This is a genomic window from Mycobacterium triplex, assembly GCF_000689255.1.
GTDB classification, from domain to species: Bacteria; Actinomycetota; Actinomycetes; order Mycobacteriales; family Mycobacteriaceae; genus Mycobacterium; species Mycobacterium triplex.
This window is the reverse complement of record NZ_HG964446.1, coordinates 1550516-1608186: the sequence shown is the minus strand read 5'-3', so window position 1 is coordinate 1608186 and position 57671 is coordinate 1550516. Positions and strand designations below refer to the sequence as shown.

The following is a 57671-nucleotide window of genomic DNA, read 5'->3' as shown; positions in this document are numbered from 1 at the left end:
CGAGGACGAGCCCTTCGACGTCCGGTACGGCGAACTCGTGTCCCACGAACGCGTCCTCGACCTGAGAGCGGGCACGCTGACCCGTAACGCGCACTGGCGTTCGCCGGTGGGCAAGGAAGTCAAGGTGACTTCCACCCGGCTGGTGTCGCTGGCCCACCGCAGTGTCGCCGCCATCGAGTACTGCGTCGAGGCGGTCAACGAATTCGTCCGCGTCACCGTGCAGTCCGAGCTGGTCACCAACGAGGACCAGCCGACGACGTCGGCCGACCCCCGGGTGGCGGCCATCCTGGAAAATCCGCTGGAGGCCGTCGAACATGACGAGACCGACTGCGGTGCGCTGCTGATGCACCGGACCCGGGCCAGTCAGTTGATGATGGCCGCGGGAATGGATCACATCGTCGAGGTTCCCGGGCGCGTCGAGGTCACCAACGACGCGAGTCCCGACCTGGCGCGCACCACCGTGATCTGCGGGCTGCGCCCCGGCCAGAAGCTGCGCATCGTCAAGTATCTCGCGTACGGCTGGTCCAGCCAGCGCTCCCGGCCCGCGCTGCGCGACCAGGTCGCCGCCGCGCTGCACAGCGCCCGCTACAGCGGATGGGACGGGCTGTTGAAAGCCCAGCGGGAGTTCCTCGACGACTTCTGGAACAACGCGGACGTCGAGGTCGAGGGCGACTCGGAATCCCAGCAGGCGGTGCGGTTCGGGCTGTTTCACCTGGTGCAGGCCAGCGCCCGGGCCGAGCGCCGCGCCATCCCCAGCAAGGGCCTGACCGGAACGGGCTACGACGGCCATGCCTTCTGGGACACCGAGGGTTTCGTGCTTCCGGTGCTGACCTACACGCTGCCGCACGCGGTCGCCGACTCGCTGCGCTGGCGGGCGTCGACGATGGACATGGCCCGAGACCGGGCGAAGGAACTCGGCCTGCAGGGTGTGAGCTTTCCGTGGCGGACCATCCGCGGCCAGGAGTGCTCGGGCTACTGGCCGGCCGGCACCGCGGCCTTTCACATCAACGCCGATATCGCGATGGCCTTCGAGCGCTACCGCGTCGTCACCGGCGACCAGTCGCTGGAGGCCGACTGCGGCCTGCAGGTGCTGATCGAGACGGCCCGGCTGTGGATGTCGCTCGGACACCATGACCGGCACGGCGTCTGGCACCTCGAGGGTGTCACGGGCCCCGACGAATACACGGCGATCGTGCGCGACAACGTCTTCACCAATCTGATGGCCGCGCACAACCTGGTCGTCGCCGCCGACGCCTGCAACCGTCACCCCGAGGCGGCCGAGGAGCTGGGCGTCACGCACGAGGAGATGGCCTCCTGGCGCGACGCGGCCGATGCCGTCAACATCCCCTACGACGAGGAGCTGGGCGTCCACCAGCAGTGCGAAGGCTTCACCAAGTTCGCCGAGTGGGACTTCGAGAACCGGCACAAGTACCCCCTGCTGCTGCACGAGCCGTATGTGCGGCTGTACCCGGCGCAGGTGGTCAAGCAGGCCGACCTGGTGCTGGCCATGCAGTGGCAGAGCCACGCGTTCACGCCGGAACAAAAGGCCCGCAACGTCGACTACTACGAGCGGCGCACGGTGCGCGACTCGTCGCTGTCGGCGTGCTGTCAGGCCGTGATGTGCGCCGAGGTCGGACATTTGGAGCTCGCGCACGACTACGCCTACGAGGCCGCGCTGATCGATCTGCGCGATCTGCACCAGAACACCCGCGACGGGTTGCACATGGCATCGTTGGCCGGCGCCTGGATGGCGATCGTCGCGGGCTTCGGCGGCCTGCGCGACGACGAGGGCATCCTCGACATCGATCCCGCCCTGCCCGACGGCATCACCCGGCTGCGATTCCGGGTGCGGTGGCGCGCCTTCCGGCTGATGGTCGACGCCAACCACACCGACGTCACCTACACGCTGAGCGACGGAGACACCGGTGAGCTGACCATCCGGCACGCCGGCGAGGAACTCCTGCTCAAGACGGACTCGCCGAAGACCATCGCGGTCCGTCAGCGCAAGGCACTGCTGCCGCCGCCGCCACAGCCGCCCGGCTGCGAGCCCACCCACCGGCGCGCCCAGGCCCACCAGCTCGGTGGCGGTCACTGACCGCGGCTACACCACGGGCGCGCCGTCTTCTGTTGCCGCAGAGGCGATCTCGCTGTCCAGTAGCTCGACGATGCGCGCCGTCACCGCGGCCGCTGTGGGGTGCTCCCACAGCAGTGTCGGTGGCAATGCCAGCCCGGTCTGCTTCTCGAGCTGGCGCCGCAACGCGACCGTCATGATCGAGTCCACGCCGATTTCGACCAACGGCATCCTGGTGTCGACGCTGTCGACGGGCAGGCCGAGTTCGGCGGCCACCGCCGTGAGGACCTGCTGGGTCACCCATTCTTCGGTGTCCATGTCGCCGGGGCCCACCGCGGTGAAATCCTGGTTCTGCACCGCCGAATCCGCGGCGACGGCCGCAGCGATGTCGGCCAGGATCGGCACCGACGTGGCGTCCGGGAGCACCGGCAGCACCACCGGGTTGGCCTCCTGCGACCGCATCGCGACGTCCAGGGCACGCAGTGCGTCGTCCGCAGCGATGGTGTCCATGCCCAGGGCATCCAGTTGCGCGGCAATGTATCCGGAGTCCGAGCCCATACCCAGGCCGCGCCACGCTGTCCAGGCCACACTGGTCGTGACGTCGCCCAGCCCGCGCCGGTGCCGGGCCAGCGCGTCCAGGAAGGCGTTGCCGCAGGCGTAGGCACCCTGTCCGGGGAAGCCGGCCAGGTAGCCGCAGGAGGAATACAGCACCATCCAGTCCAGCTCGCCGGGCGCAAACATCTCGTGCAGCGCGAGTGCTCCGTCAACCTTCGGATGCATGGTGGTCGCGATCTCGTCGATCGTGGTATTCGCAAGGAACACACCGGCTTCCACGCCCGCGGCGTGGATTACGCCACGCACCGGCGGCAAGTCGGCCAGCACCGAGCGCAGTTCGTCGACGGCGCCGGGCGCGGCGATGTCCAAGGCGACCGAGTGCACCCAGACGCCGCGCTCCTCGAGCGCGCACACCGCGCGAACCTGGCTCTGGTTGTCCGCGGCGGCCCACGCCGAGCGTTCCGGGAGACCGGACCGGGACAGCAGCACCACGCGGCGCGCACCCAGATCGGCCAACCGTTCGGCGATGCGCAGGCCGAGCACGCCGGTCCCGCCGGTAACCAGGTACGTGCCGGCCGGCGTGCATTCCATCGTCGGCCCGGTTGCGTCGATGACGTTGGCCAGCTTCGCAATCCGCGCGACACCGTCGCGAACCACCACCACGGCGTGGCCGTAGAGCGTGGCCAGCGCGCACAGCGGAAGTCGGTCCTCGGCCAGATCGAGCACCCCGCCCCACAGTGTGGGATGTTCGGCGGCGGCCACCCTCGACAGGCCCCACAGCGGCGAGCGGCTCACATCGGTGCCCTCGTGCACACCCTGGGTCAAGGTCCACAGCCGCGGTGAGATGCCGTTGTGTAGAAGCGATTTGAGGGTCTTCAGCACGGTCCCCACGGCTTCGACCGGACTGTCCTCGGCGCGGGGCAACACCAGTACGACGGCGTCGGAGTCCAGCTCGGCGGGGAGGTCAGCGGGCGTCGCGCAGACTTCATAGGCGACGCCGGCCGCGGTCAGGTCGCGTTCACACCAGGCGCGGACTCCCGCATCACCGCCGACCAGCACGACTTCACCCGGCACCGCGTCGGCGTCGAACGGCGTTGGATGCCAGTCGATTCGGTGCACCACTCGCGACACGTCGCCGCCGGTGTTCTCCAGCTCCTCGAACGTCATTCCCGAGATCGCCACCAGCGGCCTGCCGGTGAGCGTGGCGATGGTGACGTCGGTGCAGGTGCCCTCGTCGCGCCGGCGAACGTGCAGCAGTACCGAATCAGAAGGCGTACCAAGGACTCTCACCCGTTCGATACGAGCTGGCATGCGCAGCCGGGGCGCGCCGTCGAACACCGTGGATGCCACCGAGGTGGCGGCATCGATGAGTCCGGCCCACGTCAAGGGGTGCGACCCGTCCGGTTCGGCACGCACCTGCGCGAGGAATTCGCCGTCACAGGCCCAGAGATCGACCACCTCCCAGCCGAAACCCATCTCGGCGACACCGAGGGCGGCCAGCCGATCCACCACGGTGTTCGGCGCCAACTGCTCGGTGCACCGGACCCGGATCGCGGACTCGTCGAGCCCGGGCACCTCGCGATCGTCGGTGGCGGCCGCGATCGCGGTGCAGTGCGTCAGCCAGCCGCCGACGTCGGGGCCGTCGTCGTCGACCAGTCGGGTGGCGATCGCCAGCGCCTGATCCTGCAGCACCACCTGCACATCGCGGGCGCGGCCCGGCGCGACGGGTGTGCGCAGATGTACCTCGGTCACATCGGTTCCCGCGGCCGTCAGGAAGGTGTTGAGCAGCACCGCGGCCGGCACGATCTCGGTGCCCTGCACGGGATGGTTGCCGGGATACGGCCGCGTCGCCATGTCCAGCCGGGTCTCCCAGACCCGCGCCGGCACCGTGCCGGTGACCTCGAGTCGGCCGCCGAGCAGGGTGTGGCTGTCGGCGTCGTGTACACCGCGGCCCGCGGGCGGCGCGCTCGGGATGCGCCAGAAATCGCGGTGCTGCCACTGCGTGCCCGGCAGATCGGGGGCCCACCCCGCGGCGGGGGTGCCGGCGTCGCCGACGGGCGCGCCGTGGCAGTGCAGGGCGGCGACCGCGGCAGCGACGCAACGCCGTGCCGGTTGGTCGCGGCGCAGCACGCCGACGGCCGCATGCTCGTCAATCTCCAAGTGCAGCAACGTTTCTGCGATGGAGTGCGATACCACCGGGTGGGCCGAGACCTCGAGGAACAGCCGGTGGCCGTCCTCGGCCGCCGCGCAGACCGCCTCGGCGAACCGGACCCGGTCGCGCAGATTGGCGACCCAGTAGTCCGGTCCGCGCACCGCCGATGACCGCGGGTCGGCCAGCGCGGTGGTGTAGAGCGGAACCCGGGCCGGCGCCGGCTCGGGCAACGCGGCGGTGAGCCGCGCCAGGTCGGCGGTGAGCGCGTCCATCGCCGGGCTGTGGAACGCGACGTCGGTCTTGACGCGACGGACCATCAGGCCTTCGTCGCCCCACCGGGCGGCCACCTCGTCGACGGCCGCGGCGGTGCCCGATACCACCGTCGAGGTCAGCGACGCGCTGATGGCCGCCACCACGTCGGTGCGCGCGCCGAGCCGTTGCTGGGCAGCGGCGAAGGGCAGCGGCACCAATGCCATCGCGCCCGCACCCATCACCGTCCGGAACCCGCGGGCGCGGTAGCACGCCACGGCGGCGCCCTGCGCCAGGTCGAATACACCCGCGGTCACGCACGCGGCGACCTCGCCCACGGAGTGACCGATCACCGCTGCGGGCCGCACCCCCCGCCCGCGCAGCACCGCGGCCAGGCCGACCTGCATCGCGAAGGTCAGCGCCTGCACCTGGTCGGTGCCGCCGAGGTCGCCGGAGGTCAGCGCCTCGCGCGCCGAGAAACCCAGTTCGGCGCCGAAGATCGGATCGATCGCATCGATCACCGCGGCGAACGCCGGTTCGGTGGCCAGCAACTCCTGGCCCATCTGCGGCCAGTGGGAACCATGTCCGGAGAACACCCACACCGCACCCTCGGACGCACCGGGCAGCACGGTGCCGCGCACCAGCGCGGCGTCACGCCCGTCGTCGGCCAGCGTGTGCAACGCGCCGACCAGCTCCTCGGAGCTCTCGGCGACCACGGCCGCGCGCACCGGCTCGTGGCTGCGACGGGTCCACAGCGTCGCGGCGACCTCGTCCAGCGATATCTTCCGCTCGCCGAGGTGTTCGGCCAGCGCCGCGGCCTGCGCGCTCAGCCTGCTCGCCGAGCGGCCCGACAGCGGAATCACCGCCGGCCCAATCATTTCCGCGGGTGCGACACCCCGCGCGGGCGGCGCCTCCTCGAGCAACACGTGCGCGATCGTGCCGCCGTAGCCGTAGCTGCACACCGCCGCTCGGCGGGGATGGCCGGGCCGGCGCGCCCAGGCCTGCGCCTCGGTCGGCACCCGCAGGCCGCTGTTGTCCCAGTCGACGGCGGGGGTGAGCTTGCGCACGCCCGCGGTGGGCGGAATGGTCCGGTGGTGCAGGGCCAGTACGGCCTTGATCAGGCCGACGGCGCCGGCGCCGCCCTCGAGATGGCCGGTGTTCGGTTTGACCGAGCCGACCAGGGCGGGATCGTCGGCGGGCCGGGCCGCCCCGTACACCTCCGCCAGCGCCGCGACCTCGACGGGATCGCCGGTGGGAGTGCCGGTTCCGTGGGCTTCGATGAAATCGACGGTGGCCGGGTCGATGTCCGCCGACCGGCAGGCCAGCCGGAACAGATCCGCCTGGGCGGCGCCGTTGGGCGACATGATGCCGACCGTGCGACCGTCCTGGGCGACCGCTCCCCCGCGGACCACGGCCAGCACCCGGTCCCCGTCGCGCCGGGCGTCGGCGAGCCGCTTGAGCACCACCACGGCCGCGCCCTCGCCGCGGCCGTAGCCGTCGGCGGATTCGTCGAAGGTCTTGCAGCGGCCGTCGGGTGCCGTCGCACCGGCCTGGTCGAGCACCCGGGTCAATCCCGGCCCAATCAGGGCGCTGACGCCACCGGCCAGCGCGAGTGCCGTCTCCCCCGAGCGCAGCAGTTGGCAGGCCTGATGCACGGCCACCAGCGAGGCCGCGCAGGCGGCGTCGAGCGCCACGCTGGGCCCGCGCAGGTCGAGCAGGTGTGACACCCGGTTGGCGATCCCGCACAGCGACGTGCCGATCCCGGTCCAGGCCTCGATACCGGGCAGGTCCTCCATCAGCAACTTGCCGTAGTCGTCGGAGTTCACCCCCATCAGCACGGCGGTGTCGCTGCCGGCCAGCGAGCGGGGCGGTACCCCGGCGTGCTCGAGCGCCTCCCAGCTGACCTCGAGGGCCAGCCGCTGCTGGGGGTCCATCAGTTCGGCCTCGCGCGGGGAGACGCCGAAGAACTCGGCGTCGAATCCCGCGAGGTTGTCGATGAAGGTGCCCCACGGTGTGATGTCCTTGAGCACCGCCGCGTTGCGCGGGTCGCGCCACAGGTAGGGCTCCCACCGGTCGGCGGGTACCTCGCGCACCGCACTGCCCCCCTCCAGCAGGAAATCCCAGAAGGCCGCGGCGGTCGTGACATCACCGGCCAGGCGGCATCCCACGCCGATGACGGCGATCGGTTCGTGCATCGCGTCAGAGGTCACACTCGGTACCGTTCATCGGAGCCACCATTCAATGTCATGTCAGTCAAATCCCAAGTGCGCCAGGGTCAGCGTCGCTCACGCCCGTGTCAGGCTGACGACGATTTGCTTCTTGTCCACCTTGCCCACCGCCGTCTTGGGTAGCGACCGCATGGCTTCCAGCACGTCCGGCTTGGCGTGAACCGAGACGCCGCGGCCGTCCAAGAATCCATTCAGCTCGGCCAGGGTGACCGGTGCGCCCTTGAAAACAACTGCCGCACAGATCTTTTCGCCGAGGTACTGATCCGGCAGGGCGACCGCCGCCGCGTCGGCGACGGCGGGATGGGCGTGCAGGTGTTCCTCGAGGTCCGACGCCGAGACGGTCTCGCCGCCCCGGTGGATGACGTCCTTGATCCGGCCGGTCACCTCGACGTAGCCGGCCCGCGGGCCGTCGGTGAAGATCCGCACCCGGTCACCGCTGCGGTAGAAGCCGTCGGGGCTGAACGAGCGGGCGTTGGCCTCGTCGGCGCGGTAGTACCCGTTGATCGTGTACGGCCCGCGCACCAGCAGCTCGCCCTCTTCACCCGGGGCCACTTCGTCGCCGTTCTCGTCGACGACCTTCATCTCGTCGGCGGGCGACATGGGCCGGCCCTGCAGGTTGTCCACCACGTCGACGGGATCGCCGGGCCGGGTGAAGTTCAGCATCCCCTCGGCCATACCGAAGATCTGCTGCATACCCGCGCTCAGGTTCTCGCGAATGAACCGGGCCTCGTCGGGCAGCAGCCGCGATCCGCCAACCTGCACCACGCGCAGCGAGGTCGGCAGCACCGGCTCCCAATCGCAGGCCTGCGCCCACAGCTTGGCGAGCGCGTTGACCAGACCGGTGACGGTGACCCGGTGCCGGTCGATCAGCGCGAAGCAGGCCTCGGGGCTGGGATCGTCGGTGAAAATCGTGGCGGCGCCCACGGTCATCGCGCCCAGCAGACCCGGGCAGGCCAGCGGGAAGTTATGGCCGGCGGGCAGGACCACGAGGTAGGCGTCGTCCCCGGTCATCCCGTAGGCCGCGGCGCACGCCGAAGCGTTGTAGCGGTAGTCGTCATGGGTGCGGGCGATGAGTTTGGGTAGCCCCGTGGTGCCGCCCGAAACCAGCAGCAGCGCGGGCAGGCCCGGATCCGGTGCCGCGGTTGGCCGGACAGGGCCCGCGTAGTGCTGCACGTCGGCCCAGGCCTGGAAATCGCCCGGGTCGCCGTCGACCAGCACCCGGGTCAGCCGCGGGCGCTCGCGCACCAGCGCGGTGGCCATCTCGCGGTAGTCGAAGCCACCCGCCTGGTCGGTGATCACCATCCCGACCGCCCCGCTGACCTCGGCGAAGTGGCTCAGCTCGGCGGTGCGGTGGCCGGGCAGGCACATCACCGGCACCACCCCGGCGCGCAGCAATCCGAACAGTGCCAACGCGAATTGGCAGGAGTTGGGCAGCTGGAGCAGGACCCGGTCGCCGGCGACGAAGCCGAGGTTGGTCAGCCCGCCGGCGATGCGATCGGCCAGCGCGTCGAATTCGGCGAAGGTGTAGCTGGTGTGCGCATCCGCGATGCCGCAGCGCTGCGGCCAACGGTGCGCGGCCTCGCGCAGAACCGAATCCAGCGGCAGCCCCGCCCAGTAGCCGGCCCGCCGGTAGGCGTCGGCCCGGTCACTCGGGAACGGGACGAATCCCGTTGCGAGGTCGACACTTTCGTCGTGTTGCACCTCGGCATCGGGATGGAATCCGGTGCTCATCGCGGTCAGCGCCCTTCCGGGGGTAAGTTAAGTCCGAAAACAAATATAGGGTAGCCTCCGCATAGTTAGGACAGCCTTCACTAATTGCTGAGAGGTTTCACACAATGGGTCGCGCCGCGACGAGCTCTCTGAGCGTCCGAGAACAGGTCGCCGAATTGCTTGGCATCGCCCCCGAAGCGCTGGACCCCGAAGCCGACCTTATCGCCTCCGGGCTCGACTCGATACGGATGATGTCGCTGTCCGGCCGGTGGCGCCGGCAGGGCATCGACATCGGTTTCGCGTCCCTGGCCGAGAACCCGACCGTCGCCGCCTGGACGCGAATGGTCTCGGCGCTGCGCCAGGACGAAGGCGGCAACGAGGAACCCGAAGCCGCGGCGCCCGGTGACGACGACGGCGAGACTTTTCCGCTGGCGCCCATCCAGCACGCATTGTGGTTGGGCCGCAACGAAGAGCAGGCCCTCGGCGGCGTGGCCCCGCACCTCTACGTGGAGTTCGACGGCGCCGGCGTCGACCCGGAACGGCTCCGCGTCGCCGCAGCCGCGCTCGCCCGCCGCCATCCGATGCTGCGGGTGGAGATCCTGCCCGACGGCACCCAGCGGATCACCGACCGCACCGTGGGCGTCGAGGTGGTCGACCTGCGCGACCTCGACACCGCCGCGGCGCAGCAGCGGCTGGATCAGATCCGCGACGCCAAGTCGCATCAGATGCTTTACGGCGAGGTGCTGGAGATCGCGCTGACGCTGCTGCCCGACGGGCGCACCCGCCTGCACGTCGACATGGACATGTCGGCCGCCGACGCCGTCAGCTACCGCAACTTCATGGCCGACCTCGCGGTCTTCTACCGCGGCGGCGACCTGCCCGAGCTGAGCTACACCTACCGGCAGTACCGGGCCGCGCTGACGGCCGCCACCTCGGTGTCCGACGAGGACCGGCAGTGGTGGGCCGAGCGGGTGCCGGACCTGCCCGAACCGCCGTCGCTCCCGCTGGTGCCGGCCTCCGAGCAGGCCAATCCGCGCCGCAACATCCGGCTCTGGCACTACTTCGACGCCGACATCCGCGAGGCGCTGTTCGCCGCGGCCCACAAGCGCGGCGTCACCCCCGCGATGGCGATCGCCGCGTCCTACGCCGGGACGCTGGCGCGCTGGTCCACGAACTCCCGGTTCCTGCTGAACCTGCCGATGTTCGGCCGCGAGCCGTTTCACGCCGACGTCGACAAACTCGTCGGCGACTTCACCACGTCGCTGATGCTCGACGTCGACCTGACCGACGCCCCGACCGCGGCGGCCCGGGCCCGCGTCCTGCAGGAGTCGCTGCACGCCAGCGCGGCGCACTCCAGCTACTCGGGGTTGTCGATCCTGCGCGACCTGACCCGGCATCGCGGCATGCCGACGCTGGCGCCCTTCGTGTTCACCAGCGGGCTGGGGCTCGGCGACCTGTTCGACGGCGAGGTCACCGAGCAGTTCGGCAAGTGCGTCTGGCACATCTCGCAGGGGCCGCAGGTGTTGCTGGACTCCCAGGCCACCCCGTTCGACGGCGGCCTGCTGGTCAACTGGGACGTCCGCGCCGAGGCGTTCCGGCCGGGCGTCGCCGACGCGATGTTCGCCTACCACGTCGCCGAGCTGATCCGGCTGGCCAACGACGACGACGCCTGGGAGGCACCCGACCCACCGGCACTTCCGCCCGAACAGCGCGCCCTGCGCGCCAGGCTCAACGGCGTCACCACCGCGCCGAGCTCAGATGCGTTGCACGACGGCTTCTTTCGATCCGCGGCCGCGCACCCCGATGCGCCCGCGGTGTACAGCAGCCTCGGCGATCTCACCTATGCGCAGCTGCGCGAGCAAGCCCTTGCCGTGTGTGCGACGTTGCGGGACCGCGGGATTGGACGCGGTGACGCGGTCGCGGTGCTGGGCCCCAAGACCGCCGAGCAGATCCCGGCGCTGCTGGGCATCCACGCCGCCGGCGGTGTGTACCTGCCGATCGGCGTCGACCAGCCGGCCGACCGCGCCGCACGCATCCTGGGCGGCGCGGGCGTGGCGTCGGCGCTGGTGTGCGGGCCCCGAGGGCTCGACGACCTGCCGGTTCCCGCGCTGACCGTGGCGGAAGCCGTCGCGCAGGGCCTGCCCGCCGCCGCCGACACCGAGCCGGCCGCCACCGATCCGGCCGATGTCGCCTACGTGCTCTTCACCTCGGGCTCCACCGGTGAGCCCAAGGGCGTCGAGGTCAGCCACGACGCCGCGATGAACACCGTCGAATTCATCAACGCCCACTTCGACATCGGCACCGACGATCGATGCCTGGCGCTGTCCACCCTGGAATGCGACATCTCGGTGCTGGACATCTTCGGGATGCTGCGCGCGGGCGGCTCGATCGTGGTGGTGGACGAGGAGCAGCGGCGCGATCCCGACGCGTGGGCGCGGCTGATCGAGCGGCACCGGGTCACCGTGCTGCACTGGCTGCCCGGCTGGCTCGAGATGCTGGTCGCGGTGAACTCGGGCCGGATCTCGTCGGTGCGCGTGGTGCCCACCGGCGGCGACTGGGTGCGCACCGAGATGGTGCGCGCGCTGCGTGCCCAGGCCCCGCGGGTCCGCGTCGCCGGGCTGGGCGGAGCCACCGAGACGGCCATTCACAACACGATCTGCGAACCCGGCGAGCTGCCACCGCACTGGGCCGCGGTGCCGTTCGGCCACCCGCTGCCGAACAACAGCTGCCGCGTGGTGGCGGCCGACGGGTCCGATTGCCCGGACTGGGTTCCCGGCGAATTCTGGGTCGGCGGGCGCGGCATCGCCCGCGGCTATCGCGGCCGGCCGGACCTGACCGAAGGCAAGTTCATCGAGCACGACGGCAAAAACTGGTACCGCACAGGCGATTTGGCTCGGTATCTGCCCGACGGCACGCTGGAGTTCGTCGGCCGCGCCGACCACCGGGTCAAGATCAGCGGCTACCGCGTCGAGCTCGGCGAGGTCGAGGGAGCACTGAACAGGCTGGAATCGGTGGACGGCGCCGTGGCCGCGGTGATCCCCGTCGCCGGCGACACCAAGCGCGAGCAGTTGGCCGCGCTGGTCCGGGTCACCGACCCCGCGTTGACGCCGGCACATCTGACGGCCGCGGTGTCGGGATTCGTTCCGCCCCACATGGTTCCCGACCTGATCGTGCTGGTCGCCGAGATCCCGTACACGGTCGGCGGCAAGATCGACCGGAAGGCGGCGGGCGAGCTGCTCTCGCGCGCCGGCCAGCAGCGCGCCGCCGAGACCGGGACGGACCGACGGGCGCCGTCGACACCGCTGGAACGGGCGCTGGCCGACATCACCGCCGGCCTGCTGCGCGTCGGGACGGTGAGCGCCGACGACGATTTCTTCGGCCTCGGTGGAGATTCGGTGCTGGCCACCCAGCTGGTCGCCCGTGTCCGCGCCTGGCTGGACACCCCCACCGTGATGGTGGCCGACATCTTCGCCGCGCGCAGTGTGTCGACGCTGGCCGCGCTGCTTGCCGCCCGCGAACCGGGCAGCGATCGACTGGCCCAGGTGGCCGAGGTCTACCTCGAGGTGGCGGCGATGGAGCAGCACGAGGTGGCCTCCGCGCTGGGCTCCACGACCGCGTCCTGACATCGGTCAACTTCCTCAAATTTTCGCTTGAGCTGCGGCTTTGTCGCGGGTCGAAGCCGCGCAATCGACCCCTTGCCCAAACTGTAGACACTCGACTACACTCGCGGTTAGTCAACTGACTACACCCGACGTTCAAGCAAGGAAGAGGGCCATGAAAGACCAGATAACCGTCACCAAGCTGGGCAGCCGGATCGGCGCTCGGGTCGACGGGGTGCACCTCGGCGGCGACCTCGACCCGGTTGCCGTCGAGGAGATCCGCCGGGCGTTGCTGACTCACAAGGTCATCTTCTTCCGCGGCCAGCACCACCTCGATGACCAGCAGCAGCTGGCGTTCGCTCGCCTGCTGGGCACACCCGTCGGCCACCCGGCCGCCGGTGCGCTCGCAGCCAAAGGCGCACCGATCATCACGCCGATCAACTCCGAATACGGCAAGGCCAACCGCTGGCACACCGACGTCACGTTCGTCGCGAACTACCCGGCGGCCTCGATTCTGCGGGCGATCACCCTGCCCCGCTACGGCGGCTCGACGCTGTGGGCCTCGACCGTCGCGGCCTACGAGGATCTGCCCGAGCCGCTGAAGTGTCTCGCCGAAAACCTGTGGGCACTGCACAGCAACCGCTACGACTACGTGACCGCCGAAGCCGTCCTGTCGATGACCGACGCGCAGCGGGCGTTCCGGCAGGCGTTCGAGAAGCAGGACTTCCAGACCAAGCACCCCGTGGTGCGGGTGCATCCGGAAACCGGTGAGCGCTCCCTGCTAGCGGGTAACTTCGTGCGCAGCTTCGTCGGCCTGTGCAGCCACGAGTCAAGCGCACTGCTCGAACTGTTGCAATGTCGAATCACTAAGCCCGAGAACACTATTCGCTGGCACTGGGAGGCCGGTGACGTCGCCATCTGGGACAACCGGGCCACCCAGCACCGGGCGATCGACGACTACGACGACCAGCCGCGGCTGATGCACCGGGTCACGCTGATGGGCGACGTGCCGGTCAACGTGCACGGCGAGCGCAGCCGGGTGGTCACGGGCGCGCCGCTCCAGGCGATCGCGAGCTAACCGACCGAGCCGACCGGGTCGATCGGCAGCCAGCGCAGCGCGCCGGGCGCGTCGGCCGGCACCACCGGGTACTTCGGCGGGATCGGGTCCAGCCGGCGGTAGCTATCGCCTTGGCGCGGCCGCAGATCGCGCTCGCCCTTGTTCGGCCATAGCGAGGCGGCCCGCTCGGCCTGCGCGGTGATCGACAGCGACGGGTTGACGCCCAGATTGGCCGAGATCGCGGCGCCGTCCACCACCAGCAGCGACGGATAGCCGTAGACGCGATGGTAGGGATCGATGACTCCGTGCTCGGGGCTGTCGCCGATCACCGCGCCGCCGAGGAAGTGCGCGGTCAGCGGAATGTTGAACAGCTCACCCCAGGTGCCGCCGGCTACGCCGTCGATCTTGTCCGCGATGCGGCGGGTGACCTCGTTGCCCACCGGGATCCACGACGGGTTCGGCTCGCCGTGCCCCTGCTTGCTGGAATACCAACGGATGCCCAGCTTTCCGCGCTTGGTGAACGTGGTGATCGAGTTGTCCAGGTGCTGCATGACCAGCGCGATCACCGTGCGTTCGCTCCAACGGCTGGGATTGAGCAGTCGCAGCATCTTGCCCGGATCCTCGCCGGCGGTGTCGAGCAGCTGCCGCCAGCGCGGCACATAGGTTTCATCGGGGCCTTCGGCCCCTGGGCCATCGGTCATCAACGTCTGCAGCAGCCCCATGGCGTTGGAGCCCTTGCCGTAACGGACGGGTTCGATGTGCGTGTCCGGCGTCGGGTGAATCGACGACGTGATCGCCACACCGTGCGTCAGGTCCAGATCCGGGCTGACCTCCAACCGTCCGGCGCCGACGATCGACTCCGAGTTGGTCCGAGTCAACACACCCAAACGTGTTGAGAGACGCGGCAATCGGCCCTTGTCGCGCATCTTGAACAGCAGGTGCTGCGTCCCCCAGGTGCCGGCGGCCAGGATCAGGTGGGTCGCGGTGTAGGTGCGCCGGCCCCGGCGCACCCAGCTGCCGGTGCGAACCGTGCCGACCTCCCACAGCCCGTCGGAGCGCTGCTCGAAGCTCTTTACCGTCGTCATCGGAATGACTTGTGCCCCAGCTGATTCCGCGAGGCCGAGGTAGTTCTTGAGCAAGGTGTTCTTGGCGCCGTAGCGACAGCCCGTCATGCAGCAGCCGCATTCCAGGCAGCCGGTGCGGTCGGGGCCAACGCCGCCGAAGAACGGGTCGGGCACCGTCTTTCCCGGCGTCTTGGTTCCGTCCGGCCCGAAGAACACCCCCACCGGGGTGGGCACGAAGGTGTCGCCACAGCCCATCTCGTCGGCGACTTCCTTGACGATGCGGTCGGCGTCGGTGAACGTCGGGTTGGTGACCACACCCAGCATCCGCTGCGCCTGCTCGTAGTGCGGCATCAGCTCGCTGCGCCAGTCGGTGATGTGGCGCCACTGCTGGTCGTTGAAGAACGGATCCGGCGGCACGTACAGCGTGTTGGCGTAGTTCAACGACCCGCCGCCCACCCCGGCGCCGGCCAGGATCATCACGTTTTTCAGCGGGTGGATCCGCTGAATGCCGTAGCAGCCCAACCTGGGCGCCCACAGAAATTTGCGCAGGTTCCACGACGTCTTGGCGAACTCGTCGTCGGCGTAGCGCCGGCCGGCCTCCAAAACGCCTACGCGGTAACCCTTTTCGGTCAACCGCAGCGCGCTGACACTGCCGCCGAACCCCGAACCGATGATCAGGACGTCGTAATCTGGCTTCATCCCCACCAGTATGAACTTACCGGCGAGTAATAAGCCAGCGCGCCCTTACCCCCGGCCCACGGTCGAGCGTGACGTTGGTTTCACGTTCGGCGCCGAACGTGAAACTAGTTTCACGTTCGAAGAATGGCCGGCCCTAGATGCCGACGGTGAGGCCGACCTTCTGGAATTCCTTGAGGTCGCAGTAGCCGGCCTTGGCCATCGATCGGCGCAGGCCACCGACCAGGTTGAGGCTGCCGAACGGGTCGTCGGACGGCCCGTTGAGCACCTGCTCGAGCGGCGGGCGCTCGCCGACCGCGATCTGCAGCAGCGCCCCGCGCGGCAACGACGGGTGCGCCGCCGCGGCCGGCCAGAACCACCCGCCGCCGAGCGCCTCGTCGCTTTCGGCCAGCGGGGTGCCCAGCACCACCGCGTCGGCACCGCAGGCGATGGCCTTGGCCAGCTCACCGGAGGTGTGGATGTCGCCGTCGGCCAGCACATGCACGTAGCGGCCGCCGGTCTCGTCGAGGTACTCGCGGCGCGCGGCCGCGGCGTCGGCGATCGCGGTGGCCATCGGCACGCTGATGCCCAGCACCTCGTCGCTGGTGGTCACGCCCCGGGTGGAGCCGTAGCCGACGATGACGCCGGCGGCGCCGGTGCGCATCAGGTGCAGCGCGGTGCGGTGGTCGAGCACCCCGCCCACCACCACCGGCACGTCGAGCTCGGAGATGAAACTCTTCAGGTTGAGCGGTTCGCCGTTGGAGGCCACGCGCTCGGCCGAGACGATGGTGCCCTGGATGACCAGCAAGTCGATCCCGGCCTGCAACAACACCGGGGTCAGCGACTGCGCGTTCTGCGGGCTGACCCGCACCGCCGTGGTCACGCCGGCCTCGCGGATGCGGGCCACCGCGGCGCCCAGCAGGTCCGGGTTCAGCGGCACCGCGTGCAACTCCTGCAGCAGCCGGATCGACGCCGACGGTTCGGGTTCCTTTTCGGCGGCCTCGACCAGCTGGGCGATCTTGGCCTGCACGTCGGCGTGCCGGCCGATCAGGCCCTCGCCGTTGAGCACGCCCAGCCCGCCAAGCCGGCCCAGCTCGATCGCGAACTCCGGCGACACCAGCGCGTCGGTCGGGTGGGCCACGACGGGGATCTCGAACCGGTAGGCGTCCAGCTGCCAGGTCGTCGACACGTCCTGCGACGAGCGGGTGCGCCGGGACGGAACGATGCTGACTTCGCTGAGCTCGTAGGTGCGACGCGCGACGCGGCCCATCCCGATCTCGACCATGTTCAGTTCGCTGCTCACCGGGCGTAGTAGTTCGGTGCTTCGACGGTCATCGTGACGTCGTGGGGGTGGCTTTCCTTGAGCCCGGCCGACGTGATCCGGACGAACTGCGCTTGTTGCAGCACCTCGATGGTCGGCGAGCCGGTGTAGCCCATCGCGGCGCGCAGCCCGCCGGTCAGCTGGTGGATCACCGACGACAGCGGGCCGCGGAACGGCACCCGGCCCTCGATCCCCTCGGGCACCAGCTTGTCCTCGGAGAGCGCGTCGTCGGCGAAGTAGCGGTCCTTGGAGTAGGACCTGCCACTAGCCCCAGCGCCACTGCGGCCCGCCATCGCGCCCAGCGATCCCATCCCGCGGTAGCTCTTGAACTGCTTGCCGTTGACGAAGATCAGCTCGCCGGGCGCCTCCGCGGTGCCGGCCAGCAGCGAGCCCAGCATGGCCGTCGACGCACCGGCGGCCAGCGCCTTGGCGATGTCGCCGGAATACTGCAGTCCGCCGTCGGCGATGACCGGCACACCGTGCGGTCCGCAGGCCGCGACGGCTTCCAGGATCGCCGTGATTTGAGGGGCGCCGACCCCGGCCACCACCCGGGTGGTGCAGATCGAGCCCGGCCCCACGCCGACCTTGACCGCGTCGGCTCCGGCCTCGACCAGCGCCAGCGCGGCCGAACGGGTCGCGACGTTACCGCCGATGATCTCGACGCGGTCGCCGACCTCGGCCTTGAGTTTGCCGACCATGTCCAGCACCAGCCGGTTGTGGGCGTGCGCGGTGTCGACGATCAGCACGTCAACCCCGGCGTCGACCAGCATCATCGCGCGGACCCAGGCGTCGCCGCCGACACCGACGGCGGCGCCCACCAACAGCCGGCCGTCGCTGTCCTTGGTGGCCAGCGGGTGCTGCTCGGTCTTGACGAAGTCCTTGACGGTGATCAGCCCGGTCAACCGGCCGTGACCGTCGACGACGGGCAGCTTCTCGATCTTGTTGCGGCGCAACAGCCCCAGCGCCGCGTCGGCGGTGACGCCCTCGCGGGCGGTGATCAGCGGGGCCTTGGTCATCACCTCGGAGACCGGCCGCGTCTGGTCGACCTCGAACCGCATGTCGCGGTTGGTGATGATGCCGACCAGCGCGCCGGAGTCGTCGACGACGGGCAGGCCGGAGATCCGGAAGCGGGCGCATAGCGCGTCGACCTGGGCCAGCGTGTTGTCCGGCCGACAGGTGACCGGGTCGGTGACCATGCCGGCCTCCGACCGCTTCACCATCTCGACCTGGCCGGCCTGCTCGGCGACGGGCAAGTTGCGGTGCAGCACGCCCATGCCGCCGGCGCGGGCCATCGCGATGGCCATCCGGGACTCGGTGACGGTGTCCATCGCCGAGCTGACCAGCGGCACCCGCAACCGGATCTTCTTGGTTAGCTGGCTGGAGGTGTCGGCGGTGGCGGGAACCACATCGGAAGCGGCGGGCAGCAGCAAAACATCGTCGTACGTCAGGCCCAGCATCGCGACCTTGTGCGGGTTGTCTCCCCCGGTCGGCACGCCCTCGTCGGCCAGGCCGCCGACGCGCAGGTAAGGGCTGGCGACCAGGTCGGAGCTGTCTTCGAGGTGGGACGTGCCACGGGACATCGGTGAAACCCTCCATGCGCGCGCGGAGCGAGAAACCCATCCTATCGGTCCCGGACGTCGGGGAGTTGAATCTGTTGGCGCGCCGCCCGCCCAATCGGCGCGGGTCGGCCTGCTGGCGTTACCACGGCCTGGCTGCGTAGGCTAGGGGCGTGCGTGACCACCTCCCTCCGGGTTTGCCACCCGACCCTTTCGCGGACGACCCATGTGACCCGTCCGCGGCGCTGGACGCCGTCGAGCCCGGACAGCCGCTGGATCAACAAGAGCGGATGGCGGTAGAGGCGGATCTGGCCGATCTGGCCGTATACGAAGCACTGTTGGCGCACAAGGGAATTCGCGGTCTTGTGGTGTGTTGCGACGAGTGCCAGCAGGACCACTATCACGACTGGGACATGCTGCGGGCCAACCTGCTGCAACTGCTGATCGACGGCACCGTCCGCCCGCACGAGCCGGCTTACGACCCGGAGCCGGACGCCTACGTCACCTGGGATTACTGCCGGGGATACGCCGACGCCTCGCTCAACGAAGCGACATCAGACGCCGACGGATTTCACCGCCGCCACTGAGGCGACCGAACCGCCCGTTCGCTAGTGCGTATTGCGCGGCACCGCGCTGGGCGCAGGCGGGATTGCGCTCGGCGACTGCGGAACCGGAAGGGGCGCCGGCGAGAGCGTCGCATTCGGATCCCGCGAATCGACTTTCGCGTTCAGCAGCTCGATTTCGTCCAGTAGCTCTTTGCGGCCGGCACTGTCATTCATCGATTGCACGGTGCTGCTGACTTCCGCCAGCTGATTCTCGGCCTGGGTCCACTGCCCCTTGTCGATCAGTTGCTGCACCTTCGCCAGATCGGCCTTGGCGGACAACATGATCTGGTTCTGGTTGACCCGCGGCTCGTCGAAGAACATCGAGTGCAGCCCGTACAGCGTTCCACCGGGGCGGGCCTCCACGACCATGGCCCCGAAACCGCTGAGGGCGATCAACGTCGCCGCCACCGAGCCGATCGTCGCCAGGCCGCGCCGGCCCCGCCGCTGCTCCAGCATGCCGGCACGCAGCGCCCCGACGGCCTCCTCCGGCGAAACCAGCGCGCTGGCCGGTGGCCACCGCAAGTCGTCGCGCCAATCCCCCAGCAGGGTGGCCAGCGCGTCGTCGTTGGGATCGTCGACGTCGATGCGCTGACGTTCGGCGAGCGCGTCGAGCAGCAGATCGGACCGGCTCAACTCGTCGAGTCCCGGTCGGTCTGTGAAACCAGATTCAGGCCCAGATTTAGGCATAGTCCCCCGCCGCAACCATCTCGGATTTGAGCCGCGTCAAAGCTCGGTGCTGAGCTACCCGAACGGCTCCTGGCGTCGCGCCGACGGCGGCGGCGGTCTCTTCGGCAGACAGGCCGACGACGACGCGAAGAATGAGGATCTCGCGCTGCTTGGCGGGAAGGATGTCGAGCAATTCGTTCATGCGGCTGACCGAATCGGCTTCGAGGGCCCGCTGCTCGGGACCGGCCTCGGATGACCAGCGCTCGGGAACGGATTCGGAGGGGTAGGCGAGGTCGCGGCCGGCGGCGCGATGGGCGTCGGCCACCTTGTGCGCCGCAATGCCGTACAGGAAGGCCAGAAAGGGGCGTCCTCGATCCCGGTAGCGCGGCAGGGCTGTCAGAGTCGCCAAGCACACCTCCTGAGCCACATCGTCGGCTGTCAGGCCACCCCGCTCGACCGTGCCGACTCGCGCCCGGCAATATCGCACCACAATCGGACGGATGGTCTCCAGCACCTCCCGTAGGGCGTTTCCATCTCCCGCTACGGCTTCGGCAACCACAGCGTCGAGACGTTCCGCTTGAATTGTCATCGACGGCGGTATCTCCAACGTTACAAACCGGACGCATCGCGGGCTAACTCTCGGAATGACAATAACGGCCGAAAGCCGTTTCACCCGGAAGGCCAGGTTCCACCGGCGCGCCGCACCTGGCCTGCGCAGACATCCCGAATTTCGGCCATTTTGGGCGCCGAAATCGTGACGCTGCCGATATCAAACAGCAAGCAGGCCGATGCCCATCGAAGCGGTATCAGCCCCAGCCGGCCGGTGGCGTCCAGCGCCGCCTCGGCGACGGTGCGGGCGCGGTCGATCGCGCCGGCACTGCACAGCGCGGCGGCGAGCACCACGTCACTCTTGACTTGGTGCCGCTGCGAGGCCGGTTCCATGGCCCGGGCGAGCTCGACGGCTTCGGCGGCATGACGGACCGCGGCCGCGCCGTCGCCGCGCGCCATCGCCAACTCGGCGGCCACCCATTGCCGGCGCACCGGCAGCCGGTCCGGCACACCCGCGGCCAGCTCGGGGTCCGCGCGCGCCAGCAAGGTCGCCGCGGCGGCGAAACGGCCGACGCCCAATGCGTCGGCCGCCAAGCCGATCAGCGCATCGGCGCGGGCTTCGGGATCGGCGCCGGCGAGCGCGAGGGCGCGACCGTCCCAGCCCCGGGCCCGTGCGTGCCAACCGAGTTGGCGCAGAAAGGATCCCTGTGTGCTGTGGGCCAGCGAGACCAGCGGGCCGGACGCCACGTCGCGGCGTAACGCCGCGAGGTCTCGGTAGGCACTGCCGTATCGGCCCTGTCCGCCGGCCGCCACTGCCCGCAACCAGAGTTCGCTCGGGGAGGTCGCCGTCGGCAGCGGCCAGCGGGCCGGCTGGTCGCCGAAGGCGGCCGCGGCCAGCGTCGGCACAATCGGCGAAGTGTGACGAGTTTCAATCACGGTGATAGTAGTAAACAGTTCGTGCTGATGGTGTTACTGAAATGTTAATCACGATCATCTCTGTAATAAATGGCCCTATCCGGCCATTGGGCTCTGAGCTGGGAAATCTCGGTTTGGTCAAGTCCCTGGTAGCACCGTTCTCCCACGCAAAATGCGCGGCGGATGAACGCAAAGTTAATTCTGCTCCAACCTCTACATACTTTGTCGCACTAAACGCCTATTGACGTAAATTCACCGCCCCACCTAAGTTCTAGCAATGACGGGTAGTCATCGGTGACGCCACCCTTAAATCAGTTGCACACTCACTTTGCGAACCAAACCTCACTTGGGCGTGCCGTGCAGAGAGGGAACTAGCCATGCCACAGCCGGAGCAGCTACCTGGGCCCAACGCGGACATTTGGAGCTGGCAGTTGCAAGGACTGTGCCGCGGCGTTGACTCCTCGATGTTCTTTCACCCCGATGGCGAGCGTGGCCGCGCCCGCATGCAGCGTGAGCAGCGCGCCAAGGAGATGTGCCGGCAGTGCCCGGTGATCCAGCAGTGCCGCTCCCACGCACTCGATGTCGGTGAGCCGTACGGGGTTTGGGGCGGCCTGTCCGAGTCCGAGCGCGACATGCTGCTGAAGGGCGACATCGGCCGCAACCGCGGCATCCGCCGCTCGGCCTAGCCGTTCGTGCGTCGAAGCGATCGCGACACTTAAGCCATCGCGACGACACGCCGAGAACGTCCGCCGTGGCTTCAGTCTCGAGGAGCACCCTGTCTACCGCTGCTCGCCGGCAGAGGTGAATCGGGTGAGCAGATCGGACAATTGTTGCGCTTCTCCCGGCCGCATGACCGACACCAGCTGTTCGGCCAGCGGCTCCGCGGCGACATGCGCCGCGTCGAACAGCTCGATCCCCTTTTGCGTGATCTCCACGGCGCGCACCCGCCGGTCCCCCGGAACGGGCTTGCGCACGGCCAGACCGTCGCGCTCCAGGTCGTCGACGACGCGCATGATTCCCGCCTTGTCCGAGCCCGTCGCCTCGACCAAATCCCGCTGCTCGGTGGGGCCGCGGTTGACGAGCACGAGCAGAACGGCGAAGTGTCGCAACTCGATGCCGAGCGGCCGTAGCGCCTCCGACATCACCGCCGCCGCGCGCCAGTGCGCCCGGCGCAGCAACAAACCGAGCGCAAAGGGCGAGGGATCGCCGGGGCGGTCGGTGGCACGCGCGGTCACGATGCCCGCACCGGGGACTCGTCGCCGACAGATGTGACCGTTTCGTCGAGCGGCGCCCTGCCGGTTCGGATGTAGCTGACCGCGGGGTCTTCATAGCCGATCGACATGCCACAGAAGAGCATCAGTCCGTCCGGCGGGCGCAGCGTCTCGGCGACCGTCTCGCGAACTTGCGACCACGCCATCTGCGGGCAGCTGTCCAGGCCCTCGGCCCGCAGCAGCAGCATGACCGTCTGCAAATACATGCCCAGGTCGGCAAATTGGGCCGGTCCCATGTCGTGATCGATGTAGCAGAACAGGGCCGCGGGAGCGCCGAAGCAATCCCAGTTGGCGATCGCCGCGCGCTGGCGCCCCTCCCAGTCGTCGCGCGCAATTCCGAGCGCGCTGTAGCGCTCCTTGCCGAAGGCCGAACGGCGCTCGCGATACGGGGATTTCAGTGCCTCCGGGTACATCTCGTACTCCCGCTCGTCCCAGGGGTCGCCGGCCGCTACCCGCTCGACCGCGCGCTTCTTGAGCTCGGCCAGGGGCGCCCCGGTCACGACGTAGACGTTCCACGGCTGGATGTTGGATCCGGACGGCGACCACGCCGCGGCCGACATCACACGTTCCAGCGCCTCGGTCGGCACCGGCTGGTCGGTGAATCCGCGCACTGCCCGTCGGCTGGTGACCGCCTCGTATACGTCCATGATCGCCACCTTCGTCCGCTACTTTTCTATTCGTATCATATAATACTGTATTGAATGATACTATTCCGCGCGGGCGACCAAGCCTTCCTCAGTAGAGTTCGAACATGGACTTCTCGTGTGCGTTCGCAACGTCGTCGAACACCCCGGCCCACGTGGAACTCGCCGAGACACTCGGCTACGCGCGTGCCTGGCTCTACGATTCCCCGGCGCTCTACCCGGATGTGTGGATGATTCTGACCCGGTGTGCGGAGCGCACGTCGCGCATCGGCCTCGGGCCGGGTGTGCTCGTTCCCAGCCTGCGCCATCCAATGGTCAACGCGGCCGCGATCGCCGAGTTGGTCAGCCAGGCGCCGGGCCGGGTCGCGGTGGCGGTCGGCTCGGGCTTCACCGGCCGAATGTCGTTGGGCCAGAGGCCAATGCCGTGGCGGCAGGTCGCCGAGTACGTCCGATGCCTGAAGGCTCTTCTCGCCGGGGACACCGCGGTCTGGGACGGGGCCAGGATCGGCATGTTGCAGCTGCCCGGCTTCGGGGCGCAGCGGCCGATCGAGGTGCCGATCCTGATCGGCGCGGACGGCCCGAAGGGGCTGGCCGTCGCGGCCGAACTCGGCGACGGCGTCTTCTCCGCCGCCGTCCCGCAGCCCGATGCCGCCAAAGCGTGGCGGGCACTGCTGTGCTTCGGCACGGTGCTCGACGAAGGCGAGGACCTGGCCTCGCCGCGCGCAATCGATGCCGCCGGGCCCGCCGCGGCGGTGCTGTATCACGCCATGTACGAACGCGGCGGCGCCGACGCGGTCGACGCCTTGCCGGGCGGGCGGGGGTGGCGCGAGGCGATCGAAGCGCACCCGAAGGATGAGCGGCATCTCGCGATCCATACCGGACATCTGGTCAAGGCCAATCCCAGCGACGCGCCGCACATCGCCGACCTGATCCCGTTTGCCGCCTCGATGGCGCTGACCGGCCCGGCCGCTCAACTGCCGGACAAGATCGCCGGACTCGCCGCGCAGGGCGTCACCGAGATCGTCTACCAGCCAGCCGGATCCGACATCGAGCGGGAACTCACAGCATTCGCCTCCGCCGCCGGCCTGGCGGACTGAGAACTACGCCGTCGACCTCTCCAGGACGTGCACGCCGCAGGCCGAACCGAGTCCGATGACGTGCGCCAGACCCACCTTCGCGTCCGCGATCTGGCGCTCCTTCGCCTCACCGCGCAGGTGGTGGCAGATCTCCCAGACATTGGCGATCCCGGTGGCCGCGATCGGATGGCCCTTGGACTCCAGCCCCCCTGACACGTTCACCGGCGTCGAGCCGTCCCGCCATGTCGCACCCGAGTTGAAGAAGTCGGCGGCGCCACCCTCTTCGCACAGCATCAAATTGTCGTAGTGCACCAATTCGGCCGTGGCGAAGCAGTCGTGCAATTCGACGAGATCGAGGTCGGCCGGGCCGATGCCCGCCTGCTCATACGCGATCGTCGCGGCCTTTCGGGTGAGCGTGTTGACGTTCGGCAACACCTGACAGCCTTCTTCGTACGGGTCGGTCGTCAGCACCGACGCCGACACCTTCACGGCGCGCCGTCGCTGCTCGAGCGACAACGACTTGAGCGTCTCGCCGCTGCACACGACGGCGGCCGCGGCGCCGTCGCAGTTCGCCGAACACATCGGGCGGGTGTTCGGGTACGCGATCATGACGTCGTTCATGATCTGCTCCAGCGTGAACCGCTTCTGGTACGACGCAAGCGGATTCAGGGTGGAGTGGGCGTGGTTCTTCTCGCTGATCTTTGCGAACAACTCGAAGCTGGTGCCGCCGTACTTGTGGCCGTACTCGACGCCGATCTGGGCGAAGACGCCCGGCATCGTCTCGGTGCCGATCCTGCCGTCGATCGCGGCCACCGCTCCGTAGCGGCCCGCGGGTGTCCAGGTGTCGGCGTCCTTTTTCACGGACCCACCCGCCAGCAGACCGGCACCCGCGAGCTTCTCGACACCGACGGCCAGGCCATAGTCCACCTCCCCGGCCTTGACGGCCATGATGGCGGTGCGCAGTGCGGTGGCGCCGGTCGCGCAGGCGTTGGCGACGTTGTAGACGGGGATGCCGGTCTGGCCGATCTGCTTCTGAAGCTGTTGGCCGATGCCCGCGCTCGCGTTCATCAGGTTGCCCGCGGCGATCACCCCGATGTCCGCCATCGTGACGCCCGCATCCGCAAGCGCGCCCATGGCCGCCTCGGCGGCCAGATCGACCGTGTCGAGTTCCGGGTGCTTGCCGAACTTGGTCATGTGGATGCCGAGAATCCAGACCTCATCGCTTGCGCTCATCATCGCTCCTTTACGAGGCGGGCTCGAAACCGAACCCGACCGCCTCGGTGCCTTCGGAATCGGTGCCGATCGGGTGGGTGGCCAGGCGTACTTTCATGCCGTCGAAAACGTGCTCGGGATCGGGCTCGACGTTGATGAGATTCGCGCGCACCTGGGTCCCGCCGCAGTCCACCACGGCGGCCACGAACGGGGTCGGAATCCCGGGTGCCGCGAATGCGACGATGGTGAACGCGCGCACCGTGCCCTCGGTCGCGACCGGGACGGTTGCGAATTCGGTGGCAAAGCAATTGGCACACGCGTTGCGCCGATCGAAGTATTTGGCGCCGCAGTTGACGCATTCCTGCGCGACCAGATGCGGACGGTCGCCGTCAAGGACCAAATAGTCGACGAGTGGGACCTGCCCGGCCATGCGCACCTCCATCGTTGGTGCCCTCGACGTTATCGCTCGGCCGCCGGCGCCGATAGCGTGGGCTGTATGACCACACACGAGACTGGCCAGGCCGAGGGCACGGTGACCGTCGCGGAGACAGGCACCGGAACGTATACGCAGCAGATCACCGCCGGACACCACCAACTCGTCGCCGACGAACCACGGCCGATCAGCGATGACGCCGGGCCGACACCCTACGATCTGCTGCTGGCCGCGCTGGGTTCGTGTACCTCGATGACGGTGCGGATGTACGCCAATCGCAAAGGCTGGCCGCTGGAGAATGTTCGAGTCACGTTGCGGCACTCGCGGATTCACGCTCAAGACTGTGCCGAGTGCGAAACCAAAATCGGGTGGGTCGATCACATCGATCGCGAGATCGAGTTGACCGGCGATCTCGATGACACGCAACGGCAAAAGCTACTGCACATCTCCGAACGCTGCCCCGTTCACCAGACCCTGACCTCCGAAGTCCACATCGCCACGTCGTTGCGCTGACGGCAAGCCAACTCGCGGCGACGCCTGCTCGGCAGGCACCCCGACAACTCCGTTGCGTATATTGCTATCTTGACGACCGTAACCAATTCATGGCACGGTCGAAGGGTGCTCAACTCGAGTCCAGTGGCCCTGGTCACCGGTGCCGGTCGCGGCATCGGCCGTGCGGTGGCGGTACGACTGAGCTCGCAGGGCTACCGCGTTGCGCTCACCTCGCGCAACGCAGACCAGTTACACGAGACCGCCCGAGCCTGTGCCGGCAAGAGCCTCGTACTGCCGGAAGACATCACCTCCAGCGAAGCCATCGACCGCCTCTTCGACACCGTCGAGGAAACGTGGGGCGGCATCGAGGTCCTCGTCGCCAATGCGGGCGCGGCAACCTCGGCTCCGGTTTCCAGGACCACCGACGAGCAGTGGGCCCAGATGCTCGAGCTGAACCTCACCGCGCCGTTTCGATGCATCAGACGCGCCATCCCCACGATGCTGAACCAGGGCCACGGCCGAATTGTGGTGGTGGCATCGGTCGCCGCCAAAAAGGGCGAACCGTATGTCAGCGCCTATACCGCCAGCAAGCACGGCGTGCTGGGCGTGGTCCGTTCCGCCGCGGCCGAGGTTGCGGCAAAGGGGATCACGATCAACGCGGTCTGCCCGGGCTACGTCGACTCGTCGATGACCGAGCGCACCATCGCCAACATCGCCACGGCAACCAACCGCACCACCGAGCAAGCACGGGCGGCGCTGGAGGCCAAACAGCCCAACGGGCGACTGGTGACGGTCGACGAGGTGGCCGAAGCAGTTTGGCTGTGCGTCACGAACTCCGCCCTCAATGGGCAGGGCATCACCATCGACGGCGGAGGAGTCCAGTCGTGAAGTCTCAGGCAAATCTCACGTTCGTCAACCCGCCCGAGTTGGGCGCACCCAAAGGGTTTTCGCACGCCGTGGTGGGCACCGGGTCGATCGTGTTCCTGGCCGGCCAGACGGCATTGGATGCATCCGGCCGCATCCGCGGCGAAAATGTGGTCGCGCAATTCGAGCAGGCTCTCGCCAACCTGCTCACCGCGCTCGCGGCCGCGGGGGGCAAGCCCTCCGATCTCGCGAGCCTGACGATCTACATCGTCGATATGGCCGAATACCAAGCCAATTCCCGCGCGATCGGTGCTGTGTGGAAGCGGCTCGTCGGCAATCAATACCCGGCCATGGCAGGCATCGGCATCGCGCGCCTGTGGGATGCCGAGGCGCTTGTCGAAGTGCAGGGATACGCGGTACTGCCCACTTGACTGTTCTACAGGCCCGGTCGCCGGGGCCTCAGTATATCTATTTCTTGACTACCGTCATTGACACCGCATACTCGTGCGGGCACACTGCACTCGAGGGGTCTCTTCCAGGAAGGACGCGATGCCGGCACCCTCTGCCCACCACGACACATTTTGCCGAGACAATCTTCCAGCCGAAAGCGACTGGCCCGAGCTGCTTTTGGATGTTGCCGGCCTGGAATACCCCGAGCGCCTCAACTGCGCGGTCGAGCTACTCGACAACGTCGCCGACCGCTTCGGCGCCGACCGGCCATGCCTGTTGGCACCCGGCCGCGCCCCGTGGACATACGGCGACCTGCGTCGGGTCTCCAACCAGATCGCGGCGGTACTCACCGAAGATCACGGGATTGTCCCTGGAAATCGCGTCCTACTCCGCGGCCCCAACAATCCGTGGCTGGTCGCGTGCTGGTTCGGCGTCATCAAGGCCGGAGCGGTCGCAGTCACCACGATGCCGATGCTCCGCGAAAAGGAGCTGGCCATCATCGCCGACATCGCGGCGGCCGACTTCGCGTTGTGCGACGCCCGATTCACCGAGGCGCTCAACTCCGCGGGCATTCGGGGACTCCGAGTCGTGGACTACGGCGGTGGCGCCGGTCTCGACGTGGCGATCGCCGACAAGCCCGCCGAGTTCACCTCCGTTGACACCTCCGCGGAAGACGTTGCCCTCCTCGCCTTCACATCGGGTACGACGGGTCGCCCCAAAGCCACGATGCATTTCCACCGCGACATCCTGGCGATAGCCGACACGTTCTCGGCACACGTCCTCAAGCCGACAGCATCGGACGTCTTCACGGGAACCCCACCACTTGCGTTCACCTTTGGTCTCGGCAGCCTGGTGGTGTTCCCTCTTCGCGTCGGCGCCTCAACCCTGCTGCTAGAGAGGGCAACTCCCGACCAACTCGCCGACCTCGTCGCGGAGCACCGGGCATCGGTATGCTTCACCGCACCCACGGCCTACCGCTCGATACTGGCCTCGGGCAAGGCCAACCGGCTTTCGACGCTGCGGCGCGCGGTCTCGGCCGGCGAGCACCTCCCCGCAGCTACGTGGCAGTCGGTCTTCGACGCGACCGGCATCCGCCTCATCGACGGCATCGGGGCGACGGAGATGCTACATATCTTCATAGCTTCCACCGACGACGAACCGAGACCAGGTTCCACCGGCCGTGCCGTACCCGGCTATGTCGCAACGGTTCTCGACGAGCATGGGCGCCCGCTCCCTCCCGGAACTCCGGGACGCCTCGCGGTCAAAGGCCCCACCGGCTGTCGCTACTTGCGCGACCCCAGGCAACGCGAGTACGTGCAACACGGCTGGAACATCACCGGCGACACCTTCATCCAGGATGCCGATGGCTACTTCTGGTATCAGGCGCGCAGCGACGACATGATCGTCTCCTCGGGCTACAACATCGCGAGCCCCGAAGTCGAAAACGCATTGCTCGCGCACCCGGACGTCAGCGAATGCGGTGTCGTCGGTCTCCCGGACGAAAGCCGGGGCCAGCTCGTCACTGCTTTCGTCGTGCTGCGCGAGGGAGTCGACGGCACCGAAGTTGTTGCGACACAACTGCAGGAGTTCGTCAAGCGACAAATCGCTCCCTACAAATACCCCCGCCGCGTGGTCTTCATCGAAGCGCTGCCCAAGACCGCCAGCGGCAAGCTGCAGCGGAACCGGCTTCAAGAGCTGCAGCCGGGCCCGGGCGCGCAACCATCCCGATGACAGATATCCTATCTATTTGACGTTCGTCATGGTATCAGCATACGATGCAGGCATCGCCAGAAACCCCTGAGGAGGCCAGCGTGCGCATTGCGGTCGTCGGTGGCGGTCCGGGTGGCCTGTACTTCTCGGCTTTGGCCAAGCAACTGGGCCCGGACAACGAGATCACGGTATGGGAACGAAACGCCGCCGATGACACCTTCGGCTTCGGGGTCGTTTTCTCCGACGAGACCCTCGGCGGGATCGAGCACGCCGACATCGCAATCTACCGGCGCATGGAGCGGGAATTCGCCCGATGGGACGACATCGACGTGCATTTCCGGGGCGAGACGATTACCAGCGGGGGTCACGGTTTCGCGGCGATGAGCCGCAAGCGGCTCCTGCAGATTCTCCAGGAACGTTGTGCCGGCCTCGGCGTGAGCGTACATTTCCGCGCCGAAGCCCCGAACGTGAAAATCCTTGCCGCTACGCACGATTTGGTCGTGGCATCCGACGGCGTCAACTCAACGGTGCGGTCGACCTACGTCTCGTCGTTCGAGCCGCGACTTTCCCACGGTGCATGCAAGTACATGTGGCTGGGCACCAGCAAGGTATTCGACGCGTTCAAGTTCTACATTCGCGAAACGCCGCATGGCGTGATGCAGGCGCACGGCTACCCATTCGATGCGACGGGCAGCACCTTCATCATCGAGATGAAGGAAGACGTATGGCGCGCAGCCGGATTCGACAGCTTCGCGGCACGCGATTTCGCGCCGGGCGAGTCCGACGAGAAATCCATCGATGTGGTCAAGGAACTGTTCGCCGACGTTCTCGACGGCCACGAGGTGATGGCGAACAACTCCAAGTGGATGAACTTCGCGACCGTACACAACGAGCACTGGCGCCACGACAACGTCGTCCTCCTCGGCGACGCCGCGCACACCGCACACTTCTCCATCGGCTCGGGCACCAAACTCGCGATGGAGGATGCGCTGTCCCTGGCCGCGTGCCTGCACGAAAACGATGCCGTTGCCGTCGCGCTCAACGAGTACGAAACCGAACGCAAGGCGGTCGTGCTGTCCACCCAGCGCGCTGCCCGGGCGAGCCTCGAGTGGTTCGAGAATCTGGGCCAGTACGTCGACCAGCATCCCCAACAGTTCGCGTTCAACATCATGACCCGCAGCCGCCGCGTCACCTACGAGAACCTCCAGTTGCGTGATCCCGAATTCGTTGCACGCGTCAATGATTGGTTCGCCGCGCAGCACCGCTCCCACCAGCCCGACACCCCGCCCATGTTTCAGCCGTTCAAACTCGGCGAGTTGGAGCTGGCCAACCGGGTGGTGGTGTCCCCGATGGACATGTACCGCGCCGAGTCCGGCATGCCGAACAACTTCCACCTGGTCCACCTCGGCGGCAAAGCACTTGGCGGCGCCGGCCTGGTGATGACCGAGATGGTCTGCGTGAGCGAACGGGGCCGGATCACCCCCGGCTGTGCCGGCATGTGGACCGACGAACAGGCGTGGGCCTGGCGTCAGATCACCGACTTCGTACACGCGGACACACCCGCGAAAATCGGTGTCCAACTTGGTCATTCCGGCCGCAAAGGCTCCACGAAGCTTATGTGGGACGGTATCGACGAGCCACTCGACGAGGGTAACTGGGAGATCGTCGCCCCGTCGCCGCTCCCGTACCAGCCCGGCGTGAACCAGGTGCCCCGCGAGCTCACCGAAGCCGACCTCGCCCAGATCCAGCAGGAGTTCGTCGACGCGGCAAAACGATCCGACGAGGCGGGCTTTGATCTGCTCGAGTTGCACTGCGCACACGGCTATCTGCTCTCGTCGTTCATTTCCCCGGTCACCAACCGCCGCACCGACCAGTACGGCGGCGACCTGGCCGGTCGGCTGCGCTACCCCCTAGACGTGTTCCGGGCGGTACGCGAGGTATGGCCGGCGCACAAGCCGATGACCGTGCGCATTTCCGCGACCGACTGGGTCGACGGCGGAATCACCGGCGACGACGCGGTTTTCATCGCCCAAGCCTTCAAGGATGCCGGCGCCGCCGCCATCGACGTGTCCTCGGGCCAGGTGACTCCGGCCGAGACACCCGCCTTCGGCCGCTCCTATCAGACGCCCTTCGCGGACAAGATCCGCAACAACGTTGACATACCCACGATCGCGGTCGGGGTGATCTCGTCCCATGACGACGTGAATTCCATTGTGCTGGCGGGGCGCGCCGATCTGTGCGCACTGGGCCGGGTTCATCTTTACGACGCGAACTGGACGCTGCACGCCGCCGCCGAACAGGACTACACCGGCCCCGGTGCCCAATGGCCGAAGGCCTGGAAAGCCGGTCGGCGCAAACCACAGACCGGCCGCACCGACGGCCCCAAGCCGCGCCTGCAACTGATCCGCGAGGGCGTGACCGGCACCCGGCACGAGCGGTGGCGCCCGGCCCAGCAGGAGAGTCGGTGACCGTGCTCGGCGCCCACGAGAGCGCGTACGCACGGCGGGTACGTGACTTGGCGCAAACCGAGTTGCTGCCGCTGGTCGACCACGGCGGCGACGGCCGGGTGAACCGCGCACTGCTGGAGGCGATGGGCAACCACGGGCTGCTGCGCGACTTGTTCGGCGGATCGCCCGACGAGCCTCCCACCGACGCCGCGGCCATGCGGCTTTGCCTGCTGCGCGAGACCATCGCCGGTGTGTCGACCGAGGCGGAGACCGCGCTGGCGCTGCAAGGTCTCGGTTCCTACCCGATCCTGCAGTCCGGTCGGCGCGAGACCGTCGAACGGTGGATCCCGGGGGTGGTGCGCGGTACGACCGTCGCGGCGTTCGCGCTGACCGAGCCCGAGGCCGGTTCCGACGCGGCCGCCCTGTCGCTGGCCGCGGCGCGCGACGGCGATGGGTGGCGATTGCGCGGGGAAAAGCTGTGGATCTCCAACGCACCGGAGGCCGACGTCTACACCGTCTTCGCCCGCACCACACCGGATGCCGGCGCCCGCGGCGTCACCGCGTTCGCCGTCGCCGGAGACGCCGACGGCCTGTCCGGCGAGCACCTCGACCTGCTGGCAGCCCACCCGATCGGCCGGCTTCGCTTCGACGATGTCCGGGTCGGGCCCGCCGACGTGCTCGGCGAGGTCGACGCCGGGTTCAAGGTGGCGATGCGCACCCTCGACCTGTTCCGCCCCAGCGTCGGTGCCTTCGCGGTGGGGATGGCGCAGGCGGCCCTCGACGCCACGCTCGACCATGTCGCCAAACGACACGCGTACGGCGCGCCGCTGGCGACTCAGCAGTCGATCGCGCACAGGCTCGCCGACCTGGCCACCCAGCTCGAGGCCGCGCGGCTGCTGGTGTACACCGCCGCCCGCACGTATGACGCCGGTGCCGCCCGCAGCGAAATCACCCGGCGCGCAGCGATGGCCAAGCTATTCGCCACCGAGGCCGCCCAGATCGTCGTCGACCAATGCGTCCAACTGCACGGCGCCTGCGCCCTACGGCGCGGCCATCTGCTCGAGCACCTCTATCGCGACGTCCGCGCTCCCCGCATCTACGAAGGCGCGTCAGAAGTGCAGCGCTCCATCATCTCCCGTGAGCTGTTCAGAGAGAGGACGACACAGTGACCCGGTTCAGAGCATCCGTCCCGCTGACCACGACCTGGAAGAACTTCGACTTCGCCATCGAGGGTCCCGTCGCCACCGTGACGCTCAGCCGTCCCGAAAAGTTGAACCCGCTCACCTTCGAGTCCTATGCCGACCTGCGCGACCTGTTGGCGGAACTGCCCCACCATCGCGACGTCAAGGTCCTGGTGATCCAGGGGGCCGGACGGGCGTTCTGCGGGGGCGGCGATGTCAACGAGATCATCGGCGAGCTGATCACGATGAAGGCCCGCGAGCTGATGCAGTTCACGAAAATGACCGGCGATGTCATCCGCGCCATGCGGGAGTGCCCACTGCCGATCATCGTCAAGATTCAGGGCATCGCGGCCGGGGCGGGCGCGGTGATCGCGCTGGCAGCCGATTTCCGGGTCGTGGGCCGCTCGGGGCGTTTCGCCTTCCTGTTCACCAAGGTTGGGCTGTCCGGGGGCGACATGGGCGCGGCCTACCTGCTGCCCCGCGTCGTCGGTCTCGGCCGCGCCACCCAGCTTCTGATGCTGGGCGACACGATCGACGCCGCGACCGCCGACCGCTACGGCCTGGCCTCACAACTCGTCGACGACGACCGGCTCGACGAGTCGGTAACCGCCCTTGCCCACCGGATCGCCGGCGGGCCGAGTCTGGCTCTGTCGCAGACCAAGTCGCTGCTGACGCGCGAGCTGGAAATGTCGCTGTCGGCGTCGATGGAACTCGATGCGATGACCCAGGCACTGCTGATGACCACCGACGACCACGCCGAGTTCCACGCGGCATTCAACGCCCAGCGCCCACCCGCCTGGAAGGGACAGTGATGGATCCTGTCGACTTCCTGCAGAGCGACGACCTGCTCTCGGACGAGGAGCGTGTCATCGGCCGGACCGTGCGCGAGTACGCGCGGGCCGAACTCGCGCCGCACGTCGGCGACTGGTACGAGTCGGGCACGATCCCGGTCGAGATCGCCCGGGGCCTGGGAAAACTCGGACTGCTCGGTATGCATCTCGAAGGCTACGGCTGCGCCGGCACCACGGCCACCGCCTACGGCGTCGCATGCCGGGAACTCGAAGCCGTCGATTCCGGCCTGCGCAGCCTGGTTTCGGTGCAAGGTTCGCTCGCGATGTTCGCGATCCACCGCTGGGGCACCGAACAGCATCGCCGGGAGTGGCTCCCGCAAATGGCGACCGGCGACGCGATCGGCTGCTTCGGCCTGACCGAAGCAGACGCGGGCAGCGACCCCGGTTCGATGCGCACCCACGCCAGGCGGGACGGTGCCGACTGGATACTCAACGGCTCGAAGATGTGGATCACCAACGGCACGATCGCCGACGTCGCGATCGTATGGGCGCAAACCGACACGGGTATACGTGGTTTCGTCGTCCCGACCGATACGCCCGGCTTCACCGCGAACGAGATCGGCCGCAAGCTGTCCCTGCGCGCGTCCGTCACGGCCGAGCTCGCCCTCGACGATGTGCGGCTGCCGTCGGCGGCGGCCTTTCCGGACGTCCGGGGACTGAAGGGCCCGCTGTCCTGCCTGAACGAGGCGCGGTACGGCATCCTGTGGGGTGCGGTCGGAGCCGCTCGGGCGTGCTTTTGTGAAGCCCTCGAATACAGCCTGCTGCGAACACAATTCGGCAGACCGCTGGCCGCGTTTCAACTGACCCAACGCAAACTCGCCGACATGTCGATCGCGGTGGCCGGCGCCGCTCTCACCGCCGTACAGCTCGGGCGGCTCAAGGACACGCACTGCATCACGCCCGAACAGATCAGCCACGGCAAGCTGGCCAACGTCCGCTCGGCCCTCGAGGTCGCTCGCACCGCGCGCGCAATGCTCGGTGCCGCCGGCATCACCCTCGATCACTCGGTGATGCGGCACATGAACAACCTCGAGACGGTCGCGACCTACGAGGGCACCGAGGAGATGCACGCCCTCAGCATCGGGCGTGCGCTCACCGGCATCGCGGCGTTCCGCTGAGGAGCGTTCGACTCAGCCGGACGACGTACGTCGGCGAGGTTGTGGCGCAACGGCTCTGGTGCGCTTGCCGTGGATGACGGCCAGCGCGTGCTGCTGCGCCAACGGGCGCAGTGTGTTGTTCAACTCGCCGAACAACTCGCCGGCCGCCTCGCCGTTCCATGCCGGTGGCAACAACGAGAGCGGTAAGCCCGGGTCGCGGTACGGCAGCGCACGCCATTGGGTCAGCATCTGCACGTAGGTGCCAAACGCTTCCTCCGCGGTGAACCCCTCGGCCGACGACCGATACAGGGCCGCGCGGTAGCGGTGCAGGAACTGCGCATACAACTCGGTGAGTTCGTCCAGGTTCCACCAAAGTTCGACTTTGGATCGAAGATCGCTGAACGCGAAATACTGACCGCAGAAAATGTCGACGTACGCGAACAACTCCCGACGTTGCAGGGCGTGGCGCGTCTCGTCGGCAAGGTTTCCCGGCGCCAGCCACACGCCGGGCGCCACGGTGCCGAATCCGAGGCGGGTGAGGCTCGATCGAAGGGCATGCCGCTTGTCGCGTTCGGATTCGGGTACGGAGAACACCACCACCACCCAGCCGTCTTCGACGGTTGCTCTGCGGCGTTCGAAGATCCGCACATCGCCCTCGGCGAGCACCTCCAGCGTCGATGCGGACACTGCATAGCCTGCGGTGTCTGCATGGCGCTCGCTGATGAGAACCCCACGGCGCTTGAGACGTGAGATCGCCGAACGTACGGCCGGCCCTTCGTCCCCGAGGTCAGCCATGAGATCGACCACCGACGCAACGGACAGCCAGTTGCCCTCGGCGCGCGCGTAGAGGCCGAAGATCGTCAGGATCTGCTGAGCCAGGCGAGCGTCCCGACCACCGCTGCGAGCCGATTGAACCGCTGAGGCCATGCGAGCACTCTACCTGGGTTCGCATCGCGTATGTTTGACGGCGGTCACGCTTTCGCGCGCCAGCCGGGCCGAAGCTCAGTCGGCGGGCGGGCGCGGCGCCGGGCTTCCCGTCAACGTGATGTAGACCGCGTCGATGTCAAGGTCCAGGTCGACCCTGCGGTGGCGGAACCGCCATCCCGCCGCAGTGCGGATGAACTCGTCGGTATACCGACCGGTCGTCACCAATTCCCAGGTGCTCTTGTCCTGCTGGCGCTTGGCCAGCAGCAGGGTGGCGACCTGCGTCGCGCGGTCGCCGGTGACGTCGACGACGGCGTCCAGCGTCATGTGCACGGTTCCGTAACCGAGCCCCTCGGCCGCCGCCATCAGCTCCTGACGACCCGACAGTTGGGGAAGCCCAACCAGTTCCATGGTTCCTTCGGGTACGAAGGTATCGGCGAAGGCGTCGAGATCGCGGTCGTCGACGGCGCGCGAGTACCGGGCGGTGAGATCGCGGATCGCGATTCGATCTTCGGCAACAGACACGGTGAGATTCCTCAATTCGACGGGGTGAACGCGACGTGGACTGCGGTCGGGCTGAACAAGAATCCGCCCTGCAAGCCGCTGAATTCGACGTCCTCGGCAAGACGCAGGCCGGGCAGGCACCGAAGCATTTCTTCTGTCGCGATCCGCATCTCAGCCCTTGCCAGATGCATACCGAAGCACTTGTGGATGCCGTCACCGAAAGCGAGGTGGCGGTTGGCGTTCGGCCGCTCGACGCGAAACTCGTCCGGAGACTCGAACACGGCGGGGTCCCGGTTGGCCGCCCCGAAGTTCATCATCACGCGCGCGTCGGCCGGCAATTCCACGCCGTGTAGCTGAGCCGGACATTTCGTCTTGCGTCCGATCGCATGAAGCGGCGAGTAGATGCGCAGCGTCTCTTCGACCGCATTGGGAATCAGCTCCGGCTGCTCGATCAGCAAGTCGCGACGGGTGGAATCGGATCCGAGAATGTATGCCATGCTCGCCAGCGCGGAAACCAGCGAGTGGTGCCCGCCCAGCGTCATGGTCACCACGTACATCGCGAGTTCCGGATCCGGCAGCAGCTCGCCCCTGATCTTCACCTGGGTCATCGACGTCAGCGCGTCCTCGCGCGGGTTTTCCCTGCGATCCTGAACCTCGGCGATCATCATTGCGACGTATGCGCCCATCGCGGCGTCACCCGCCGGGGTGTCGGCGTTGCGGACCCAGTCCGTTGTCAGCTCCCGCACCCGCTGTTTGGCTACACCGGTGATTCCGAGAACCTCGGCGATGACGCCGACCGCGAAGGGCTCCGAGAAGTCCTCGATGATCTCGCACTCGCCGCGACCGCTGACCGCATCGAGCAGCTCGACCGCATTCCGTCGGATCATCCCTTCCGCCTTCGATACTTCGCCGGGCGTCAGGAGAGGCACCATGACCTTGCGGTGGTCGCCGTGCACCGGTGGGTCGAACTCCAATGCCCGAAACGGGGGCCGATCCAGTTCGGGCACGAGGATGCCGTGCGCAGACGAAAACGTCGCGTGGTTCTGGGCGACGGCCCGGACGTCGTCGTACCCGGTGAGTGTGTAGAAGCCGCCGTACAGGTCGCTGAATTTGACGGGGCACTCTTGTCTCATCTCCACGTAGACGTCGTAGAGCGCCTCACCTTTCAAAGTGTCGTCGTGGTGGTCGTAACCTGCAGGCGAGTGACGTTCCATCTCCATATGGACACCGTGGCCGGAATGCGCCACCAACACATCCGTCAAATTACCGAGCCTGTACTGATTTTCGATGACGCGGAGGCGGGCGTGCGCACGCACAAGCCGGCTCTCGCGCCGGACGCGGAACCGGTCGGAGCCATCGACGCGGGGCGGCGCCGCGGCCGTCACATCACCATGCCACCGTCGACCGGCAGCACCTGCCCGGTGATGTAGGAAGCGGCGTCGGACGCCAGAAACACGAAAGCTCCGGCAATCTCATCTGGTTCGGCCCAGCGGCGCAATGGGATTCGCGCCATCATGTTGGCCGAGAACTTTTCGTTGGTCCGGATCGTCTCGGTCATCGGTGTGGCCGCGAGGGGCGCCAGGGCATTGACCAAGATCTGCTTGCGTGCCAACTCGCGAGCAAGGGACTTGGTGAGCCCGATGATTCCGGCTTTGGCGGTCGAGTAGTTGACCTGGCCGAGCGTGCCCGTGATACCCGCCGCCGAGGTGACATTGATGATGCGGCCGGTGCCGTCGGTGGGCAGGAAGGGCAGCGCGGCTTGCGCGCAATGGAATGCGCCCAGCACATGAATGTCGACCAGTAGCCGGAAGCTGTCCTCCGAGGTGTCTGCGAACATTGCCGGCGCGGTGACACCGGCGTTGTTCACCAGAATGTGTAGCCTGCCGCCTGTCATCTCGGCGGCCTTGGCGACGGCCCCGTCGGCCGATGCACGCTGGGTCACGTCAAGCGAGGCGCTGTCCGCGGTACCGCCCAGCTCGGTGATGCGCCCGGCGACCGCCCTGGCGGCGACATTGTCAACGTCGGTCACCAGCACCGCGGCACCCGCGGCGGCCAGCGCCCGGGCGACCGCGGCACCGATGCCGCCCGCCGCTCCGGTCACCAGCGCCGACCGGCCGGACAGGTCGAACGATGGAATCATCGGTGCCCCTGCGCAACCGGACCCGCGCCGGCCAGGTCCAGCGCGATGTCGACGATCATGTCCTCCTGACCGCCCACCAAACGCCGCCGGCCCACTTCGAGCAGCAACGCGCGGGTGTCGACTCCATAAGTGCGTGAGGCGTTTTCCGCGTGACGCAGAAAAGACGAATACACCCCGGCGTAGCCGAGGGTCAGCGTCTCGCGATCGACTTGGACGGGCCGGTCGCGCAGCGGGCGAACCAAATCGTCGGCGGCATCTTGCAACTCGAGCAGTTTGCAGCCGTGCGACCAGCCGTACAGATCGGCGACCGCCACAAATGCCTCGATGGGAGTGTTGCCGGCCCCTGCGCCCTGCCCGGCCAGCGAAGCGTCCACCCGGACCGTCCCCTCTTCGACGGCCACCACGCTGTTGGCCACCGACAGCGACAGGTTCTCATGGGCGTGCACGCCGATCTGAGTCTCGGGCTTCAACACGTCGCGGTAGGCACGGACGCGCGCCCGCATTCCGTCCATCGTCAACCTCCCGCCGGAGTCGGTGACGTAAATGCATTGGGCTCCATGCCATTCCATCACCTTGGCCTGGGCGGCCAATTGCGCGGGATGGGCCATGTGGCTCATCATCAGAAAGCCGGACACATCCATCCCCAGTTCCCGGGCGGTCGAGATGTGTTGGGCGGCAATGTCGGCTTCGGTGCAGTGCGTGGCGATGCGCACCGACCGCACTCCCAGCGAGTGCGCGTGTTTGAGCTCGGCGATGGTGCCGATGCCGGGAAGCAGCAGCGTTGTCAGCACCGCGTTTTCGACGACCGCGGCGGCGGCCTCGATCCACTGCCAGTCGGTGTGGCTGCCCGGACCGTAGTTCAGCGAACCACCGGCCAGGCCGTCACCGTGCGCGACTTCAATAGCGTCCACCCCCGCCGCATCGAGGGCCGCGGCGATGCGCGCGACATCCTTCGGGCCGATCCGGTGGCGGATGGCGTGCATGCCGTCGCGCAGGGTGACGTCTTGAATGTACAACGCGGAGTTCATTTCCGGGCCTCGGCGAACTGAGCGTCCAGTTGCCGCTGTGCGATCGATTCGGCGACCCGCAACGCGGCGGAGGTCATGATGTCCAGGTTGCCGGCGTATGACGGCAGATAATGGGCGGCGCCTTCGACTTCCAGAAAGACCGACACCCGGGTGCGTACCGGGCCCGCACCGTCAGGCACCAGGGTGTGGACGGGTTCATCCGGTGCGACCGGGGTGAACTGGACCTGCTGCTTGAGCCGGTAGCCGGGTACATAGCCGCGCACCCGGTCGACCATCGTGCCGATGGAGGCCGCGATCGCGTCATGATCGGCGTCACCGATCAGGCAGAAGACGGTGTCACGCATGATCAACGGCGGCTCGGCGGGGTTGAGAATGATGATGGCCTTGCCCCGCGCCGCTCCCCCGACCGATTCGACGGCCTGCGCGGTGGTTTCGGTGAATTCATCGATGTTGGCCCGCGTTCCGGGACCGGCCGACTTCGAGGCGATCGAGGCCACGATTTCGGCGTAGTGCACCGCCGTGACCGCGGAGACCGCCGCGACGATCGGAATAGTGGCCTGACCTCCGCACGTCACCATGTTGACGTTGGTGGCCCCGGCATCCAGGCACGCATGCAGGTTGACCGGTGGGACCACCATCGGGCCGATCGCCGCGGGCGTCAGATCGATCAGCGTCTTGCCGTACGACGCGAGTGCGCTCGCGTTGGCGAGGTGAGCCCGGGCGGAGGTTGCGTCACACACGATGCCGATGTCTTCGAATCCGGGCAACTCAACGAGCCCGGCCACGCCGTCGTGGGTGGTCGCAATGCCCACCCGCGCGGCCCGGGCCAGTCCATCGGAAGCGGGATCGATGCCCACCAGGGCGGCCATTTCAAGGTGCTTGGATGTCCGCAAGATCTTGATCATCAGATCGGTGCCGATGTTGCCCGATCCGATAATGGCGACTCTTGTCTTGTTCACGTCTCCTCCAGAATTGAGAAATGGGCGGAAATCGGCCCCAGCGGCGCGATTTCGGCGTGAATGCGGGTACCGGGGGGTGCGGCGACCATTGGGCCCAGCGCGCCCGACAGCACAATCTGGCCGGCCCGCAGCGGCTCGCCGTAAAGTGCCGCGGCGCGGGCCAGCCAGGCGAGAGCGTTGAGCGGGTCGCCGAGGCACGCCGACCCATCACCGTGTGATACCAGTTGATCGTCGACGTACATCCGCATCGTGGCCGCGCGCGGCTCGAACTCATCGAGGGTCAGGCGTCGGCTGCCCAGCATGAACAAGCCGGCCGACGCGTTGTCGGCGACGGTGTCGGCAATGGTTATGTCCCAGTTAGTGATGCGGCTGTCGACGATCTCCAAGGCTGCCATCGCGTAGTCGACCGCGGCGCGGATGTGCGCGGTGTCGTCGAAACCCCCGATGAGATCGGCGCGGAGGACGAATGCGATCTCGGCCTCCACCTTGGGTTGCAGGAGCCGCTGTGACGGGACCGATCCCGCGGCGCAGACCTCCATATCGGCCAGCAGCACCCCGAAATCCGGTTGGTCGACTCCGAGTTGCCGCTGGACCGCCGGCGACGTCAGCCCGATCTTGCGTCCGACGATGACCGCGCCGTCGGCGACGCGCCGATCGATGAGTTCCCGCTGCACGGCGTAGGCGGCGTCGACGTTGTCCGCTCCGAGCATCGCGCGTACCGGAGCGATCGGCTGCCGCGTCAGCGCGGCCGTCTCCAGCTTGTCGACGACATCGCGGATGGCGGTGTCGGCAAGCTTGTCGTGCGCCGTCACCACGGCCCTCGACCGACGTCGTGTGTGCGGCAACGCGAAACACTCACTTGAGCACCACCACCGAGCGCAGCACCCGGCCGCTGTGCATCTTGGCGAACGCGTTCTCGATGTCTTCGAGCCCGATGCGCTCGGAGACGAACCTATCCAGGGGCAGCCTGCCCTGCAGGTACAGCATGACCATGGTGGGAAAGTCCCGCTCCGGCAAGCAGTCGCCGTACCACGACGATTTCAGCGCCCCGCCGCGGGAGAAGAAATCCACCAGCGGCATGTCGATGCGTACGTCCGGGGTCGGAACACCCACCAGCACAACGGTTCCACCGAGGTCACGGGCATAGAACGCCTGCGTCCAGGTCTCGGGGCGGCCGACCGCATCGATCACCACGTCCGCGCCGAAGCCGTCGGTCAGGTCCCGGATTGCCTCGACGACGTTGCCACGACGCGCGTTTACGGTATGGGTTGCGCCGAAGTCTGTGGCCCAATCCAGTTTGGCGTCATCGGTGTCGACCGCGATGATCTTGCGCGCGCCGACGAGCCGGGCGCCCGCGATGGCGGCATCGCCCACTCCACCGCAGCCGATCACCGCGACCGTGTCGTCGCGGTTCACCGCACCGGTGTTGATGCTCGCGCCGAGGCCGGCCATTACTCCGCACCCCAGCAGCGCAACCGCTGCGGGGTCCGCCGCCGGGTCGACTTTGGTGCACTGGCCTTGGTGCACAAGCGTTTTATCGATGAAGGCACCGATACCCAGCGCGGGCGTGAGCTCGGTGCCGTCCGTCAGCGTCATCGCCTGTGCGGCGTTGTGGGTGTCGAAGCAGTACTGTGGGCGACCCCGCCGGCACGCGCGGCACTGTCCGCATACCGCACGCCAGTTCAGTACTACGAAGTCGCCGGGTTCGACGGCTGTGACACCGGTCCCCACCGACTCCACGACGCCGGCCGCCTCGTGGCCAAGCAGGAACGGGTAGGCAGCGCTGATCCCGCCGTCGCGATACGTCAGGTCGGTGTGACAGACCCCGCAGCCGCTGATTTCCACGATCACTTCGCCCGGGCCGGGATCGGGGACGACCACGTCGACCAGCTGGACCGGCTCGCCCCTTTTCTTCGACACCACTCCGCGCACTGTCTGGGTCAAATCGATTCTCCTTGTGTGTTATCACTTTTCGTTCGAGCTACTTGATCCGGGCGGCGAGGTCGGCCGACATGGCCTGCAGTTGTGGCCCCCAGGAGGACCAGCCGTGGTCACCGGTGACCGGGAAATCGAAGTGCCCGTTGCGGCCCCCCGCCGCAACGTAGTGGGCGTAGAAGGCGCGGCTGCTGCCCTGAGCCTGCTCGGGGTAGCCGATCATCGCGGCCTCGTCACTGGCGGTCAGGGTTTGTGGACTGTAAACCCACAGCCGGGTGTTGTTGTCTACCAACGCCTGTACGTGCACGTCCGGGTCGTGCCATTTCCAGCGTCCCAGCTGGGGTAACCCCCACATGTTGCGGATGTCGACGCCGCCGAACCTCATCATTCCCGCACTGATCGCCCCGTTCAGGGTGGTGTTCGACGGGGTCAGGAAGCCCGACATCGAGCCGGCATAGCTGAAACGATCGGGGTGGAACTCCGCCAGCATCAGCGCGCCGGTGCCGCCCTGGGCGGCCCCGACCACCCCGTGCCCGCCCGCGGCCAGGCCCCTGTTGGCCGCCAACCAGGTCGGCAGCTCGGCGGACAGAAAAGTATCCCACTGGCGGCTTGGATCCTGCTCCCAGTCGGTATAGAGGCTGTAGCCGCCGCCGGCCGGGGCTACCACCGAGATTCCTTTGCCTGCAAGCGTGTTCATCGAATTGCCCGCACTCACCCAGGTGCTCACCGCATCGCCGGCGTCAAATGCGTCCAGCAGATACACCGCGTGCGGTCCACCGGCCATGAAAGCGACCGGGATGTCACGTCCCATCGCCGCCGAGGGGACCATCAGGTAGTCGACCGTCCCGGCGCGCGCATACGCCGCTGTCAACAAACACAGCGTCGCTGCCGCCGCCAGTGTGGCGCGTAGCAGCGTGGTTCCGACCTTCATGGGGTCTCCTAGACCTGCGGGTAGGCCGGCGGTGGATACACCCCTCGTAGGATCCACGCGAACCAATCGATGCCGTACTCCAATTCGTCGCTGATGTCGTAATCGGGACTGGGATCCATGAATTTTCTCTCCTATCGATTCAACTTGTGAGTGAAAACGGCCGGGGCACACTGCCTCCGGTCGAGAGAACTCATGTCGGCCGTCCGTACACGGCTACTACCACCGTGCGATCCGGGCGGCTGCCCGACCACACGCCGATCTGGGTGTAGCTGCAGTTCTGCATGATGGCCAGGTAGGCCGGGTTGTAGTACCACTGGTTGATCAGCTCGATGCCGCTGATGGCCAACGCCGGGTTGACGGCCACGGTTTCGGCCACCGCGCCGTGATATCCGGCGGCCGCGGCACGGTCGGCCACCGAAGATCCGTCCGAGCCGGGGTCACCGTCGAGTGAGTAGTTGGCAAGCAGGTCGTCGGTGTGCCATTGCGCGGCCAGCCGCAGGGACGGGCTGACGCGGAGGTCGTCGGTGCAGCCGGCGTGTCGGTGAATCGTGTACACATTCGAGACCACACTGGCGTTCAAGCGGCTGTTGTCGGCGTGCGCCTGCGGCAGACAAACAGGGCCGAGAACCATCAGCGGAGCTGACATCGCCGCGACCAGCCGTCGCCGGCGCCTCGGTCGGCCCGTGTCGGTTGCCGTGTTCATCACTGCTCCAAGGGATTTGCGTGTCGGGACTAAGGGGTGGTGAAGCGGTAGCCGCCGGCGGAATTGCGCAGTTGCCAGATCAAGCCGGGGCACAGCTCATTGGCCGCCTGGGCGATCAGATAAGACGCCTGATAGTCATCGGGGGTGGCCAGGTCGGCCTTGAGGTCGCCGATCAGCCGGCTATATCCACGCCCCGACGCGATCTTGTCGCAGATGCCGTGCCCGTAGCCGAGTGCGTCTGCGGCGCTGGCGAAGTGGTAGCCGGGCCGGACCGTCACGTTGACCAGATACGCCGTCGCGTCGGCGTTCACAGTAAGCGCCGGGCCCAGCGTGGTTGCCAGCGCGGACGCGGCCAGACCCGCGACAGCGCATGTCACGAAGTTCACTTCGGCTCGAATCCGGCTACCAGCCAACGGTTCCCAAGTTTGTCGAGGGTGACTTCGACCACCGACGCGGTTTGGGTCGGGGCATCGGTGCCGATCACGATGGCCTGGTTGACGAACAGCACCACCACCGCGTGGTTGGTACTGGCCGACTCCGACGCTGCCGCGGCCGCCGTGGCGGCAGCGGAGATCTTCTTTTCTCTCGCACCGGGAATCACGACGTCGTGTATCAACGAGGCGTAGGAGTCGTGGAACGTTCCGGTGAGTCGGTCGCTGGCGGCCGTGAGTTTCTGTTCGACGCTGTCGGGGGTGTAGGACAACATCGCGACGGTGCTGTCCTTGGCTGCCTGAACCGATTCGACCGCCGCTCGACTCGCCGCCGCCGCCCGGGCATCCAGATATTTCGCGTAGGCCGCCACCCCCGACAGCACGGCCACCAGTACGAAGGTGCCGACCCCGACGGCAAGAACCCTGCGATCGGGATGATCGCGGCCGGACCGCACCGACCCGGGATCGCGCCCGGCCTCGTCGATGTCGTTGTCCGACAGTTCAGTTGCCTCATTCGGCTTCGGCGTATCGGCCTGGGCACCGTCGCCGGCACGTCGAGTGCGTGGGCGAGCGATCAGCCTACCCATGGCGATCAGCAGGTCGGATCGCAAGCCGCGCCGGGCATCGCCCTCGTGGTCTACTGCCACGAGATTCTCATTCGCGGTCACGGTACGAACTCCACGTTGGACACCTTTACCTCCTGCCCGACTTTCTGCACCGAGATCCGCATCCGCCACAGTCGCGGCTTTTGGTCGGCCGCACCAGCATTGGAGATCCGAACACTGACCGCGACCAACACTTGCGCCTCGGTGTCTGTCGCCGACTCCAGCCCGGCCGCGGTGACCGTTCCCTGGGATGTCGACTGCACCTGCTTGACCACTTCGATCAGCGACTTGGATCGGTTGGCGAAATCGTCGTGGAAGGCGCCGGTAGCCGAGCCGAGGACGCGCTGCACGTCGGCGTCGGCTTGCCGCCAGTCGATGGAGGTGAGGTTCAGGGCGCCCTGCCGACCAGCGGTCAAGAACATCGCGCGTAGCTGGCCGACCCGCTCGGACTGGTAGGCCCGCCATCCGAGCCACCCGGCGACGCCGGTGACGATCATGATCATGGTGAGTCCGACGAACAACGACTGCCGGCGTATCGACATTCGCCTGCGCGGCCGGGGTACGGGGGCGTCGTCGATGGCGTCGGTGTCATCGACCGCGGCTTGCTGGGTGTCGGTGGTCATTGTGTTCAGCGTCCTGTCTGGGGAAACAACATGTCCTGCCAGCTGTGCTGGACCGGAGCGTCGGCGGCCAGATCGGCCTGGGTGTGCCGGCGCCCGTCGGGGCCCGTGTAGGTTCCGGTGACGGGGTCATAGATGGCCGCCGCGATCGGCGGAGGTGCCTGCGCGGCGGCACCCGGCGGCAGCTGCGGAACGGCCTGGCCCGAGAGCGTCGCGTTCGGGTCGCCCTTCCAGTTGTATCCGTCGTTCAGCGGAACGTAATTGTCGTTGCTTTCACACATCTCGACCGTCGGCGCCCGCTTGCCCGGCCTGGTCAGGCACGGCAGATTGCGCGCACCCCGGACGTTGAGCAACGAATCCTGCGGCACTCGGCAGTACATGTCACCGGGCAGTCGGTCCGGGTAGTCCACCTCGCTCGGCGAGCGCACCTGGTTGGGCGGCAGGAATCCGGTGGTACACGGCGGCGGAAGATTCACGTTCAGGTTGAACGACAGGTAGGTGCCCTTGTAGGCCTGCTTGGTATCGCGGTCGGCCAGTGTCGAGCCCTGCAGCATCTCGACCAGTGGCGGCATGAGCACCAACAACTGCTCGATGCTCGGTTGATAGGTGAGCGCCACCTGCCCGACGCTGGCCAGGTTCGCCGCCAGTATCGGCAACGTCGGCTTCAGCCGGTCCAACAGCTGGCGGGCTTCATCGACGGCGCCCGGACCGGTGTTCAACAAGCCTCGCATCGAACTGTCCTGAGCCGCAAGTTCACCCGTGATCTGTGCGACGTTCGCGGCCCACGCCCTGATCGCGTCCGAGGTGTCGACCTGGGTATCCAGGATCGGTTTGGACTGGTCGATCAGGGTGGTCAGCGCGTCCAGATTGGTGCGCGCATCGGCCGCCAGGGTGGTGGTACCCTTCACCAGCCGAGCCAGCTCGGGACCCAAACCCCCGACGGCCGTGTAGGACTCGTCGATCGCCGTTCTCAGGTTGTCGTGCGGAATGGCCAACAGCCCGGCGTTGGTGGCACTCAACAGCGAGTTGATGTCGGGCGGCACGCTCGTGCGCTCTACCGGAATCACGTCGCCGTCCCTGAGCGCGGGACCGTCGCCGCCTCGGGGAACGAATTCGATGAATTGCTCACCGACGGCGGTTTGACTGTGCACCTGGGCTTGTAGGTCCGCGGGAATGCGCACGCCCGACCTCAGCGAGAGCACCGCCGCCACGCCGGTCGGGGTCAGGCCGACGTCCTCGACGCGCCCGACTTCGGTGCCGCGGTAGGTGACGTTGGCGTTGGGGTAAAGGCCTGCGGCCGTTGGTAAGTCAACGGTCACTCGATAATGGCCCAAACCGAAGAACTGGTTCCCGAGATCGAGATACCGGAACATCATGATGCCGCCCGCGACGAGGGCGATCACCGTGAACACCGCCAACTGCAATCGGACGCGCAAAGTCAGGTGCATCATGTCAGGGCCCCTGATCGAATCGGTAGGGTGCCAGCAGAGGATTGCCCGCGGTGTAGGGGCTGGGAAGCACCCCGACGGTGCGGCCCCACTGCATCTCGAGTTTGGTGAGGTTGCCTTCCCAGCGCGTTCCGGTGAAAAACGATGTGTCAAGCCGGCTTAGGGTCAAGTCGACGACCAGAGTCACGTTCGCGTAATCACCGCGGAACCACTTTGTCAACGTGTCCTTCGCGAATGGGTAGGTGGTGAACAGGTTCAGCGACCGGGTCAGTGAGCGTCCGGCGTTGCCCAGCGATTCCAGCACCGGGCCAAGGTCTTTGAGCTCGGCCACGATCGCGGTCTTGGTCTGCCGCACCGAATCAGCGGCGAGTGCGCTGAATTTGCCCAGCTGATCGACGGCGTCGATCAGGGTGTCGCGTTCGCTGTTCAATGTCGCCAACGCGTCGGGAATCGTGTCCAATCCGTGGTCGATGATTGGCTTCTGTGCCGCGAACTTGGTGAGCAGCGTGTTGAGACTGTCTGTCGCGGCGATGATGTCGTGGGTTTGCGCATTGACCCGGCCGATGAATGTGTCCAATTGCGCCAGCAGCGTGCGCAGCGCATCTTCGCGGCCGCCGAACGCGGTGGTCAACGCGACGGTGATGTCCTGGACCTGGCCCAGCCCGCCTCCGTTCAGCAGCAAGCCGGCGGACGCCAGTGTCTGCTCGGTGGACGGGTAGGCCTTGCTGGCCGACAACGGAATCAGCGATCCCTGGTGCAACTGGCCGCGTGGCGGTTCGTCGGTGGGTACCGCCAACTCGATGTGCAGCGATCCCAGCAAGCTGGTCTGCCCAAGGGTGGCAGTCGAATTCGCGGGCAGCTTCACATCATGGTTGAGACTCATGGTCACCAGTGCGTGCCAATCCTGACGCTCGATCCTGGTGACGGTGCCCACGGTGACGTCGCCGACGCGCACCCGCGAGTTTGGCTGGATCGTGTCCACGTCGGGCATCTGGGCCACGATGGTGAACGATCCCGCCCCGCGACCCTCCGTGCCGGGCAACGGCAGCGAGTTCAACCCCCGCCAGTCGCACCCCGACAGGGCGGCAGCCAACCCGACGAGGACGACCACGACGCGACGGCGGGTAGGCGTTCTCATTGCCGGCCGCCTTCGGCGGGCATCATCATGCCCTGCAAACCGGTCGCCGGATCGCTCTGCTGCGCGGGCGGTACATAGTCGGGGCGCATCCAGTCTTCGCTGTAGGTGATCTCGTTGGGCCGCGCGGCAGCGCCCACGAACGGATTGACGCCGAGCGGAAGGAAATTGACCTGACGGTTCTTGACGATCGGGGCCAGATACTGCACGCACAGCTTGGCCGACTGCTCGGCGCCCAACCTGGAAGCGGCCTGGATCGCTCCGCACAGGAAGTTGATGGGGTCAGCGAAGTTGTTGACCGCAAGCGCACCGCTGAGCGTGCCCTGTGCGGGTTGATAGAGGTTGACACCGTTGGCCGCGGTGGTCGGCAGGATGTGCAGCAGTTGCTTGATGTCGCCGAGGCTGTCGACCAGGGTCTGGGACACCGCGGCCAACTTTTCGGTAGTGGTGCCCAGCGCGTCGCGGTTATCGGCGACGAAGGTCTTGACTTCGGCCACCACGTCGTTGAGATCCTTGATGGCGCTTGCTATCTCGTTAGGATCATTGGCCAGCACGCCGGTGACTGCGGCGAGGTTCTCGTTGAGTTGGCGAATCAGGGTTGTGCTGCCCTGCAGCGCCGACACCAGGGTGGCCAGATTCTTGACCGAACCGTAGGTGTCGGTGCTGTGGTCTGCCAGCGCCGACACCGCTTTGGACAGCTTGACGAGCGCTTCCCGAATCGTGGCTCCCTGTCCGCGCAGATTGTCGGCAGTGGTGTTGACCAGCGCGCCCAGTGTGCTGACCCCGCCGGGCTCGGTGGGCTGCAGCAGGCGTGTCAGACGCTCGAGTTGGCCGCGGAAGTCGTCCCACTCCATCGGCACCGCGGTGCGGTCCTCGCCGATGACCGCGCCGTCAGCCAGACTTGGTCCGCCACGGTACGGAGGGGTCAACTGGATGGCCCGCGACGTGACCAGCGTGGGAGACAGAATCACCGCCTTGGCGTCGGCGGGCACCTTGTACTGGTCGTCCACCCAGAAATGGATCTTCACCCGACTGGGTTCGGGTTCGATCGCGTCGATGCTGCCGACCTTGACACCCCGGATTCGCACATCGTCACCGGCAAACACACCGTTGCTGTTGGGAAAGTAAGCGACGGCGTGGATCCGGCCGACCTGACGAGCAGCCCCGAGCACCAGGTAGGCCGCCGCGGCGATCACGACAACCAACACGGCCGCCAAGGCCGACCGCAACCAGCGCGGGCGGTTCATCCGCCGGCCCCCGAGGCCGGTGCGCCGGGTTCGCCGGGTGCGGGAACGAATACCGCTGTGGGCGTGGGCTGTACAGGTGTCTGCTGGCCGGGCGGCAGCGCGGGCGGCCCGGGCGGGGGCCCGCCCGGAGGCGGCGCCGGGAGCGGCTCGCGGTACGGGTAACGCGGATCTCCCGGCTTGCCGGTGATGGCATCGGGCAGCGTCAGCAGCGGCTCGCCGCCCTGGCCGGTGCGCGGATACGGCACGGGCAGGGCCGGTGTTCCCGGCTGACCGGTCTGCGGGTCGGTGCGCTGCGAGGGCAGCAGCACATTCGGATCCAGGCCGAGGTCAGAAAACGCGGCGTCGACGAACGGCTGGATGAACTGTCCGGGCAGCAGGTTGACGACGTAGGCCTTGAAAAACGGGCCGGACGAGACTGATTCGCCGAAGGACATCACGTAGGTGTTGAGACCCTTGAGCGATTTCTGGACTTCGGCCTTGCGGTTGTCGATGGTGGCCAAGACGCCGTTCAGCTTGTCCAGCGCGGGTTTGAGCGTCGCGCGGTTGTCTGCAATGAACCCATGCAGCTGCGCGGCCAACGCAGAGATGTGGCGCGAGATCTGGTCCAGCGCAGCGCTTTGGCCGCGCAGCGCAGCCAGCACCGCGTTGGAGTCCCGGATAAGCCGCACCACTTCGTCGGTGCGTGAGGCCAGCACCGAGGTCGCGTTGGCGGCATTGGACAACAGGGTGCGCAGCTGCGCGTCGCGTTCGTTGAGGGTCTCAGAGAATCGAGCTACGCCTTCCACGGCGACCTTGAGCTGCGGCGGCGTGTCGTGCAGTGTGGATGCCAGGGTCTTCAGCGCGTCGGAGAGTTGATTCGTATTGAGCCCGCTGATGGTTGCGGTCAGATCACCGAGTGCGTCGGGCAGTTGATACGGGGACGTGGTGCGCTGCATCGGGATGGTGCCGCTCAGGTGACCGTCGCCGCGGGGGGTGACCTCCAGGACTTTTGTTGCCGAGCAGGCTGATCGACTTGATCGCCACCTCGGTCTGTTCGCCCAGCCGGACGTCGTCGTCCACCGTGAAGGAAACCAATACGCCGTGGGGATCCAGACTGATGGATTTGACCTGGCCGGACTTGAATCCCCGCACTTGCACCGGGGCACCTGTGGTCAGACCGCCGGCCTCGTCGAAGTATGCCGAATATGTTGCGCCAGAGGACAAGGGGAGCCGGTTGTAGTTCAGCGCGGCCACCGTCAGAGCGGACACCACGACGATGGTCGCGATGCCGATGATGACCGGGTTGCGGTCTCGGAAGGGCTTCATCGTGGTGTGCACCTGCCCGTGTCCTGCCCGGCGACCTTGATGAAGACCGGCTGGCCTCCCTTGCCGTTGACCTTGAGGATCAGGTCGCACATGTAGAAACTGAAGAAGTCGCCGTTGAGGGCCTGCCGGCCGAGCACGCGGTAGGCGTCGGGCAGCGTCTTGAGCAGGTCATCGAAAAAGTCGTGATCCGCCGCTACGTTGCCGGCGGTGCGGTCGGTCTCACGCACGGTTTTCTGTAATGGGGCCCGCGCTTGGGACAGCAGGTCGGCGATCGAGCCCGCGGCCTCGTTCCCATAGGCGACGCTGTTGACGAGGTCTTGCTTGCGTTCGGCCAGCGCGTGCACCAGCTGGGACAGCGAATCGATCGCGGTGCCGAACTTGTCGCTGTGTCCGGCCAGGGAGCCGAGCACGGTGTTGAGGTTCACCACGACCTGCCCGATCAGCGCGTCGCGGTCGGCGAGCGTGTTCGTCAGCGACGCGGTTTGCGCAAGGATCGATCCGATCGTCGCGCCTTGGCCCTGAAACGCCGTAATGAGTTGAGAGGTAAGCGTATTGACCTGGGTAGGGTCCAGCGCGCGCAATAGCGGGCGGAAGCCACCGATCAGCGCATCGAGATCCAGCGCCGGCGCGGTGTTCGCGACCTTGATGGTGCCGCCGGGCGGGAGTTTCGCCGTTGGGCCCGGGCCTTCCTCGAGGGCCAGATAGCGCCCGCCGATCAAGTCGGCATACCGGATCACCGCCTTGGTGCCCTGGGTGAGGACCACCGAGTCGTCGGCGGAGAAGGTCACCCGCACCGTGTCGTCGTTGGCGATCTGGATGTTTTTGACCTTGCCGACTTCCACACCGGCGATGCGCACGAAATTCCCGTTTTGCAGTCCGCTGACGCTGGTGAAGATGGCGGTGTAGGTCCTCTCGTTCTCAAATCGCAGTTGTCCGTAGATGGCAACCAGCGCGAACGCGCCGATCCCACACACCACGACAAAGGCCGTGAGGCGCAACAGGAGTCCTGTTAGGTTACGCCGCAAGGTAATTCACCTTTCGGATTCGCGGTCTGGATAATGCCGGCCGGCCGTGCGTCACGGCGCGGGCGAACCTGCTTGGGTGGGCGGGCGCCCCCCGTCCGGAGGGGTGGGGGGAGGGAGCGGAGGGGGGACGCCCGGGTACAAGGGGGTGCCGTCAGGTGCGTACCGGGGCGCACCATAGGGCGGGGCACCCGGGTAGGGCACGGGACCGGGAGCCGGCCCGCCCGGGTAGCGGATGCTCGGCGGTTCCGGCACCCCGCGGGTCACCGGGAAGTAATTGGCCCAGCCGGGGAATCCGATGCCGGGATTGGGCCGGATGTCCATCCCGGTGCCGAAACCGGTATCGGTGACCAGGTATCGCACCGGCCAGTTCTGGGCGACGTCGGGAAGCGCCCCGCACCCGGGCTTGCCACCGGGCCCGCCCTTTGCGGCGACGATCGGTAGATTCGCCGGGTATCGGTACGGGTCATCGCCAAGGAGCAGCTGGGCATCCATGATCAAGGACTTGCCATTGCTGCCCCCGAGAATCTGAGACCAATCGCCGAGGGTGCGGTCGGCGCCGACCAGCAGGCAGGTCAGCTCCGGGTTGTATTTCATCAGCAGGTCGGTCGTCGGTCGCAGCACGTTGACCGCGGTGATGAGGTTGTCCTTGCTGGGGCCGAGGGCTTCGATTCCGCTGCGGGACAGGCCTGCCAGGGCTGCCAGCAGCGCGTCGAGTTGGCCGGCTTGCGTGGTCACCGTGCCGCTGGTGGTGGTCAGCGCCGACAGGGTGTCGATGATGTGGTCCGCGGCCGCGCCATAGATGTCACCGACGCGTTGCAGTGCGCGCCAGTCGGCGCGGAGCGTGTCGGTGCGCGGATTGATCGCCGCCAGAACCTGATTCGTGTCGGTGATCGATTCGCCGATACGTTCGCCCTGTCCGCGCACGCCTTCGGCAAGTGCCGACAGAACCGCATTGAGCTTGGCCGGATCAATCTGCTTGATGAGCTGCACGAGGTTTTCGAAGACGGTATTGACCTCGGTGGCAACGTTTTCCGATCGCAGGACCGCACCCGCGGCGAGCCGCTTGGGGCTCGGGTTGGCGGGATAGATCAGGTCAACGTATTTCGCGCCGAATAGTGAGGTGGCATTGATCCTTGCCTCGACGTTGGCGGGGATGAAGTTGATCTTGTCCGGGTCGATCTCGAGACGCAGGGTTTGTGAGTTGAGTCCGCCGGAGACGGTCGCGACATGTCCGACCTGCACGCCGCGCATCTTCACCTTCGAGTACGGCTCCATGACCAGACCGGTGCGGTTCGACGTCAACGTGATCGGCACCGCCGCGGAGAACGTCCGGTTGAAGGACGCCACGCTCAGCGCCGCGGCGGCCACTATGCCGGCCACCAATGGGATTGCCAACCATTCGGCGGCGATGTGGGGTTGCCCTCGGCGTGCCATGTGTCAGCCCGCGAAGTTGAAGTTGCCGGTCTGGCCGTAGAGGGCCAGGGTGACGAACAACACGATGAACGCCGCTCCGATCAGCGAGGTCCGGGTCGCCCGGCCAACGGCCTTGCCGACGCCTGCGGGCCCCCCTGCCGCGGTGTAGCCGTGGTAGGTGTGGATCAGCATGATCACGGTCACTTCGGCGATCGTGACGACGAAAGACCGCAGCAGGTCCGCGGGAATCAGAAAGGTGTCGAAGTAATGCTGATACACGCCGCTGGACTGGCCGTAGATCAGCGTGGTGACGAAGAAGCCCGCCGTGTAACCCAGCAGCAGACCCACGCAGTAGAGCGGGATGACGACTAAAACGCCTGCGCCGATGCGAGTTGAGGCGAGGTAGGCGATGGAACGGATGCCCATCACCTCCAGCGCGTCGATCTCCTCGTTGATCCGCATGGCGCCGAGTTGGGCGGTGGATCCGGCGCCGATGGTGGCGGCGAACGCGATGCCCGCGGTGAAGGGGATGACCAGTCGGGTGTTGACGAACGCCGACGCGAAGCCGTTCAACGCCTCGACCCCGATTTGCGACAGCTGGTTGTAGCCCTGGCTCGCAAGCGCGCCGGCGTTGGACATCGTGATGAACGAGACCACCGCGACCGTTCCGCCGATGATGGCCAGCGAGCCGGTACCAAGGCTCATTGCCGCGATCTGACGCAACGTCTCGGCTCGGTAGTAGATGACGGCGTGCGCGACGGAGCCCAGCGCTTTCCCGTAGAACCTGGTCTGCTCTCCGAGCCGGCGCCACCCGTCCCGCAGCTCTCTGATCCGCGCCGCACGCGGCACCCACTGATCGGCGAAGGTGCTGGTGCTCATTTGGTCACCTCGAAGCCGAGGGCGGTGATGACCAAGTTGATGATGAACAACAGCACGAACGAGAACACGACGGTTTCGTTGACGGCGTTGCCGACCCCGGCGGGCCCACGGCTGACATTGACACCCTGAAAGCAGGCGATCAGGCCGGCGGTGAGACCGAACATGGTCGCTTTGACCATGGCCACCAACACATCTCGTAATCCGGTGACCAGCGTCATGCCCGCCACGAAAGCTCCGGGTGTGACGTGCTGGAAGAACACCGAGAAGAAGAACGCTCCGGTGACGCCGGTCAACGTCACCAGCGACGACAACAGCAGCGCGACCACGGTGGCGGCGAGCACACGCGGCACGACAAGCGCCTGGATCGGGTCGATGCCCATCACCTTCAACGCGTCGAGTTCTTCGCGGATGGTTCGCGCCCCGAGGTCGGCACACATCGCCGACGCCCCGGCTCCTGCGACGACGAGAACCGTGACGAACGGGCCGATCTGGTTCACCGCGCCGAGCGAGGCGCCGGCTCCGGACAGATCCGCGGCGCCGAACTCCACCAGCAGCACGTTGAACGTGAACACCGTCAGCACGACGTACGGCACCGACAGCATCAACGCCGGGAACATCGCCACCCTGGCGACGAACCAGGTCTGTTCCAGGAATTCACGCCACGCAAATCGCGTGGTGAACATCGTGACGAAGGTGTCCAGCGCGAACGCGGCCATGGAGCCCACACCGCGAAGCGGTTTCATCGGCGTCGACTCTGACAACGACGAAATTCGCCGTTGCGCCGAGGTGATGGTCGGCGCTACAACGAGATTGGGGCTGATCAGCTTCATCTGCCGGCCTCAGATGAAGGCTTCGTTGAGGGCTTCGCGGCTCTCGGCGGTGGTCACGAAGGCAGTGAGATCCTCCTCCACCGTCTCGATGTGGGGGTCGCCCGGTTCGACGAAGTAGTAACCGCCGGCGGAGATCGATTTGGGCTCGTGACCATCCAGGTCGACTCGAATCTGCCCATCCAGCACAAAGATTTGCACCCAGCTCCGATGGGAATGATGAGGGAAGACAAAGCCTTTCGGTAGCTTGAATATTCCGGCGAAAAGATTGCCCTTATCCCACAGCCGGCACTCTTCGACGTTGAAACCCGCGAGATAAGCCGACGCCCACCGCTGATCTTGAGTGGTGACGAATTTAGCCATAGACGCTCCTGGCGGGATTGGGATGTGAGATTCGCTCTGAGGTCGGGAAACGCGCCGCTACGAGGCACCGCCATTTCGCTGGTCCCCGGAGAGGCCGCGCGCGTGGGTGGACGCGAGTTGGCGCCATTTGGTGATGCACATGTCGGGCGGGAAGAGGTGCTCGTTGGCCCAACCGTTCTTGTCGCGGTAAAACTCTTCTTGAGCCTCGCGCGCCCAGACGTCGTCGTCGTTGAATCCGTGCAGGGCGAGATCACGCCACTTGTCGTCGAACTCTTGCTCAAAGGCCTGGATGTCGGCCTCGTTCGCCACCTTTCGCTGCAGCACCTGGAAGTACTCATGCTCGGTCGCGCCGACCGGGACATAGAATTCGTATTGCACGAGCGTGGGGTCTGGGAAGGGATCGACTTTCAGCACCCCCGGCAGCCATACGCTTACCCTTGCTGCTACCCGCTTTTCGTCACCGGAGAGCTGGCATTGCAGCACGGGCTGGCCGTGCAGTTGCGCTTCGAAGACCGGCTTGTAGTTTTGGGCGAGATTGTCGACGACACCTTTGGGCCAGCCCTGGGCATGGACCTCCATCGCCCCGCGGTCGGCGGGGACAAAGCCGTACGGCAGCGCGAGTTTGTTGCCGGACACCAACGGCGAATCGCGATGCATGAAGATATGGGTGGTGTCGAACCCGTTCTCCACCCCCAGCCGCCAATTCGACGCAACGGTGCGACGAATCCCGAGGCAGTGGGTGTCAGGATCGAGAAACCCCGGCGGAACATCCTCACTCAGCGCGGGGGGTTCCTGGTCGCCGACGAACAAAAAGATCAGGCCCTGCTGCTCTTCGGCAGCGAAGACGGGGATGCCCACCTGTCCGATCACCGGCGAATCAGGAGACGTCAGCACGTCGGTGAGCTGCCCGTCAGCCAGAGAGTACGTCCAGCCGTGGTACCAACACGACACCGTGCCTTTCTGAAAACACAAGGGCTGCGCCGAGAATCGCACCCCGCGGTGTGCGCACTGATCCGCGATCGCGCGGACTTGGCCGTCGACACGAGTCAACAGAATCTGTCGACCGAGCATCTTCACCGACGCGAACGCGCCTTCGGCCAACTCGTGGCTGAACAGCGCCGGATGCCAGTGGTTAGAAAAGCCCAACTCCGCGCGCAGATACCGCGGCCACTTCGAGGCCGCCGCCGATCCGGCGGCATCGGCGGGCACATCTGTTTCGAATCGTTGGTCGGCGGCAGTCACCAGGCTCTTCTCCCCACACGGATCGCTCTCGATTTAGCAAGCGACTATGCCAACGCCGCAGCGACGTGACATCCGTTGAACTACCTAGTCGGCTACCGAAAATAGTCGAAGGGGTCTGCCGCACGGATAGGTGACAAACGAGGTGCTGCGCCGGATCGCGACCTATTTGTCGCAGTCGAATCTGCCGGGACAAGGCTTCACCGCTCGTAAAGGAGCTCGCCGCTGACGGGATTCCCGTGGCGGTGACGTGCTGGGTGCTCAAGCTCGCTCGCCAAACCCGTACTATCGGTGGTTGGCCGATCGGTTTACCGACGCCGAATATGTTGCTGCGCAACGGGTTAATGCATTGTTCGACGCCCATCGCGACGACTCGGTGTTCGGCCACCGCTATCTCGTTGAGAGGCCCGTGACGTCGGCCAGCCGACGGCCGAGCGCACCGCAGTGGCGGATCTGCGCCGACAACCAGCCGTCAATTTCGAAGCCGACGATTCGTCCATGCCTTGGGCCGCCACGGCATGGTCGGGCCTGTGGGCAGTGTCGGGGGTGCCGGCGACAAGGCCGCAATGGAGTCGTGCTTCAGCCTGCTGCAAAAGAACGTCTTGGACCTCCGCCGCTGGGACACCCCCGAGGAGCTGCGGATCGCCATCGTCGCGTGGATCGAACGCACCTACCACCGCCGAGGGCGCCAGGGTGCGCTCGGACGATTGACCCCCATCGAATTCGAAGCAATCATGACCACACGGCCTGTCGGGCCGCATGACGGAAACGGTCACCAAATCGTGCGGCACACCCCAGCAGACCCGCTCGCCGATCTTCGCGGCGACCAAGCCGACGACCACGATTCGGCCGCGGCGGAGTTCAACCATGACCGGGGCAGCGCACCGGATGCACCGAAATCGCGCCGGGTTCGTATTCGGTGAGCGTCTGCGCGAAAGGCCACTGGTGTTGGAACTGTCTTGTTAACGCTTGCTGCGGATTCCTCGGATCACGAACGAGTGCTTTTCATGGCTCGCTGGAGCGCTTCTCCGATGAAGCGGCGGGCATCGACTGCATCGTCGATGACGCCTGCCATGTAAAGGAAGGGATGAACCTGGCCGTCGTACCGACGGTATTCGACCGCGATACCTGCTGCTTGCATGGCTGCCGCGTAGGCCTCAGTTTCGTCGCACAACGGATCGCACTCAGATGTGACGACCGTCGCTGCCGGCAGTCCGGTGAGGTCGGGGTTAGCGAGCGGAGCGAGTGTCGGATCGGTGGGGTCGACGTTCGGTGCATAGCTGGCAAAGAAGTACTTCATGGCGCGGCTG

49 protein-coding genes and 3 pseudogenes (2 of these 52 running past the window's edge) are annotated in these 57671 nt (G+C 67.1%); 15 read left to right on the top strand and 37 right to left on the bottom strand.

Features of this window, described 5'->3' with window-relative positions:
• On the top strand, positions 1–2095 hold the 3' portion of the coding sequence (locus BN973_RS07555; RefSeq protein WP_036466988.1) for a glycoside hydrolase family 65 protein. Its footprint begins 284 nt before the window's first position; 2095 of the gene's 2379 nt are visible here — the last part of the coding sequence; its start codon lies off the left edge, out of view; the stop codon is at positions 2093–2095.
• Between the two features lie 6 nt (positions 2096–2101).
• Here BN973_RS07555 and BN973_RS07550 read toward each other — a convergent pair whose 3' ends face one another.
• Together BN973_RS07550 and BN973_RS07545 are read right to left on the bottom strand one after the other, a co-directional pair.
• Entirely contained in the window at positions 2102–7222 is a 5121-nt protein-coding gene (locus tag BN973_RS07550; RefSeq protein ID WP_036466985.1) for a type I polyketide synthase, read from the bottom strand.
• 90 nt (positions 7223–7312) lie between these two features.
• Positions 7313–8986, bottom strand: coding sequence for a (2,3-dihydroxybenzoyl)adenylate synthase (locus BN973_RS07545; RefSeq protein WP_036466983.1), 1674 nt, complete (start codon positions 8984–8986; stop codon positions 7313–7315).
• Between the two features lie 104 nt (positions 8987–9090).
• Between BN973_RS07545 and BN973_RS07540 the strand changes: the two genes are divergently transcribed.
• Both BN973_RS07540 and BN973_RS07535 read left to right on the top strand, forming a co-directional pair.
• A complete protein-coding gene (locus BN973_RS07540; RefSeq protein WP_036466981.1) occupies positions 9091–12588 on the top strand; it encodes a non-ribosomal peptide synthetase in 3498 nt (1165 codons plus the stop codon).
• 151 nt (positions 12589–12739) lie between these two features.
• Positions 12740–13642: a TauD/TfdA dioxygenase family protein gene (locus BN973_RS07535; RefSeq protein WP_036466979.1), complete on the top strand. Its 903-nt coding sequence runs from the start codon at positions 12740–12742 to the stop codon at positions 13640–13642.
• On the opposite strand, the gene BN973_RS07530 is transcribed toward BN973_RS07535, so the two are convergent.
• The 3 genes from BN973_RS07530 to guaB form a co-directional block, all read right to left on the bottom strand.
• Positions 13639–15384: a GMC oxidoreductase gene (locus tag BN973_RS07530; RefSeq protein ID WP_036466977.1), complete on the bottom strand. Its 1746-nt coding sequence runs from the start codon at positions 15382–15384 to the stop codon at positions 13639–13641. The genes BN973_RS07535 and BN973_RS07530 overlap by 4 nt on opposite strands.
• 133 nt (positions 15385–15517) lie before the next feature.
• Positions 15518–16645, bottom strand: coding sequence for a GuaB3 family IMP dehydrogenase-related protein (locus tag BN973_RS07525; RefSeq protein ID WP_036472141.1), 1128 nt, complete (start codon positions 16643–16645; stop codon positions 15518–15520).
• A gap of 14 nt (positions 16646–16659) precedes the next feature.
• Complete coding sequence (guaB, locus tag BN973_RS07520) at positions 16660–18261, bottom strand: IMP dehydrogenase (protein WP_036466974.1); 1602 nt, start codon at positions 18259–18261, stop codon at positions 16660–16662.
• Between the two features lie 149 nt (positions 18262–18410).
• On the opposite strand from guaB, the gene BN973_RS07515 reads away from it, so the two are divergent.
• Positions 18411–18824 carry a DUF5319 domain-containing protein gene (locus BN973_RS07515; protein WP_003879523.1) on the top strand — a complete coding sequence of 138 codons (414 nt, stop codon included), beginning with the start codon at positions 18411–18413 and terminating at the stop codon, positions 18822–18824.
• A gap of 36 nt (positions 18825–18860) precedes the next feature.
• Here the strand turns inward: BN973_RS07515 and BN973_RS07510 are convergent.
• From BN973_RS07510 to BN973_RS07500, 3 genes and pseudogenes are all read right to left on the bottom strand, one after another.
• Positions 18861–19529: pseudogene (locus BN973_RS07510) on the bottom strand (anti-sigma-D factor RsdA); the annotation flags it as partial.
• A complete protein-coding gene (locus BN973_RS07505; protein ID WP_036466970.1) occupies positions 19522–20097 on the bottom strand; it encodes a sigma-70 family RNA polymerase sigma factor in 576 nt (191 codons plus the stop codon). The pseudogene BN973_RS07510 and the gene BN973_RS07505, both read right to left, overlap by 8 nt.
• Positions 20098–20177: 80 nt before the next feature.
• On the bottom strand, positions 20178–20993 hold the full coding sequence (locus BN973_RS07500; protein ID WP_036466969.1) for a hypothetical protein: 816 nt from the start codon (positions 20991–20993) through the stop codon (positions 20178–20180).
• A gap of 356 nt (positions 20994–21349) precedes the next feature.
• On the opposite strand from BN973_RS07500, the gene BN973_RS07495 reads away from it, so the two are divergent.
• Complete coding sequence (locus tag BN973_RS07495) at positions 21350–21658, top strand: WhiB family transcriptional regulator (protein WP_036466967.1); 309 nt, start codon at positions 21350–21352, stop codon at positions 21656–21658.
• Between the two features lie 93 nt (positions 21659–21751).
• On the opposite strand, the gene BN973_RS07490 is transcribed toward BN973_RS07495, so the two are convergent.
• Both BN973_RS07490 and BN973_RS07485 read right to left on the bottom strand, forming a co-directional pair.
• Complete coding sequence (locus BN973_RS07490) at positions 21752–22207, bottom strand: MarR family winged helix-turn-helix transcriptional regulator (RefSeq protein WP_198048902.1); 456 nt, start codon at positions 22205–22207, stop codon at positions 21752–21754.
• Positions 22204–22890 carry a nitroreductase gene (locus tag BN973_RS07485; protein WP_036472139.1) on the bottom strand — a complete coding sequence of 229 codons (687 nt, stop codon included), beginning with the start codon at positions 22888–22890 and terminating at the stop codon, positions 22204–22206. The genes BN973_RS07490 and BN973_RS07485 overlap by 4 nt, the downstream gene beginning before the upstream one ends.
• A 104-nt stretch (positions 22891–22994) precedes the next feature.
• On the opposite strand from BN973_RS07485, the gene BN973_RS07480 reads away from it, so the two are divergent.
• Entirely contained in the window at positions 22995–23984 is a 990-nt protein-coding gene (locus BN973_RS07480) for an LLM class flavin-dependent oxidoreductase (RefSeq protein WP_036466963.1), read from the top strand.
• Positions 23985–23987: 3 nt separating this feature from the next.
• Here BN973_RS07480 and BN973_RS07475 read toward each other — a convergent pair whose 3' ends face one another.
• Both BN973_RS07475 and BN973_RS07470 read right to left on the bottom strand, forming a co-directional pair.
• Complete coding sequence (locus tag BN973_RS07475; protein ID WP_036472138.1) at positions 23988–25196, bottom strand: thiolase family protein; 1209 nt, start codon at positions 25194–25196, stop codon at positions 23988–23990.
• A 10-nt stretch (positions 25197–25206) separates the two neighbouring features.
• The gene (locus BN973_RS07470; protein ID WP_036472137.1) at positions 25207–25605 is read right to left on the bottom strand and encodes a Zn-ribbon domain-containing OB-fold protein; all 399 of its coding nucleotides are present in this window, start codon (positions 25603–25605) and stop codon (positions 25207–25209) included.
• A 66-nt stretch (positions 25606–25671) separates the two neighbouring features.
• On the opposite strand from BN973_RS07470, the gene BN973_RS07465 reads away from it, so the two are divergent.
• The 8 genes from BN973_RS07465 to BN973_RS07430 all read left to right on the top strand — a co-directional run bounded on the left by BN973_RS07465 (position 25672) and on the right by BN973_RS07430 (position 34721).
• Positions 25672–26121, top strand: a complete 450-nt coding sequence (locus tag BN973_RS07465; protein WP_036466961.1) for an OsmC family protein — start codon at positions 25672–25674, stop codon at positions 26119–26121.
• A gap of 69 nt (positions 26122–26190) precedes the next feature.
• A complete protein-coding gene (locus BN973_RS07460; RefSeq protein ID WP_198048901.1) occupies positions 26191–26988 on the top strand; it encodes an SDR family NAD(P)-dependent oxidoreductase in 798 nt (265 codons plus the stop codon).
• The gene (locus tag BN973_RS07455) at positions 26985–27395 is read left to right on the top strand and encodes a RidA family protein (protein WP_036466955.1); all 411 of its coding nucleotides are present in this window, start codon (positions 26985–26987) and stop codon (positions 27393–27395) included. Before BN973_RS07460 ends, BN973_RS07455 begins: the two co-directional genes overlap by 4 nt.
• A 118-nt stretch (positions 27396–27513) precedes the next feature.
• Complete coding sequence (locus BN973_RS07450; protein WP_036466952.1) at positions 27514–29145, top strand: AMP-binding protein; 1632 nt, start codon at positions 27514–27516, stop codon at positions 29143–29145.
• Between the two features lie 80 nt (positions 29146–29225).
• Positions 29226–31592: a bifunctional salicylyl-CoA 5-hydroxylase/oxidoreductase gene (locus tag BN973_RS07445; RefSeq protein ID WP_036466949.1), complete on the top strand. Its 2367-nt coding sequence runs from the start codon at positions 29226–29228 to the stop codon at positions 31590–31592.
• Entirely contained in the window at positions 31589–32740 is a 1152-nt protein-coding gene (locus BN973_RS07440; protein ID WP_036472136.1) for an acyl-CoA dehydrogenase family protein, read from the top strand. The genes BN973_RS07445 and BN973_RS07440 overlap by 4 nt, the downstream gene beginning before the upstream one ends.
• Positions 32737–33564 (top strand): enoyl-CoA hydratase family protein, encoded by an 828-nt coding sequence (locus BN973_RS07435; RefSeq protein WP_036466947.1) that lies wholly within the window; start codon positions 32737–32739, stop codon positions 33562–33564. Before BN973_RS07440 ends, BN973_RS07435 begins: the two co-directional genes overlap by 4 nt.
• Entirely contained in the window at positions 33564–34721 is a 1158-nt protein-coding gene (locus tag BN973_RS07430) for an acyl-CoA dehydrogenase family protein (protein WP_036466943.1), read from the top strand. Before BN973_RS07435 ends, BN973_RS07430 begins: the two co-directional genes overlap by 1 nt.
• A gap of 12 nt (positions 34722–34733) precedes the next feature.
• Here BN973_RS07430 and BN973_RS07425 read toward each other — a convergent pair whose 3' ends face one another.
• From BN973_RS07425 to BN973_RS07315, 24 genes and pseudogenes are all read right to left on the bottom strand, one after another.
• Positions 34734–35627: a PaaX family transcriptional regulator gene (locus tag BN973_RS07425; RefSeq protein WP_051641160.1), complete on the bottom strand. Its 894-nt coding sequence runs from the start codon at positions 35625–35627 to the stop codon at positions 34734–34736.
• Between the two features lie 75 nt (positions 35628–35702).
• The gene (locus tag BN973_RS29875; protein ID WP_051641159.1) at positions 35703–36149 is read right to left on the bottom strand and encodes a nuclear transport factor 2 family protein; all 447 of its coding nucleotides are present in this window, start codon (positions 36147–36149) and stop codon (positions 35703–35705) included.
• Between the two features lie 11 nt (positions 36150–36160).
• Complete coding sequence (locus tag BN973_RS07415) at positions 36161–37381, bottom strand: cytochrome P450 (protein ID WP_232232192.1); 1221 nt, start codon at positions 37379–37381, stop codon at positions 36161–36163.
• A gap of 128 nt (positions 37382–37509) precedes the next feature.
• The gene (locus tag BN973_RS07410; RefSeq protein WP_036466938.1) at positions 37510–38268 is read right to left on the bottom strand and encodes an SDR family NAD(P)-dependent oxidoreductase; all 759 of its coding nucleotides are present in this window, start codon (positions 38266–38268) and stop codon (positions 37510–37512) included.
• Positions 38265–39296, bottom strand: coding sequence for a 4-hydroxy-2-oxovalerate aldolase (gene dmpG, locus BN973_RS07405; protein ID WP_036466935.1), 1032 nt, complete (start codon positions 39294–39296; stop codon positions 38265–38267). The genes BN973_RS07410 and dmpG overlap by 4 nt, the downstream gene beginning before the upstream one ends.
• The gene (locus BN973_RS07400) at positions 39293–40255 is read right to left on the bottom strand and encodes an acetaldehyde dehydrogenase (acetylating) (RefSeq protein ID WP_036466933.1); all 963 of its coding nucleotides are present in this window, start codon (positions 40253–40255) and stop codon (positions 39293–39295) included. The genes dmpG and BN973_RS07400 overlap by 4 nt, the downstream gene beginning before the upstream one ends.
• Positions 40252–41067, bottom strand: a complete 816-nt coding sequence (locus BN973_RS07395) for a 2-keto-4-pentenoate hydratase (protein WP_407067572.1) — start codon at positions 41065–41067, stop codon at positions 40252–40254. Before BN973_RS07395 ends, BN973_RS07400 begins: the two co-directional genes overlap by 4 nt.
• A 43-nt stretch (positions 41068–41110) precedes the next feature.
• The gene (locus BN973_RS07390) at positions 41111–42199 is read right to left on the bottom strand and encodes an S-(hydroxymethyl)mycothiol dehydrogenase (protein ID WP_036466929.1); all 1089 of its coding nucleotides are present in this window, start codon (positions 42197–42199) and stop codon (positions 41111–41113) included.
• Positions 42200–42236: 37 nt separating this feature from the next.
• Entirely contained in the window at positions 42237–43121 is an 885-nt protein-coding gene (locus BN973_RS07385) for an alpha/beta hydrolase-fold protein (protein ID WP_036466927.1), read from the bottom strand.
• An 8-nt stretch (positions 43122–43129) separates the two neighbouring features.
• Positions 43130–43240 (bottom strand): hypothetical protein, encoded by a 111-nt coding sequence (locus BN973_RS32175; protein ID WP_139830201.1) that lies wholly within the window; start codon positions 43238–43240, stop codon positions 43130–43132.
• A gap of 71 nt (positions 43241–43311) precedes the next feature.
• Positions 43312–43824 (bottom strand): CAP domain-containing protein, encoded by a 513-nt coding sequence (locus BN973_RS07380; RefSeq protein WP_407067573.1) that lies wholly within the window; start codon positions 43822–43824, stop codon positions 43312–43314.
• 29 nt (positions 43825–43853) lie between these two features.
• Complete coding sequence (locus BN973_RS07375) at positions 43854–44201, bottom strand: DUF732 domain-containing protein (protein WP_407067574.1); 348 nt, start codon at positions 44199–44201, stop codon at positions 43854–43856.
• A 5-nt stretch (positions 44202–44206) separates the two neighbouring features.
• Positions 44207–44902: a hypothetical protein gene (locus BN973_RS07370; protein ID WP_232232036.1), complete on the bottom strand. Its 696-nt coding sequence runs from the start codon at positions 44900–44902 to the stop codon at positions 44207–44209.
• A gap of 17 nt (positions 44903–44919) precedes the next feature.
• On the bottom strand, positions 44920–45483 hold the full coding sequence (locus tag BN973_RS07365) for a hypothetical protein (RefSeq protein WP_036466925.1): 564 nt from the start codon (positions 45481–45483) through the stop codon (positions 44920–44922).
• A gap of 5 nt (positions 45484–45488) precedes the next feature.
• Complete coding sequence (locus BN973_RS07360; RefSeq protein WP_036472130.1) at positions 45489–46928, bottom strand: MCE family protein; 1440 nt, start codon at positions 46926–46928, stop codon at positions 45489–45491.
• A 4-nt stretch (positions 46929–46932) separates the two neighbouring features.
• Positions 46933–48066, bottom strand: a complete 1134-nt coding sequence (locus tag BN973_RS07355) for an MCE family protein (RefSeq protein WP_036466922.1) — start codon at positions 48064–48066, stop codon at positions 46933–46935.
• Complete coding sequence (locus BN973_RS07350; RefSeq protein WP_036466920.1) at positions 48063–49310, bottom strand: MCE family protein; 1248 nt, start codon at positions 49308–49310, stop codon at positions 48063–48065. The genes BN973_RS07355 and BN973_RS07350 overlap by 4 nt, the downstream gene beginning before the upstream one ends.
• Positions 49307–50615: pseudogene (locus tag BN973_RS07345) on the bottom strand (MCE family protein). The gene BN973_RS07350 and the pseudogene BN973_RS07345 overlap by 4 nt, the downstream one beginning before the upstream one ends.
• A complete protein-coding gene (locus BN973_RS07340; RefSeq protein ID WP_036466919.1) occupies positions 50612–51640 on the bottom strand; it encodes an MCE family protein in 1029 nt (342 codons plus the stop codon). The pseudogene BN973_RS07345 and the gene BN973_RS07340 overlap by 4 nt, the downstream one beginning before the upstream one ends.
• 51 nt (positions 51641–51691) lie before the next feature.
• Positions 51692–53074, bottom strand: a complete 1383-nt coding sequence (locus BN973_RS07335) for an MCE family protein (protein WP_051641157.1) — start codon at positions 53072–53074, stop codon at positions 51692–51694.
• A gap of 3 nt (positions 53075–53077) precedes the next feature.
• The gene (locus BN973_RS07330; RefSeq protein WP_036466917.1) at positions 53078–53932 is read right to left on the bottom strand and encodes an ABC transporter permease; all 855 of its coding nucleotides are present in this window, start codon (positions 53930–53932) and stop codon (positions 53078–53080) included.
• A complete protein-coding gene (locus BN973_RS07325; RefSeq protein WP_139830204.1) occupies positions 53929–54675 on the bottom strand; it encodes an MlaE family ABC transporter permease in 747 nt (248 codons plus the stop codon). The genes BN973_RS07330 and BN973_RS07325 overlap by 4 nt, the downstream gene beginning before the upstream one ends.
• A 96-nt stretch (positions 54676–54771) precedes the next feature.
• A complete protein-coding gene (locus BN973_RS07320; RefSeq protein ID WP_036466915.1) occupies positions 54772–55122 on the bottom strand; it encodes a cupin domain-containing protein in 351 nt (116 codons plus the stop codon).
• 57 nt (positions 55123–55179) lie between these two features.
• Positions 55180–56364: a Rieske 2Fe-2S domain-containing protein gene (locus BN973_RS07315; RefSeq protein WP_198048900.1), complete on the bottom strand. Its 1185-nt coding sequence runs from the start codon at positions 56362–56364 to the stop codon at positions 55180–55182.
• A 470-nt stretch (positions 56365–56834) separates the two neighbouring features.
• Here BN973_RS07315 and BN973_RS31605 point away from each other — a divergent pair.
• A pseudogene (locus tag BN973_RS31605) lies at positions 56835–57101 on the top strand (IS3 family transposase); the annotation flags it as partial.
• Positions 57102–57349: 248 nt separating this feature from the next.
• On the opposite strand, the gene BN973_RS07305 reads toward BN973_RS31605, so the two are convergent.
• Positions 57350–57671 carry the 3' portion of an alpha/beta hydrolase gene (locus tag BN973_RS07305; protein WP_036466912.1) on the bottom strand. Its footprint extends 608 nt past the window's final position, so the window shows 322 of its 930 coding nt (coding positions 609–930); its start codon lies beyond the right edge, outside the window; it ends in the stop codon at positions 57350–57352.

Coding starts and splice junctions, on each gene's coding strand:
- BN973_RS07550 (WP_036466985.1), bottom strand. CDS start 7,222: ATGCACGAACCGATCGCCGTCATCGGCGTGGGATGCCGCCTGGCCGGT.
- BN973_RS07545 (WP_036466983.1), bottom strand. CDS start 8,986: ATGAGCACCGGATTCCATCCCGATGCCGAGGTGCAACACGACGAAAGT.
- BN973_RS07540 (WP_036466981.1), top strand. CDS start 9,091: ATGGGTCGCGCCGCGACGAGCTCTCTGAGCGTCCGAGAACAGGTCGCC.
- BN973_RS07535 (WP_036466979.1), top strand. CDS start 12,740: ATGAAAGACCAGATAACCGTCACCAAGCTGGGCAGCCGGATCGGCGCT.
- BN973_RS07530 (WP_036466977.1), bottom strand. CDS start 15,384: ATGAAGCCAGATTACGACGTCCTGATCATCGGTTCGGGGTTCGGCGGC.
- BN973_RS07525 (WP_036472141.1), bottom strand. CDS start 16,645: ATGGTCGAGATCGGGATGGGCCGCGTCGCGCGTCGCACCTACGAGCTC.
- guaB (WP_036466974.1), bottom strand. CDS start 18,261: ATGTCCCGTGGCACGTCCCACCTCGAAGACAGCTCCGACCTGGTCGCC.
- BN973_RS07505 (WP_036466970.1), bottom strand. CDS start 20,097: ATGACAATTCAAGCGGAACGTCTCGACGCTGTGGTTGCCGAAGCCGTA.
- BN973_RS07495 (WP_036466967.1), top strand. CDS start 21,350: ATGCCACAGCCGGAGCAGCTACCTGGGCCCAACGCGGACATTTGGAGC.
- BN973_RS07485 (WP_036472139.1), bottom strand. CDS start 22,890: ATGGACGTATACGAGGCGGTCACCAGCCGACGGGCAGTGCGCGGATTC.
- BN973_RS07480 (WP_036466963.1), top strand. CDS start 22,995: ATGGACTTCTCGTGTGCGTTCGCAACGTCGTCGAACACCCCGGCCCAC.
- BN973_RS07475 (WP_036472138.1), bottom strand. CDS start 25,196: ATGAGCGCAAGCGATGAGGTCTGGATTCTCGGCATCCACATGACCAAG.
- BN973_RS07470 (WP_036472137.1), bottom strand. CDS start 25,605: ATGGCCGGGCAGGTCCCACTCGTCGACTATTTGGTCCTTGACGGCGAC.
- BN973_RS07465 (WP_036466961.1), top strand. CDS start 25,672: ATGACCACACACGAGACTGGCCAGGCCGAGGGCACGGTGACCGTCGCG.
- BN973_RS07450 (WP_036466952.1), top strand. CDS start 27,514: ATGCCGGCACCCTCTGCCCACCACGACACATTTTGCCGAGACAATCTT.
- BN973_RS07430 (WP_036466943.1), top strand. CDS start 33,564: ATGGATCCTGTCGACTTCCTGCAGAGCGACGACCTGCTCTCGGACGAG.
- BN973_RS07425 (WP_051641160.1), bottom strand. CDS start 35,627: ATGGCCTCAGCGGTTCAATCGGCTCGCAGCGGTGGTCGGGACGCTCGC.
- BN973_RS07410 (WP_036466938.1), bottom strand. CDS start 38,268: ATGATTCCATCGTTCGACCTGTCCGGCCGGTCGGCGCTGGTGACCGGA.
- dmpG (WP_036466935.1), bottom strand. CDS start 39,296: ATGAACTCCGCGTTGTACATTCAAGACGTCACCCTGCGCGACGGCATG.
- BN973_RS07385 (WP_036466927.1), bottom strand. CDS start 43,121: ATGAAGGTCGGAACCACGCTGCTACGCGCCACACTGGCGGCGGCAGCG.
- BN973_RS32175 (WP_139830201.1), bottom strand. CDS start 43,240: ATGGATCCCAGTCCCGATTACGACATCAGCGACGAATTGGAGTACGGC.
- BN973_RS07380 (WP_407067573.1), bottom strand. CDS start 43,824: ATGAACACGGCAACCGACACGGGCCGACCGAGGCGCCGGCGACGGCTG.
- BN973_RS07365 (WP_036466925.1), bottom strand. CDS start 45,483: ATGACCACCGACACCCAGCAAGCCGCGGTCGATGACACCGACGCCATC.
- BN973_RS07360 (WP_036472130.1), bottom strand. CDS start 46,928: ATGCACCTGACTTTGCGCGTCCGATTGCAGTTGGCGGTGTTCACGGTG.
- BN973_RS07355 (WP_036466922.1), bottom strand. CDS start 48,066: ATGAGAACGCCTACCCGCCGTCGCGTCGTGGTCGTCCTCGTCGGGTTG.
- BN973_RS07350 (WP_036466920.1), bottom strand. CDS start 49,310: ATGAACCGCCCGCGCTGGTTGCGGTCGGCCTTGGCGGCCGTGTTGGTT.
- BN973_RS07335 (WP_051641157.1), bottom strand. CDS start 53,074: ATGGCACGCCGAGGGCAACCCCACATCGCCGCCGAATGGTTGGCAATC.
- BN973_RS07330 (WP_036466917.1), bottom strand. CDS start 53,932: ATGAGCACCAGCACCTTCGCCGATCAGTGGGTGCCGCGTGCGGCGCGG.
- BN973_RS07325 (WP_139830204.1), bottom strand. CDS start 54,675: ATGAAACCGCTTCGCGGTGTGGGCTCCATGGCCGCGTTCGCGCTGGAC.
- BN973_RS07320 (WP_036466915.1), bottom strand. CDS start 55,122: ATGGCTAAATTCGTCACCACTCAAGATCAGCGGTGGGCGTCGGCTTAT.